The organism is Nocardia sp. NPDC051911 (genome assembly GCF_040681035.1).
Lineage (GTDB): Bacteria > Actinomycetota > Actinomycetes > Mycobacteriales > Mycobacteriaceae > Nocardia > Nocardia sichangensis.
This window is the reverse complement of the sequence record NZ_JBFAXY010000015.1, coordinates 1-55,947: the sequence shown is the minus strand read 5'-3', so window position 1 is coordinate 55,947 and position 55,947 is coordinate 1. Positions and strand designations below refer to the sequence as shown.

Genomic DNA, 55,947 nt, shown 5'->3' with positions numbered 1-55,947 from the left:
CACCACGCGACCCCAGCGGCGCTCGATCATGTGCGGGACGACCGCGCGGAAGCTGTGGAACACGCCCGTCAGGTTGGTGTCGATCATGTCCCGCCACAACCGCTCGTCCATCTCGGCGACGGGCGAGTTGGACGCGATGCCCGCATTGGCGACGAGGATGTCGATGCGATCGAACTCCTCGAGCGCGCGCTCGGCGACCGTCCGCATCTGTTCCAGGCTGCGCACGTCGGCTCGGACGGCGACACAGCGGCGGCCGGTCCGCTCGACCAGCGCGGCGGTCTCGGCCAGGTCGCCGGGGGTGCTCAGCTCGTAGGGCAGGCCGGGCACCGGTGCGGCGATATCGCACACCACGATGTCCGCGCCCGCGTTCGCCAGCGCCAAGGCGTGCGCGCGCCCCTGCCCGCGGGCGCCGCCGGTGATCACCGCCACCCGGTCGTCGAGGTTGCCCATGGCTGGCCCTTCGTCGGTCGGTACCTGCTTCGGCCGCCCCCATCGTGTCATGGGCGAACGAGCTGATCTCCCGGTTTTCCGGGGGCCGCGTCGCCGAGCGATATTTCCCAGAGTTGGGAACGGGCCGCACCCGCTGCCTGGCACGACGTGCGCTTCTGCGTGCCGCAGCACGTCCGCAACCTGCGTAGACGGGGTCGCTGCGCCGAATTGTCCAGGGAGAGTGGAACAATGGGCACGATCTCGGCGCCGGAGCGGGCACGGCCATGGCACGGACGCGCCGACCCGACTGCGGCACGGAGGCCACATGCACCCATTTCGACCCGGTCCAGCGACCGACCGTCCGCGATGTACGCTGCGCCCCGGAACGATCTCGCCCGTGCCCACCGCGTCGTTCCAGGCACGAGCGTCGCATTGACATGGTTTCCTGGGGGCCCGATGACCGATTGTGAGTACCTTCCCGTGAATCTCGACCGACAGCTCGACGCCGAACCGACCGAGCACGACAACACCCTCGCCGACCGGCTCGCCAGCCCGCGGCTGCGCAGGCTGCTGCACACGGCCATCGGCCTGTCCGAGGACTCCGTCGACCTGCTGACGACCATGACCACGCGCCTGCGCGCGGCCGAGGGCATGATCCTGCGCGACCCGCTCGAGGACTACTGACCCACGGGCGGCCGGGGACTCCGGGCGGACAGCCGGCGGGGCGGGTTGCCGAACCGGCAACGATATTTGCCGTTCCAGTCGGCCCGATGGATGGTGGGACGCATGAGTGCGACACCCCATCACCACGCCGACCGGACGACGCCGACCACTGTCGAGTACTGGGAGGCCTTCTACCAGGAGCGCGATCAGATCTGGTCCGGACGGCCGAACTTCTTGCTGGTGCGTGAGCTCGAAGCCGTCCCCCCTGGCACCGCACTGGACCTGGGCTGCGCCGAGGGCGCCGACGCGATCTGGCTGGCCGAGCGCGGCTGGCGGGTCACGGCGGTCGACGTGTCGGAGACCGCGCTGGCCCGCGCCAGGACGAACGCGGCCCGCCAGGGAATCGACGGCGAAATAGATTGGCAGCGGCACGATCTGGACCACACCTTCCCCGCGGGAAGTTTCGACCTCGTCACGGCGCAGTATCTGCACTCACCGGCGGCGAAGGACGGCGAACGGACGCGCATCCTGAGCCGGGCGGCCGATGCGGTGGCTCCCGGCGGGCTGTTGCTGATCGTCGGTCACGCGCAGTGGCCCTCCTGGGTACTGGAACCACCCGCCGACGTGCATTTCCCGACCACTGCCGAAGTACGGGCCGGTCTCGCGCTGGATCCGGCCGAATGGCACGTGGAAGTGGACGAGGAGGTCGAGCGCGAACACGCGAGCCCCGAGGGCAGGCCGGGCACGCGAAAAGACAACATCCTACGAATTCGCCGCAACTGACGGCGAGAGCAAATAACGGGCCAATCTCCTTGCAGCCGAGGAGAATTCGCGGAGCCTGCGCACGGAATTAACTCCGATATTACTCAGGATTCATGGTGCCGAGACGGATTTCTCGCTACTGTGGACGAAGCCTACAGTGCGGTGGGAATCGAGAATCTCACGTCGGTCGGGGGGAAATTCGCCCGTAGGAGAGTTCCCAGTGAAGTATCCCGTATGCGCACGCGTGCTAGGTCCGTTGACGCTTGCCCTGAACAATCACAATGCGACGCCGACCGCGCAGAAGCAGCGGCAGTTGCTGGCATTACTTTTGGTTCGGCACGACACCGTTGTCCCGGTGACGGCCCTGATCGAAGAACTGTGGAACGACGATCCGCCGCGCAGCGCGGTGACGGTCGTGCAAACATACGTGCTCGGCATTCGCAAGAAGATGGCGGAGCAACTCGGAGTCGGACAGGCGGAGGTGGCCGAACGCTATTTGCGCACGCGCAGCAAAGGCTATTCCTTCGACGTGCGGGACTGTGTGTTCGACCTGCGCGACTACCAGTCCATGTCCGACGCCGCCCGATGCGCCGCCAAGACCGGCGACGACGAGCGCGCGGTGGACCTGTTCAGCGCCGCGGAAGCGCTGTGGAGCGGTCCCGCGCTGGTGGACGTGGAGGGTGGCATCCCGCTCGCCGCCGAGATCTCGCATCTGGATCACCTGCGGCTGACCAACATCGAGTTGCGCGTGGAGGCGGAATTGCGACTGGGCAGGCATCGTGAGGTCTGTCCCGACCTGGCGCGGCTGACCATGCAGCATCCGCTGCACGAGCGGCTCCAGGCGTACTACATGTTCGCCCTGTGCCGGTCGGGCCAGCGCGCTCGCGCCCTGGCCTCCTACCAGCGGTTCAGCCGGTCCATGCAGGACGAACTGGGGCTCGACCCCTGCCAGAAGCTGCAGAAGTTGCACCGGGACATCCTGACCGCCTCCGACGACTCGGTGAGCGCGATGCTCAACAGCCGCCACGCCGGTTACCTGATCGGGTGGTACTCCCCCGAGCGCCGCGCCGCCGCCGAGACCGCCTGACGCCGACGCCCGGCCGCGATCGCCGCGGGCCGGGCGAACCTCCGGCGCGCTCATCCCCGCCCGAGGAACTCGTCCACCAGCCCGGTGGTGTGCGTGGCGGCGCGCATGGCTGGATGGTCGAGCACCTCGTACAGGAAATCCCGGGTGGTCGCGACGCGGGCGCCGGAAATCCGGAATTCCGCCAGCGCCCGCCGCATCCGGGCCAGCGCCCGGTCCCGGTCCGGCGCCCACACCACCAGTTTGGCCAGCAGCGAATCATAGTGCGGAGGTATCGAATAACCGGCGTGCGCATGGGTGTCGACGCGGACGAAGGGGCCGCCGGGCGGGGTGAATTCCGCCAGGATTCCCGGAGCGGGCGCGAAGTCCGCGGCAGGGTCTTCGGCATTGATCCGGCATTCGATCGCCGCGCCGCGCAGGACGATATCTTCCTGATCGATGCCGAGTGGTTGCCCCGCCGCGACTCGAATCTGCTCGGCGATGAGATCTATACCTGTCACCATTTCGGTGACCGGATGTTCGACCTGAATTCGGCAGTTCACTTCCATGAAATAGTAATTGCCGTCCCGATCGACCAGGAATTCCACGGTTCCCGCGCCGGTATACCCTGCCTCGAGCACACCGTGCACGGCGGATGCGCCCATTCGCTCGGCCAGACCGTCCGGCAGCAGCGGGGCAGGCGATTCCTCGATCAATTTCTGGTGCCTGCGCTGCACCGAGCAGTCGCGTTCACCCAGGTGCACGCCATTGCCGTAGGCATCGCACAGCACCTGGATCTCGACGTGTCTGGCGGCGGCGAGGTACTTCTCCAGATACACCCGGCTGTCGCCGAACAGCATCCGCGCCGTCGCCCTGGTCTCCTGATAGGCGCGCGGGAACGCCGCACTCTCGTGCACCACCTGCATGCCGCGCCCGCCTCCGCCCGCGGCCGCCTTGACGATCACCGGGTAGCCGATCGAATCCGCGAGCGCGTGCGCCTCGTCGAGTTCGAGCGGATCGAGGCTGCCCGGCAGCAGCGGCAGTCCCGCCTTCGCCATCAGCGTGCGCGCCGACTGCTTGTCGCCGAGCTGGGCCATCACGTCGGCGGGCGGCCCGATCAACGTGACGCCCGCTGCCCGGCACGCGTCGGCGAAATCCGGTGACTCGGAGAGGAATCCGTATCCGGGATGGATCGCGTCCGCGCCGGTGAGCTCGGCGGCGGCCAGGATCGCCGCGGCGTTCAGATAACTGCGCTTGGCCGCGGACGGGCCGATCTGCACCGCCTCGTCGGCGAAACGCACCACCGCCGACTCGGCGTCGGCGACCGAGTGCACCGCGACGGTGCGCACGCCGAGTTCGCGGCAGGTGCGCGCGACGCGCAGCGCGATCTCACCGCGGTTGGCGATCAGGATCTTCTCGAACATGGCGCCACTCCTACGCGACCGACCGGACCAGGACCTGCCGCCGCGCGCCGAAGCGCCGGAACCGGGCGCGGCGCTCGTCGGCCAGCTCCGCACCGCTGCGACCGGACAGTTCGCCGAGGGTCGCGGTCAGGGCCCGGTGCAGCTGTTCGGCAGCGGCCACGGGGGCCGCGCCCACGTCGTCGCCCGGCTCGGGCAGCACCGCGTCGACGACACCGAGACGCAGCAGGTCTCGCGCGGTCAGCGACAGCGCGGCCGCGGCCTCCGGTGCGGCGGCGGGATCGTTCCACACGATCGCCGCGCAGCCTTCCGGGCTGATCACCGAGTACGTGCCGTTCGCGAACATCAGCACCCGGTTGGCGACGCCGAGCGCCAGGGCCCCGCCGCTGCCGCCTTCGCCGATCACCACGCTGATCACCGGCACCCGCAGCGCGGACATCAACCGGATGTTCTCCGCGATGACGATCGCCTGCCCCTGCTCCTCGGCGGTCGCGCCCGGATACGCGCCGGGCGTGTCGATCAAGGTGACCACGGGCAGCCCGAGCTTTTCGGCCAGGCGCATCAGACGAGCCGCTTTGCGATAGCCGGCCGGAGTCGGCATGCCGAAGTTGCGTTCCATCAGCTCCTTGGGGTCGTGTCCTTTCTGGTGGCCGATCACCATGACCGGCCGCCCGCCGAGCCACGCCGTTCCGCCGACCACCGCGGCGCAATCGCCGGAGATCCGGTCGCCGCGCAGCTCGCGGAACTCGTCGAAGGCGAGTGCGAAGTAGTCCAGCGCGGTCGGCCGCTGCGGAGACCGCGCCCGGCGCACTTGTGTCCAGGGATCGGTCGCGGGAACGCGGGCCGGATCGGTGATCACGCCCGCGTCGGCGGGTACGAAGGTCTCGGCGGAATCGACCGGCCCCGCGGCCCGCAGCAGTGCGCCGAGCGCCTGGCGCAGGCCCGCGCGCGGCACGATCATGTCGATGAGCCCGCGTTCCAGCAGGAATTCGGCGGTCTGGAACTTCGGCGGCAATTCCTGCCGGATGGTCTGCTCGATCACTCGCCGTCCGGCGAACCCGAGCCGGGCGCCCGGTTCGGCGATCAGCACGTCGGAGAGGGTGGCGAAGGAAGCCGCGACGCCGCCGTAGGTGGGGTCGGTGATCAAGGTGACGGTGAGGATGCCCGCCCGGTCCAGTTGCTCCAGCGCCGCGCTGGTCTTGGCCATCTGCATCAGCGACAGCGGGCCCTCCTGCATCCGGGCGCCTCCGGAGGCGGTGACAATGACCAGCGGAACACGTTGGGCCAGAGCGGTTTCGGCGGCAGCGGTGATCATTTCGCCGACCGCGGTGCCGAGGCTGCCGCCCAGGAAGCGGAAGTCCATGGCGGCGATCACCACCGGCCTGCCCTCGATCGCGGCCAGCGCGCACAGCACCGCGTCGTGCATGCCGGTGCGGGAGCGCGCGGCGGCCAGCCGGTCCGGGTAGGGCTTGGTGTCGGTGAAGGTCAGCGGGTCTTCGTCGGTGGCGGCGACCGGCAGCGGCTCGAAGCGTCCCTCGTCGGCGAGCTGCTCGATGCGCTGCCGCGCGGTGATCGGCGTGTGCCTGCCGCATTCGCCACAGACGCCGAGGTCGCGGGCGAACCGCTTGCCGTACAGCGGGATCAGGCATGCCGGGCAGAGCACCCAGTCCGCGGCGCCGTGCTGGCCGTGTGCTGACTTCATCACGCGTGTCTCCTGTGCTCGGGAACAGATGATCGATCCGGGCGGCGCCGGCCGGGCGATCACAGCGACAGCCTGCGCCCCACCGCTCGAGAACAACTCGACTCGCTCGCTCGAGCGAGGTTCGAGGACCGTCCCCGATGCTCGATCGCACCATCGAAGGGAGAACGCCATGAACACCAATGCATCCGGTGGTGTGCGATGAGCCGCCGCGTTGTCGTCACCGGGCTCGGCGTCCGCGCGCCCGGCGGGTCGGGCAAGGACGAGTTCTGGAAGCTGCTGTCCGAGGGCCGCACGGCGACGCGCCGGATCTCGTTCTTCGACGCCTCGCCGTACCGGTCCCAGGTGGCCGGCGAAGCGGACTTCGACCCGGCGCTGGAAGGGCTGTCCCCCAGGGAGATTCGGCGCATGGACCGGGCTGTGCAGTTCGCCGTGGTCTGCGCGCGGGAGGCGGTGGCCGACAGCGGGCTCGACCTCGCGACGGTCGATCCGCACCGGCTCGGCGTGAGCCTCGGCAGTGCGGTCGCCGCGGCCACCAGCCTGGAGCGCGAATACCTGGTGCTGTCGGACTCCGGGAAGAACTGGCTGGTCGACGAGACGTATCTCTCTCCGCACATGTTCGACTACATGATCCCCAGCGTGATGCCCGCCGAAGTGGCCTGGAGCGTGGGCGCCGAGGGACCGGTGGCGATGGTCTCCAACGGATGCACCTCGGGACTGGACTCGGTGGGCCACGCGGTGCAGCTGATCCGCGAGGGCTCCGCCGACGTCATGGTTGCGGGCGCGTCGGACACCCCCATCACACCGATCGTGGTGGCCTGCTTCGACGCGATCAAGGCGACCACCCCGCGCAACGACGAGGCGGAGGTGGCCTCACGGCCGTTCGACAACTCGCGCAACGGGTTCGTACTCGCCGAAGGCGCCGCGATGTTCGTGCTGGAGGCGTACGAGAGCGCGCGCAAGCGTGGCGCGCACATCTACGCCGAGATATCCGGGTACGCGACCAGGTGCAACGCCTACCACATGACGGGCCTCAAGGCCGACGGCCGCGAGATGGCCGAGGCGATCCGGGTCGCGCTCGACGAATCCAGGATCGACCCGACCGGTGTGCACTACATCAACGCGCACGGCTCCGGCACCAGGCAGAACGACCGGCACGAGACCGCGGCGGTGAAGCGCAGTCTCGGCGCGCACGCCTACGCCACGCCGATGAGCTCGATCAAGTCGATGGTCGGGCATTCGCTCGGCGCGATCGGCTCGGTCGAGATCGCCGCCTCGCTGCTGGCGCTGGAATACCAGGTGGTGCCGCCGACGGCGAACCTGCACGAACCCGATCCCGAATGCGATCTGGACTACGTGCCGCTGGTCGCCCGCGACCATCGGATGGACACCGTGCTCACGGTGGGCAGCGGGTTCGGCGGCTTCCAGAGCGCGATGGTGCTGCGCAAGGCGGAGGCGGTGGCGGCATGATCCTCGTGACCGGAATGGGAGTGCTCGCGCCGAACGGCATGGGCGTGGAGCGTTTCTGGGACGCCGTGCTGGCCGGGCGCGGCGGGATCGCGCCGCTCACCCGGTTCGACACCAGCGGTTCGTCGGCGCGACTGGCCGGACAGGTGGCCGATTTCGACGCCGGTGAGCACCTGCCGAGCAGGCTGCTGCCGCAGACGGACGTCTCGACCCGGATGGCGCTGGTCGCCGCGCAGTGGGCGCTGGACGACGCGAAGGTCGACACGGCGACGATGACCGACTACGACATGGGCGTGGTGACCGGAAACGCTTCCGGCGGTTTCGAGTTCACCCATCGCGAATTCAACAAGCTGTGGTCGCTCGGCTCCGAGCACGTCAGCGTGTACGAGTCCTTCGCGTGGTTCTACGCGGTCAACACCGGCCAGATCTCCATCCGGCACGGCATGCGCGGACCGAGCAGCGCCTTGGTCGCCGAGCAGGCGGGCGGACTGGACGCGATCGGCCACGCGCGGCGCACCGTGCGGCGCGGGACGCCGCTGGTGGTCACCGGCGGCGTCGACTCGGCGCTGGACCCGTGGGGGTGGGCCTCGCATCTGTCCAGCGGCGGGGTGAGCGCCGCGACCGACCCCGACCGCGCCTATCTGCCGTTCGACGCCCGCGCCGCCGGCTACGTGCCCGGTGAAGGCGGCGCGATGCTGGTCGTGGAGGACGCCACCGCCGCGCGTGCCCGTGGGGTGCCCAAAGTGCACGGTGAGATCGCCGGCTACGCCTCGACCTTCGACCCGCCGCCCGGTTCCGGTCGTCCGTCGGGCCTGCGCCGCGCCGCCGAACTCGCGCTGGCCGACGCCGGGATGACGCCCGGTGACATCGACGTGGTGTTCGCCGACGCCTCCGGCATACCCGATCGCGACCGCGACGAGGCCGCCGCCATCGAGGCGCTGTTCGGGCCGGGCGGCGTTCCGGTCACCGCGTCGAAACCGCTGACCGGACGCCTGTTCTCTGGTGCTGGTCCGCTCGACGTCGTCACCGCGCTGCTGGCCATGCGTGACTCGGCGATCCCGCCCACCGCCCGCACCTCCACGCCCGCCGAGGATTACCGGATCGATCTGGTTCTCGGCGCCCCGCGCTCCGCCACCGTCGGCGGCGCGCTCGTCCTGGCACGCGGGCGCTGGGGTTTCAACTCCGCGGTCGTCGTGCGCGCCGTGTCCGATCGAGATCTGCCGAGGAGCGAATCATGACCATGACCATCACCGAACTACGCCGCATTCTGGTGGACTGCGCGGGCGGCGAGGACCTCGCCGAACTCGGCGGCGACATCGCCGCCGTCGAATTCGAGGAGCTGGGCTACGACTCACTCGCGCTCATCGAGACCGCGGCGCGGATTCAGCGCGATTTCGGCGTGACGATCCCGGAGGAAGAACTCGTCGAGGTCAAGACGCCGCAAGAGCTGGTCGACATCGTGAACGCCCAACTGCGCGGTGCGGCATGAGCGGCGAAGTGATGTCCCACAGCAGGGTGGTGCAGGCCGCCCCGGACGTCGTCTACGGTCTGGTCGCCGACGTGACCAGATGGCCGGTGATCTTCGAGCCGAGCGTGCTGGTGCGCCACCTGCACCAGGGGCCGGACGAGGAGCGCTTCCGGCTGTGGGCGACCGTCGGCGGCGCGGTGAAGAACTGGACGTCGCGGCGGGTGCTGGACGCCGAGCAGCGCCGCATCGTGTTCGAGCAGGAACGCAGCCAGGCGCCGTTCGCGTCGATGGGCGGCGGCTGGTCGTTCCGCGAGATCGGTCCCGGCGCGACGAAGGTCACCTTGGACCACCACTTCGCGGTGGTGGACGGGGCCGATGCCGCGCAGGTCGCCGCGTCGGTCGATCGCAACAGCGTGGTCGAGCTCGCGGCGCTGGCCCGCGTCGCCGAGCTCGGCCACCCGGTGGACGAGGTGATCCACACCTTCGAGGACACCGTGACGCTGGAATGCTCGTCCTCCGAGGCGTATGACTTCGTTTACCACAGCGAACGCTGGCCCGAGCAGGTGCCGCACGTCGGCCGCATCGAGCTCACCGAGGATGCCGATGGCGTGCAGCTGATGGAGATGGACACGGTGACGGCGGGCGGTATCCCGCACACCACGAAGTCGATCCGGGTGTGTGTTCCCGGCGAACGAATCGATTACAAACAGTTGGTGCCGCCCGCGATCCTGTTCGGCCACAGCGGTGCGTGGGAATTCGCCGAGGGTCCGGACGGCGCGGTGGTGACCGCGCGGCACACGGTCGCGATCAATCCCGAGGCCGCGCGCGAGATCCTCGGCGCGAATACCGATCTCGCCGACGCCCGCGCGTACCTCACCGAAGCGCTGTCCGCCAACAGTCGCAACACGCTGCGTTGCGCGGAACGCTCTGCCGCGACGACGAAGTCACCGACATGACCGCCACCGAGACGACCGCGACGCCGCGCGTACAGGAGATCGCCGACGGCGTCCACGCCTACACGCACAGCCGCGGCGGCTGGTGCGTCAGCAACGCCGGCGTGCTGACCGGGCCGGACGGCGCGGTGGTGATCGACACGCTGGCGACGGAAGGGCGCACCCGGGCACTCGTCGAGTTCGTCGACGGGCTGGATACCGGCCCGGCCCGCGTCATCGTGAACACCCATCACCACGGCGACCACAACTTCGGCAATCACCTGTTCGGCCCGGCCGCCGTCGTCGTCGGCCACGACCGGATCCGGCCGGAGATGATCGAGACCGGCCTGGCGCTGACGAAGCTGTGGCCGGATGTCGAATGGGGCCATGTGCGGGTCACGTTGCCGAGCATCACGTTCAGCTATCACCTGACCTTGCACCAGGGCGAGCGCCGGGTGGAGCTCATTCACTTCGGCACCGCCGCGCACACCACCAACGACGTGGTGGCGTGGCTGCCCGAGGAGCGCGTGCTGTTCGCCGGAGACCTGGTGATGGCGGGCGCTGCGCCGTTCTGCCTGATGGGGTCGGTCAGGGGTTCCGTCAACGCGATCCGGCGGCTGGCCGCGCTGGGCGCCGAGACGGTCGTCGCCGGACACGGCCCCGTCACCGGACCTGAGATCTTCGACCAGACGCTGCGTTATCTGCGCTGGGTGCAGGACCTGGCCGCGGAGGGACGCGCACTCGGGCTGACACCGCTGGCGATCGCGCTGGAGGCCGACCACGGTGAGTTCGCCGACCTGGTCGACCAGGAGCGGTTGGTCGGCAACCTGTATCGCGCCGACGCGGAACTGTCCGGCGGCGAACTCGGCGAGCCACTGGACGTGCCGGCGATCTTCGACGAGATGGTGCTCTACAACGGCGGGCAGGTGCCCACATGCCTGGCGTGAGCACCGAATCCGTGCGGGTCTGCGTGATCGGCGGCGGCCCCGCCGGATTGATGACCGGCCTGCTGCTGGCGCGTTCCGGCGTGGAAGTGCTGGTGCTGGAGAAGCATCCGGACTTCCTGCGGGATTTCCGGGGCGACACCGTGCACACCTCGACACTGCTCGCGATGAACGAACTCGGCTTGGCCGAGGAGTTCCTCGCGCTGCCGCACGTCGAGCTGCCCCGGCTGCCGATGGCGACCGCCACCGGTCCGGTGGTGTTCGCCGACTTCAGCTCCCTGCCCGGGCCCTTCCCGTTCGTGGCGTTCATGCCGCAGTGGGATGTGCTGAATTTCCTCGCCGAGGCGGGCGGGCGCTACCCCGGCTTCCGGTTGGTGCAGGAAGCGGAGGTCACCGAGCTGATCCAGCGCGGCGGTGCGGTGGCGGGCGTACGCGCCGAGACCGCTGACGGTCCGCTGGAGGTCAGCGCCGACCTGGTGATCGCGGCCGACGGGCGGCACTCGATCGTGCGCCGATCGGGGCTGCTCGAGGTCGCCGCCAGCGCGGCGCCCATGGACGTGCTCTGGTTCCGCGTCGGCAAGCCGGAGGGCGAGCGCCTGCCCACCGTGCGCAGCGGGAAGGGATTCTTCATCGTCTGTATCGATCGCGGTGACTATCTCCAGGTCGCGTACATGATTCCGAAGGGCGGCTTCGCGACGATCCGGGCGGCGGGGCTGGCGCGGTTCCGTGCGGATCTGTCCGGCATCTATCCCGTGCTCGCGCCGTGTCTGGAGGCGGAGATCCTGGACTGGGACGACGTGAAACCCCTCGACGTCCGGGTGGACCGGCTGCGCCGCTGGTACCGTCCCGGGCTGCTGGCGATCGGGGACGCGGCGCACGCGATGTCCCCGGCGGGCGGGGTGGGCATCAATCTCGCGGTGCAGGATGCCATCGCGACCGCTCGCCTGCTGGCGCCGATCCTCGCCGCGGGCGCGACCGCGTCCACGACGCAGCTGCGCACCGTTCAGCGCCGCCGCGAATTCCCGATGCGCGTGGTGCAATTCGCGCAATTGCACTTGCTGTCGGACCTCTACCCCAGTGCGGGACGGCCCGGGACCGACAAGCCGCTGCTGGTGCGGCTGCTGCGCCGTTTCCCGCGCCTGCCCCGGCTGGTGGCCAGGGTGATCGGCCTCGGCATCCGCCCGGAGCCGGTGCCGACCGCGACCGAAACCGTCACGACCCTAACGAAACTCAGGGAGAACTGATCGTGTCGACCTACCTGCTCATTCACGGCGCCTTCCACGGCGGATGGGTCTGGCAGCGGGTGACTCCGCTGCTGGAAGACGCCGGTCACCGCGTGCTGGCCCCCTCGCTGGTCGGTCTGGGCGACCGCGCGCACCTGCTGACCCCGGATGTCGGGCTCGACACCCATGTTCAGGATCTGATCGAGCTGGTCACCGCAGAGGACGCGACCGAAGTCGTCCTGGTGGGTCACAGCTACGGCGGCATCGTCGTCACCGCGCTGGCCGACGCCGTGCCGGACCGCATCGCCGAACTCGTCTACATCGACACGTTCGTGCCGCGCGACGGCGAGGCGGTGGCCGACATCATGCCGGGCATGGTCGATGCCTTCGCCACCGCGGCGGCCGCCACCGGCGACGGCTGGCTGGTGCCGCCGCAGACCGAACCGACCGGCGACGGCGGCCTCTACGGCGTCACCGCGGAACCCGATCTCGGTTGGCTGGCGTCCATGCAGACGCCGCAGTCGCTGAAGACCTTCCAGCAGCCGATGACACTGACGAATCCCGCCGCACTGGCGAAGATTCCGGTGACGCACGTCCACTGCGGCGAAGGCGGCGAGGACTTCAAGGCGATGCGCGCGGCCATGCCCCGCACCCTGCCACCGGCCGATCTGCCTCCCGACCGCCTCCATGTACTCCCCACCGGGCACGACTGCATGATCACGATGCCGCGCGAGTTGGCCGGATGCCTGCTCGAACTCGCCGCTCGACCAGCGCCCGCACCGTAGCGCCACCGCGCTCGGCGCTCGTCCGCGATGGCCGGCGCAGTGGCAGCGGCCGCCCTGGACCACGGATCACTCGTGTCTTCGGTAGGGCGGATCAGCCCGGGGTCTCTCCCGAGTCATAGGCGGCGCGGGCCGCGAGGACCTCGCCGAGGTGTTCGGACGACCAGGTCACGATGCTGCTGAACACCGGGGTGAGCGTTCTGGCCAGTGGGGTCGCCTCGTATTCGACGCGCGGCGGGACCTCGGGGTGGTAGGTGCGCGCGACCAGGCCGTCGCGTTCGAGCTGGCGCAGGCGCTGGGTGAGGACCTTGGGCGTCAGGCCGGGAATGCGCTGTTGCAGTTCGGTGAAGCGCAGCTTGCCGTCGTGGGTGAGCACCCAGAGCACCTGGGTGGACCAGCGGCCGAACACCAGGTCGATGACGGGTGTGATCGGACAAGGGTCGACCGGCGCGGTTGTCATACGTCCTCCCAGTAAGTCACTTTCCCCTTGGTTACTACTATACTTTGGAAAGTAACGTGTTTCCAGGGGTCGCGAATACGCGAAATCGAAGGGAGCACAGTCATGACGACGACAACAGTGGACGGCCGCCTGGATCTGCCACGGCGCTCCGGTGACCGGCCGCGCACTCGTGCGCACAATCCGCACCAGCAACTCGACCAGATCGCTCCGCCGGAGTTGCAAGAGGAGCTGTGGTCGCGGATGACCACGCTCGACGACGTTCTGCTCGGCCGCAGTGGAGTCTCCCTGCCCGACACCCGGGCCCTGCACCTGCGGCCGACGATCGCCCATGGACCCGGCGAGGCGTATCTCGCGGGCACCGAATTCGCCCACCTGCACGGGCACGGGGACGGCAGTCTGCACATGTGCCTGCCGAAAGACACTGTGGCACAGTCGGTTCGGTTGGGCTGGGCGGAGGCGCATCCGATGGTCCGGCGGGGATACCTGCCCGGGACGCTGGTGATGGTGTACGGGCCGCGCGATCGCGAGGAGCTGGACGTCGTCTGGCAGCTGGTGCGGGCCAGTCACCGCTTCGCCCGGCAACCGGCTACAGCGTGATTAGAGCGGCGGCCGCCATCGTCGGTGTCATGAACGCAACCGATCTTGTCGGCACCTGGGAACTGGTCTCCTACTACGACATCGACGAGCAGGACGTCACCAGCACGGGACCGCTCGGCGACGCACCACGCGGCCTGCTGATCTACGGCGCGCACGGTTACATGTCGGTGAGCATGATGCGCACCGACGGAGCCAAGGGAGCCACCCCGTTCATGGGGTACGCGGGCACCTGGCGGCGCACCGGCACGGAGGTGGTGCACGCGATCAGCGTCTGCTCCAACCCGGCTTGGGCGCGGACCGAGCAGGTGCGGCAGATGTCGCTGAACGGCGACGTGCTGACGCTCATCGGCGCCGCACAGGTCGGCGGGCGGACACAACGCCGGGTGCTCACCTGGCGTCGCGGCCGCCCGCTCGAAACACACCGTCATTCCGGCGAATACGAGAACAGGGGCTCGTCGAATTGAACCGGTTCGCCGTCTTCCTTGAGGATCCCGGTGATCACGCCCGCCTGCGCCGTCACCGGGATCATCAACTTCATCGCCTCGACGATGCCGACCTGCTGCCCGGCGCTCACCCGTTCGCCGACCTCGACGAACGGGTCCGCGCCCGGCTCAGGGCATCGGTAGAACACGCCGACGCTGGGCGCGCGGACGACCGCGCCCAGCGCGGGAGCCTCCGGCGCGGCGACGGCTTCCACCGCGGCCGCCGCGATCGGGGCGGGCAAAGCCGCCCACTCGGCCTCTACGGTCACCTCCCCCACCTGGAAGCGCAGTGCGCTCGGCTGCTGCGGAAAGCCCGCGAGCAACTGCAACGCGCCGGTCTGGATCGCCTCCAGCACCCGCAGATAGTCCTCGTGTCCGGTGGTGGGGACGTTCTCCTCCACTGCGGTCATTGCCGTCACTCCTTGTCAGTAATTACCCAGGCCGCCACAGACGTTCAGCGCCTGCGCGGTGACGGCGCCCGCTCCGGGACCGATCAGATAGTCGACCATCGCCGCCACCTCGAACGGCTGCACGTAGCGGCCGATCGGCACTCGCGCGCTGACCCGGGCGTGCACCTCGTCGGTGTCCACGCCCCACAGCCCCGAATACACCTCCCGCACCCGCTCGGCCATCGGCGTCTCCACGAATCCGGGGCACACGGCGTTCACGGTGATCCCGGTCTTGGCCAGTTCGAGGCCGAGCGCTTTGGTGAAGCCGACCACGCCGTGCTTGGACGCGGAATACGGGGCGCCGTGCACCACGCCCTGTTTACCGCCGGTGGAGGCGATGTTGACGATGCGGCCGCTGCCGCGCTCGAGCATGCCGCCCGCGTTCAGCACCGCCTTCGTCATCAGGAACACGCTGTTGAGATTGGTGTTGATCACGTCGAACCACAGTTCGTCGGTCACCTGCGCGGTGACGCCGCCGCCGCTGCGGCCCGCGTTGTTGATCAGGATGTCGATCGGGCCGTAGCGCCGCACACCCGCGTCGACGTACTCGCGGACCTGCGCGGCGTCGGCGACGTCGCAGACGGTGCCGTCCACCTCGTGACCGTCGTCCTGCAGACTCTTCACCGTGTCGGTCACCCGCTGCTGATCGCGAGCGCAGAGGAACACCGCGATCCCCTGGGCCGCCAGGCTTTTGGTGATCTCCAGGCCCATTCCGCTGGTCGCTCCGGTGACCAGCGCGACGCGCCGATTTTCCGCCATGACTCCTCCATCGGTCGAACTTCCGAACTCGCCGGGCTTCTCGACCACCAGGGTCGACCCGCGTCCTATAGATCCGGTCAACCGCGGACGACGGAGGTCGGCTCAACCGAGGCTCTAGCGTCGTGGACCACGCTGGCGTGCAGCCGAGCCCCGCCGCGACCACAGGAGCAACCATGACCACCGTCGCCAGCCGCACCGAGTTGTACGCCGAGGTCCAGCAGTTCTACGCCGAACAGATGCAGCGGCTGGACAACCGCGACATCCCCGGCTACGCCGCGACTTTCACCGAGGACGCGGAATTCGAGCACACACCGGGCATTCCGCCGGCCCGGACCAGGGCCGGGATCATCGCCGACCTGGTCGAGTTCCACAAGCGCTTCGAAACCGACCCGATGCAGCGCAGGCATTGGTTCAACATGATCAACCTGCAGCCGCAGGACGACGGGACCATCGTGTCCACCGCCTACTGCCTGGTGGTGAAGATCCGCCCGAACAGCAAGCCGGAGATCGCGCCGAGCTGCGTCGTGCACGACGTGCTCGTCCGCGCCGACGGCGCCTTGCTGACCCGGTCGCGGCGCGTCGTCCACGACTGATCCGACCACTATCGAGGAGAAACCCTGTGAACTCCGTTCAGCCGGACTTGCTCACGCTCGCCGCCGACGCCGGGGACCTGCTGTTCCGGGAGGCCCGCACGGCGAACGCCTTCACCGACGAGCCGGTCACCGACGAGCAGATCCGCGCGATCTACGAGCTGGTCAAATACGGACCGACCTCGATGAATCAGCAACCGCTGCGGATCGTTCTGGTGCGCAGCGCCGAGGCCAGGGCCCGGCTGGTCACCCACATGATCGACAACAACAAGCCGAAGACGGCCGCCGCGCCGCTGTCGGCGATCCTCGCCGCCGACCTGAATTTCCACGAGCACCTGCCCACGGTGTTCCCGCACGCGCCGGAGGCCAAGGACTACTTCGCGGACGCCGACTACCGCGCGGAGTCCGCGCGCTTCAACGCCCTGATCCAGATCGGCTACTTCATCCTCGGCGTCCGTGCCGCCGGTCTGGCGGCGGGCCCGATGAACGGCTTCGACGGCGCGGGCCTGGACGAGGACTTCTTCCCCGGCGGCGAATACACCGGCCTCGTCGTGGTCAATATCGGCAAGCCCGGCCCGAACGCGTGGTTCCCGCGTTCGCCGCGACTGGCGTACGAGGAGGTGGTCAGCACGGTGTGATCCCGCCGAGCGAGTGATGAGGGCCGCTCGGCCGCACAGCGCACTCCCAGGTTTGCCCCAGCTTGCGGGCAGGCTGCCTTCCTAGCCTTCGAGCAGAGGTTCAGACGAAAGGAAGGCGAAATCATGGCGCTGATCACGAGCGTCCCGCCGGGCGTCGCGGCCGACGAGCGACTCGTCGGCGCCCATCGCGCACCGGCACGCCGGTCCCGGGCGGATCGCGTGTTCTTCGGGCCCGCGACCCAACCGCGATGGGCGCGCCCGGCGTTGTTCACGCTGCTCGGCGCGACCGCGGTGCTGTATCTGTGGAATCTGACGATATCCGGTTGGGCGAACGAGTATTACGCCGCCGCGGCGCAGGCGGGCACGCAGAGCTGGAAGGCACTGCTGTTCGGCGCGCACGACGCGGGCAACGCGATCACGGTGGACAAGCCGCCCGCGGCGCTGTGGGTGATGGGGCTGTCGGGGCGGCTGTTCGGATTCGGCTCGTGGTCGCTGCTGGCGCCGCAAGCGTTGATGGGCGTCGGCTCGGTGGCCCTGCTGTACGCCGCGGTGCGGCGGTGGAGCGGGCCCGGCGCGGGCCTGCTGGCGGGTGCGGCGCTGGCGGCGACTCCCGTCGCCGCGTTGATGTTCCGCTTCGACAACCCGGACGCGCTGCTGACCCTGCTGTTGATCGCGGCGGCCTACTGCACGGTGCGGGCGATCGACTCGCACGACCCGCGCTGGCGTTCGGCGAGCACCGGCTGGCTCACGCTGGCCGGTGTCGCCATCGGTTTCGCGTTCCTGACCAAGATGATGCAGGCGTTCCTGGTCCTGCCCGCCCTGGGTTCGGTCTTCCTGGTCGTGGGCGCGGGCGGATTCTGGTCCCGCATCGGCAAATTGGTCACCGCGTGCGCGGCCATGGTGGTCGCGGGCGGCTGGTACGTGCTGCTGGTGGAGCTGTGGCCCGCGGATTCGCGCCCGTACATCGGCGGGTCGACCGACAACAGCCTGTGGGAGCTGGCGCTCGGCTACAACGGCATGGGCCGGTTGCTCGGCGGCAGCGGCAATCCGAGTGGAGGGGGTTCCGGCGGCCCCGGCGGTGGCGGGGGCATGGGCGGCGCGTTCGGCGGCGACACCGGCCTGGCCCGGCTGTTCAGCGGCAGCATGGCGACCGAAGTGTCGTGGCTGCTTCCGGTCGCGCTGATCGGCTTGGTCGCCGGGCTCTGGCTGAGTGGCCGCGCGCCACGCACCGATCGGCTGCGGGCGGGGATGATCCTCTGGGGCGGTTGGTCGCTCGGCACCGGCCTGGTCTTCAGCTACATGAGCGGCATCATCCACCCGTATTACACGGTGGCCCTGGCGCCGGGCGTCGCCGGTGTCGCGGCGATCGCGGTGACGCATCTGTGGCGGCGGCGCGGGCACGTGGCGGCCAGGATCACCTCGGCGCTGCTGTCGGCGGTCACCGGCGCCTGGGCCTTCGTGTTGCTGAACCGCACGCCGGACTGGCTGCCGTGGCTGCGCTGGACGGTAGTGGCCGCGACGGCGATCGCCGCGGTGGCGCTGCTGGTGGGCGCGCACCGGTCGCGCCGGATCGCCGTCGCGATCGCGGCGACGGCGTTGCTCGCCGGATTCGCCGGGTCGACGGCCTACGCGGTCGAAACGGTCACCCACGCGCACAGCGGCGGCATTCCTACCTCCGGGCCCGCGCAGGCGGGTTCCATGGGCGGGCCCGGTGCGGGCGGAGCCGGTGGTCCGGGCACGGGAGCGGACGACGGCCGCGCGGAGGCCGCCGACGGAACGTCCGGGGCCGGCCGCGCGGCTCCCCCCGGCCCAAGCCGGCCGACCGGAGAAGCGGCTCCCACCGGCAGCGAACTGCCCACCGGAGACATGGCGGCCGACGGCGGCATGCCGACCGGTGACGGGGCTCCCACGGGCGGCGCTCTCGGCGGCGGTGGACCGGGCGGCAGCGCCGACAACGCCGAGCTGAACGCCCTGCTGAAGGACACCGACAGCCGGTGGTCGGCGGCGAGCATCGGCTCCGGCACCGCGTCGAGCCTGGAATTGCGCACCGGCACGTCGGTGATCGCGATCGGCGGCTTCAGCGGCGGCGACGACGCGCCGACGTTGGCTCGGTTCCAGCAGTACGTGGCCGATGGCGAGGTGCACTGGTTCATCGCGCAGGGGCAGGGCATGCGGCCCGGCTCCGGGGGCGAGAAGTCGGCCGCGGACGAGATCGCCGAGTGGGTGAAGGCGCACTACACCGCGAAGACGGTCGGCAACGTCACGGTCTACGACCTGACCGCACCCACCAGCTGACGATTCCGATCCCCGCCGACGGAGTATCGCCGCGTCCCGCGACGCGGCGATACTCCGTTCGCGTGTCCGCGCCCGCGCGGCTCCCAGGAAATACCCAGCTTGCTCGCAGGTCGCTCCGGGTCTGCGGCGTAACCATGGGATCATGACCGGCACCGAACCCGAAGCCCGCGTCCTCATCGTGGACGACGAACCGATGATCATCGAACTGCTCGCCGTGAGCCTGCGGTTCCAGGGCTTCGAGGTGGCCACCGCGCTCAGCGGAACCGAGGCGCTGGACCGCGTGCGCACCTTCCGGCCGGACGCGCTCGTCGTCGACGTGATGATGCCGGGCATGGACGGTTTCGGGATGCTGCGGCGACTGCGCGCCGACGGGGTCGACGCCCCCGTGCTCTTCCTGACCGCGCGCGACGACGTCGACGACAAGCTCACCGGCCTCACCCTCGGCGCGGACGACTACGTGACCAAGCCGTTCAGCCTGGAGGAGGTCATCGCCAGGCTCCGAGTCATCTTGCGCCGCAGCGGAATACAGTCTCTACAGGAGAACGCCAGCCGGATGGCGGTCGGCGACCTGGTGCTCGACGACGACAGCCACGAGGTGTGGAAAGCGGGCGCGCCGGTGTCGCTGTCGCCGACCGAGTTCACCCTGCTGCGGTACTTCATGGTCAACGCGGGCAAGGTGCTGAGCAAGCCGAGGATCCTCGACCACGTCTGGCGCTACGACTTCGGCGGCGACGCGGGCGTGGTCGAGTCGTATGTGTCGTACCTGCGGCGCAAGATCGACACCACCGAACCGAAGCTGCTGCGCACGCTGCGTGGCGTGGGATACGTGCTGCGCGAACCGCAGGTGAGCCGGACGTGAGCGTACGGGAGCAGCTCGCGCGGCGGGTATCGGCGGTCCCGCTGCGGATAGGGCTGGTGATCGTGCTGCTGCTGTTGACGGCGGCGGCGTTGTTCGCGTCGGGCGCTGCGGTGACCTCGGCGCTGAGCCGATCGCTCACCCAGCGCACCGACGAGCAGCTCTACGACGCGGCACGGCAGTGGGCGGAGCCGCGTCCGATGCGCCAAGTGACCACCGGCGACGGTCGCGTGCAATGGATTCCGGCCGACCTCCCGGCCCTGCCGGTGCAGCCGAGGTCGGCGGGCGAGCAGCCGCGCCGGTTCTTCGAACTGCGTACCGGCGCCGACGGGCAGGTGTATCAGGACCTGCCGGGCGCCAACAGCGCCGCGGGCAGCCCGGATCTCAGCGGCGCGAAAGCCCACACGCCGCAGACGGTGGGTTCCGCGGACGGTTCCTCGGTGCGCTGGCGTGTACTGACCACCACCAACCAGTACGGCTCGACCACCATCGGCCTGCCGCTCACCGACAACCAGGAGACGGTCTCACGGCTGATCTTCTTCGAGATCGGCACGGGGGCGGCGGCACTGCTGGCCCTTGGCGCCGTCGGCTACCTGGTCATCCGGCGCAGCCTGCGGCCCTTGCGCGAGGTGGAGCAGACCGCGGCGGCGATCGCAGGCGGCGACCTGCACCGGCGGGTCCCGGTGCGCGGCGTCGACACCGAGGTCGACCATCTGGCGCGGTCGTTGAACGAGATGCTCGCGCAGATCCAGCACGGCGTGGCCGCCATCGAGGCCTCGGAGGAAGCGGCCCGCCGCTCGGAGACGCGGATGCGCCGCTTCGTCGCGGACGCCAGCCACGAACTGCGCACGCCGCTGACCACGATCCGCGGTTTCGCCGAGCTGTACCGTCAGGGCGCCAGCAGCGACGCGGGGATGGTGGTCGGCCGGATCGAGGCCGAGGCCGAGCGGATGGGTCTGCTGGTCGAAGATCTGCTGTTGCTGGCGCGACTGGATGAGAAACGCCCGCTGGAGCGCAAACCCGTCGACCTGCTCGCCCTCGCCGGCGACGCCGTGCACAACGCCAGGGCCATCGCCGCCCGCCAGAAACCCTCGCCCGAGGCGCCGGATCGCCCGATCACACTGGCACTCGGCGACGGCGAGGGAACCATGGACGTCATCGGCGACGAGGCCCGCCTGCGCCAGGTACTGGGCAACCTGCTCGGCAACGCGCTGACCCACACCCCGCGGGAAACGCCGATCACGGTGCGGCTCACGGCCGCCCCCGACCGTGTCCGGGTCGACGTGATCGACGCGGGCCCCGGCCTGTCTCCCGAGGCCGCCGCCCGGGTGTTCGAACGCTTCTACCGCGCGGACGCCTCACGCACTCGCACCAGCGGCGGCGCCGGCCTCGGCCTGTCCATCGTCCAAGCCCTGGTGACGGCCCATGGCGGACGGGTGTCGGTCGACAGCGAACCGGGACGCGGTGCGACCTTCACCGTGGTGTTGCCTCGGGAACCCGCCGATACGCGCTCCGCAGGTGAGCGCATGCCACCGCAGTAGGCCGCCGCGAGAGAGGCTTCCGCGCCGAACCTCACCGCTCACCTGACGCAACCGTCGAATACCGGTCGGCTTCCCGTTGACGCGCGAGCAACCAGCGGCCGTGCTCTATCGGCATCGACGCCCCGGCTGGGAGCGCCCGGGTTCGGCGCGGTCCCGGCGACGCTCGTCCGGATCGAGTCGGCACAGCCCGCGCCTCACGACCCGCGCCGAAATGAATGCTGCTCGCGTCGAGAAATCTCGTCGGCGCAATCGCGCAAGTAACGCGGTGGGTCGCGCACCCGAGGGCACACCGCTCAGCGGGACGCGGGCCGGAAGATGTCGTCGAGCGGAGTTCCCGAGGTCGAGGTAGCGCCTTCTTCGGCGAACCACTCCCAGCGCATCACCCGGGCGAGCACCGGCGTCGGCATGCGAAGTAGCACCTTCGCGATGGCCGCGAAGCGGCTGGAGCCCTCGATGATCGACCGGTGGGCGGCCAGAGCCCTCTTGCGGCGGGCGGCTTGGGCGGAGACGTCGATCCGGTGGGTGATCGCCGAACGCGGACTGTAGAACGAGTCGAGCACCGATAAGTCGTAGTGGAAAAGTAGTCCCAGCCGCGTCAGCGAACGCACGAAGCGTGCGTAACCATCGCGGGGCAGGGTGGCATCCAGAACGCGCGCCACTTCGGCGAATTCGGCCGCGCGTTTGCCCACTTCGTGCACGCGGATGTGGTCGCGGTGGCCGTACCCTCCGTTGCGGTCGTAGCTGAGCAGGATCTCCGCGTTCTCCTCGCGCAGGATCGCGGCCAGCCGACGCGCCGCGTCCTCGGGGTCCGCGCGGGCGAATCGCATCCGGTCCGGCGGGTCGGCGTACAGCACCGGGCCGTGCCCGCTGTCGGCGTAGCCGAGGTGCGCTACGCGGTGCACGCCGAGGGCGGCGGCGCTCGCCTCCAACTCACCGAGCCGCAGCGCCTTCCGGCCGTCGAGATCGGCCATATGGCCGTCGGTGGCCACCACGATGACGGTCCGGTGCCCGGCGGCGGACAGTCCGGCCAGCGTCCCGCCGGTCAGCAGCGTCTCGTCGTCGGGGTGCGCGTGGAATGCCACAACGGTCGCCATCGCACCAGTGTGCCAAAGACATTCACAGCAGATCCCTGGCCAGCCTGGTCGCGCCGACGAGCATGTACCCGCCGGTCAGGGCGACCAGCGCGACCGCGGTCGGCCGGGGGACGTCGCCGCGCAGGACGCGCACCCCGCCGTGTGTCGTGTCGAGGATGTCCACCAGCAACGCCAGGCGCTGCCAGCGCGGCAGCTCCTCGGCGGGCGCGGTGAGATACCCGATGCCGAGCGCGATCGCCCGCGCGCCGAAGATCCGGGTCATGTAGTCGAGTTCGGGCGTGGGCCGCACGCCGAGCGCCGTGGTCAGCGTCCGCGGGGCCACGAGCGCGGCCGAGCCCAGCGCGACCCGCCCGAGCGCCAAGCCGCGCAGCGCACCGGCCAGTGCGGAGCGGTTTCGCCGCCTGCTGTTCGTCACCATGCTCCGAGCCTCGCCCACAATGCCGATCAGGTCGATTACCAGCGAGGTAATCGACCTGATCGGCGGCGTGTCGAAGGACTCAGGGCAGCGGGACCCACTGGTTGAAGAACCAGAATCCGTGCGGGCTCGGCTGCGGGTCCTGGTGGTGCTGCTCGGGAACCGGGCCGCGGCCGTGGTCACGATCGTCGTGGCCAGGATCCGCGCTCGCGACGCCCGCGCCGACGCCGACCGCCGCCAGAGCGATGCCTCCGACGGCCGCGGCCTTCGCCACCTTGGACTTCAACGCCTTCATACTCGTTCTCCCTTGGTATCGGCCCGTGGGGCCATCGGCCGGACTTCGACCGCGAGAACGATCCTCGGCCCGGGATCTCGAGGGAGCCCGATACTGCGCTGGGAAATAGCTGGCAGCCGGAGCGATATCGCCAGCGAATTCACAGCTTCGACAGCGTTCCCCGGCCGGGCTCGGACGCGATGATGGTTCGGAACCCGGACCCGGCCGCCGGCGCCCTCGTCACGGCCTACTCTGAGATCTTCCGCCAGCCACCCCCAGGAGAGGACATCCGTGAAGCTTCTCGTCACCGGCGGCGCCGGCTACATCGGCGGCGTCGTCGCGCATCAACTCGTCGACGCGGGCCATGAAGTGGTGATTCTCGACGACCTGTCCACCGGCTTCCCGGCGAACCTTCCCCCGCGCGCGACGTTCCACGAGCTGTCGGTCCACCGCGTCGCCGATGTGCTCACCCCGGCGGCGGGCTTCGACGGCGTGCTGCACTTCGCCGCCAAGATCGAGGTCGCCGAATCGGTCGCGAATCCGGAGAAGTACTGGTGGAACAACATCGAAGGCTCGCTCGCCCTGTTGCGCGCCGTTCGCGCCGCGGGCACCCCGCGCCTGATCTTCTCCAGCACCGGGTCGATGTACACCGGCGACGGCAGCACACCCTTCGACGAAAGCGCCGAGGTGCGTCCGGCCAACCCGTACGCGGCGACCAAGGCGACGGTGGACCTGATGATCGCGGGCGAGTGCGGCGCGAGCGAACTCGGCGCGGCGTCGCTGCGCTACTTCAACGCCTCCGGCGCCGTCGTCTCCGGTGACACGCACCTGGGCGAGCGGCACGAGCCGGAGTCGCACCTGATCCCGATCCTGCTGCAAGCCGCTGCGGGACAACGTGATTCGTTCACCCTCTACGGCACCGACTACCCGACGCCGGACGGCACCTGCATCCGCGACTATGTGCATGTGGCCGATCTGGCCGCCGCGCACCTGCTGGCGCTGGAGGCCATCCGTCCCGGCGAATACGAGGTGTACAACCTCGGCAACGGCAGCGGGTACTCCAACCGGCAGGTGCTCGACACGGTGCGCGAAGTCACCGGACGCGACTTCCCGGTCCACTACGGCCCGCGCAGGCCGGGTGACCCGGCCGTCTGCGTGGCCGCGAGCGGCAAAGCGGGGACCCGGCTCGGCTGGAAGCCACAGCGCCCCGACCTCGCCGACATCGTCTCCGACGCATGGGAGTTCCACCGGTCGGTGCACGGCGACTGATCGACCGGGAGAACGATCCAGCGAATCTCCGTGATTCCCGGGCAACCTTCGTCGGCGGGCCCGGGAAACACGAGTCGCTCAGAGGATGAGCAGGATCAGCGCCTTCTGCAAGGTGTCCACGATGCGGCCGATGGTGATCGCGATTTCGACGGTGCCCATGACAGGCCCCTTTCCTCGGACATGGCAAATCCTCGACACATCAATTCAAACGCGCGCGAACGGGATTCGCCAAGCTCGCGCGGGAACCCAGGTGGTCGAGGCGGCTTGATCCGCGTGTCCTCGCTCTTCGAATCATCTGTGTCGCGGCACCGGTCGCGACCGCGGGGCGGAACGTCGCCCCGCGCCAAACCTTTCGATCGACCGTCAGGAGCACCTGTGACATCGTCGCAACCGTTGGCCCGGAGACACTCGCACGACTGTTCTCGGCGGGCGGCGGATACGGTCGGGCGGGCCGCGGCGATGCTCGACATGCTCCCCGTCGTTCCCGACGCGGTACACGCTCGGCTCTCGGCACTCGCCGAGGACATCGCGTGCGAGCCGAACTGCGATCTCACCCGCGCTTTGCGCGATGTCGTGGTCCACCTCGCGGCGACAGCCGAGCTCGCCCACCGGCACCGCGTGACGGCGCTCGCGGACGAACTCGCCGAGATCATCGGCATCGTCGAGGAATGCGGCCGGAACACGGCCCGATCGTTCGCGGCACCGTGGGATCCGGTCGGGGCGGCGCGCTATCGCGCCGAGATCCTGCGGCTCGCGGGCGACGCCGACGACGCGTTCCGCCGCTTGTTCGCACGGTGGTACTTCGACATCGACGATCTGGCGGCGATCGCCGGGATGCGGGATGTCGGCGACGAACTGGAGAACGTGATCAGAGCCTTCGAGTCGGTCGCCGACGCCGTGCTCGTGCAGCCGCCGAACGAGCTGTCCGGGTGACTCGGCCCCGCTACATCCCGACGACGTCGATGATCGGCGGCGGATAGTCCGCCGGATCGACGTTTTCCCGCCACGGTCGGTGAATGCGCGCACCGGGTAGATGCGCCAGCTCCGGAATCCAGCGCCGGACGTACGCGCCGTCCGGGTCGTAGCGCTGCGCCTGGCGCAGCGGATTGAGCACCCGGTTGGGCCTGGTGTCGGTCCCCGTACCCGCGACCCATTGCCAATTGAGCTGGTTGTTCGCCAGATCGCCGTCCACCAGCCAGCGCAGGAAGTGCTCCGCTCCGACCCGCCAGTCGACCAGCAGCGACTTGGTCAGGAAGCTGGCAGTGATCAGGCGTGCCCGGTTGTGCATCCAGCCTTCCGCGCGAAGCTGCCGCATGCCCGCGTCCACGACCGGGTGCCCCGTGCGCCCGTCCCGCCAGGCGTCGATCGCCTGCTGGTCGTCGCGCCAGCGGATCGAGCGGGGACGGTAGTCCGACCAGGCCGCGGACGGGCGGGCGGCCAGCAACTGGTGGTAGAAGTCGCGCCAAGCCAGCTGCCTGGCGAACGCGTGGCCGCCCTCGGTCGACATGTCGACCCGGTGCGCCAGTTCCACCGGCGACAAGCAGCCGAAATGGAGGTAGGGCGACAGCCGTGAGGTGGCGTCGGCGGCGAGGTCGTCGTTGTCGCGCGCGTAGTGTTCCACCGGCCCGGACAACCAGTCGCGCAGGATCTTCCGGCCCGTCGTCTCACCGCCCACCGTGAGCTGGGGCGACGTCGGGCCCGCGCACAGCTCGGCCGCATCCGGCAGCGGCAGGCCGAACACTCGCGGCACCGTGAGGTTGCGCGGCTTGTTCAGCGGCTTGCGCTGTGGCGCGTCGGACCAGCGCCGGAAATACGGGCTGAAGACCGCGAAGTGGTCGCGACCGGTGGCGGGCAGCAGCGTCTCCGGATCGGCGGCGGTGACGGTGGCGGGATGTGTGTGCAGCAGGCAGTCGCGGCGGGAGAGAAGCTCGCGCAGCGCGCGTTCCCGCCGGCGGCTGTAGCCGCTGACGTCGGCGGCGACGTGCACGCTCGCGGCGCGCACCTGCGCCGCCACGCGATCGACCTCCGCGGCCACGTCACCGCGGCGCACGACCAGGCCGCCGCCGATCGCGCGCAGTTCGTCGTCCAACTCGGCGAGGGCGGCGGCGAGGAACCTGGCTCGGTTGGGCGCGGCGAAGCGGCCGGAGAGGATGGCGTCGTCGAGCACGAACAGCGGCACCACCTCGGCGCCCTCCCGGTGCGCGGCGGTCAGCACCGGATTGTCTCGCACCCGCAGGTCGCGGGTGAACAAAGCGATCGTGACGGTCACCGCGCACGCTCCCGACATGCGGCGCGAATGGTCATTCTCGAGCCTCCTTCGGACGGTGCGGTTCGTGCTCGGCGCCCATGAGGGCCGCGCCGGGACGGCATCGGGCGGCTCAGCCATACCGCGCGACGCGACCCTCGCGAGCGCCGAACACGCCGGATCACCCCGCGCAGAGCGGGACGATGCGCGACTCACCGCCTGTCGTCGGTGAGGTCAGATACAGGCAGGTGTTCTGGCCCGCGGCGGTGATCGCCGCGCGGACCTGCTGCCACGCATCGGCCTCCAGCGACACCGCGCGAGCCAGGACGAATCCGGACGCCCGGCTCGGGTCGGTGACCACCGCCCACGAATAATCCGGGCCGAGCGCGGTGACGATGTAGTTGGTCGGCCCGTCCAAGGCGTCTTGGGTCGGCACGCTGGGGAAGCTGACGTGCAGTTGCGCCCCGGTCTCCCGATCGTTCACCACCGCGGTGCCGTTGATCTCGTTCTGCGTGTTCGCCCACGTGCTGCAGGTGTTGCGCACCGCGATATTGCCCTGCGGATCGAGCGCGTAGTTCGCTTGCGTGTCCCGCGCGCAGGCGAGGTTGAAGTACTGCGGGATGGCGGCGAGTTGACGCCACGTGCCCAGATATCGCTCCAGTTCGAGGCGCGGCACCGGCGCGGGCCCCGCGACCTGGCCGGGCTGCCCCGAGGCGCCGCCCGCCGCCAGCGCCGTGACGGACAGGGCCGACACCGCCGCGACGAGCAGGCGGGTGGACGTACGCAGCAGATTGCGACGGTGCACGCTAACTCCTCGGAAATCGGCGACGCGGTCCACACTAGCATAGAACGATGCATAATTGATGCAAACAGCTCTTCCCGGAGGACCGATGACACCGCGGACAGCGCCCCGGCTCACGGCGACAGCCCGTCGGCTCACGCGCGACCGCCCGGCCCGGGATCGAGGATGACGTGGCGCCGCCGCGCGGACCCGTCGACCGGCCGGGTGGAACGAATCCCGTCGGCGGCGGGCAGAATAGTGCGATGCCCGCCGGTCCCGTCCCCGTGTCCGACGCGGCCGGATACACGGTGCGCGCGGTCGCCGAACGCCTCGGTATCCCGACCGCGACGCTGCGCAGCTGGAACCGCCGCTACGACATCGGCCCGCCGCAGCACCGCCCTGGCAAGCACCGCCTGTACACCGAGGCCGACATCGCCATGCTCGAGCGGATGCTGACCCTGATCCGCGGGGGCGCGAGCCCGGCGGGCGCGGCCGCCGCGGTGCGCGGGCCAGCGCCCACCCTCGGGCGCCGCGAATCGTTGCTGGAGGCGGCCTTCGCGTTGGACACCACCGCGGTCTCCGATCGAATCGAAGCGCATGTCCGCGCGTTCGGCGTGGTGGACACCTGGGATCTGCTGTGCCGACCGGCTTTCGCCGACATCGTCGACCGTCAGCTCAGCGGTGAGGGCTGCATCGATGTGGAGCACTTGCTGTCCTGGTGCGTGATCTCGGTGCTGCACCGGACGAACCCGCCGTCCGCGCCCGTCGGCACGACGCCGGTGGTACTCGCCTGCACCAGCGGGGAAACGCATTCGCTTCCGCTGGAGGTGCTGCGCGCGGCCCTCGCCGAACGCGGCGTGGGGGCGCGGATGCTCGGCGCCGACGTGCCCGCCGCCGCGCTCGCCGACACCTTGGCCCGGTTCGAAAACCCCGCCGCCGTGCTGCTGTGGTCGCAGCAGGAGTCCACCGCGCTGACCTCCGCGGTACGCGCGTGCCTCGGCGCGGGGGCCCGAGTCCTGGTCGGCGGCCCCGGCTGGGAGGCGGTCTTCCTCCCCGACGGCGTGGAACGTGTCGACAGTCTGCTCGACGCCGCCGACCTGCTCGCCTGAGGCGTCGAGATACGCCGGAACGGAACACTCGCCGCGGATCGTTCTCCGGCGCAGATCATGTGGGACCCGATCGACGACTGACGGCACCGATCCTTCTCCCACTATCGATGCAAAATTGATGCGTGGCCGAGAGGCGTATCGCTGTCGCAGCGCCACAGTAGGAAGACGGGCGATGATCGAGCACACGCCACCGCCATCCCAGCTCTCGCCAACCGTCGGCAGCGATGCGCCGTAACACGATTCGGCCCTCGCCTACACAACGCCTCGCGTCGACCGCGGCCACCGACCGGACGCGACTCGCCCATGAACGACTTCCCGCCGGACCCAGAACCGCCTCAGGCGTCCCCTCGGTGTCGCCGAGGTCAGTCCGCGGACCTGCCGAGCAAGTGCCGCAGCGCCGGTTCCAGGGCCGGGGTACGGAACGGGTGACCGGCTTCGGTCAGTCGCGCGGGCACGACACGCTGGCTGGCCGAAGCCACTTCCCGGTTGCCTTCGCGCCCGAGTAGCAGCGCCGGACCGAACCCGGGTACCGGAAACAGTGCGGGCCGATGCAACACGCCCGCGAGGACCTTGGTGTACTCCGCGTTCCGAACAGGCTGCGGTGCAACCGCATTGACCGCGCCAGACAAGCCGGTGTCCCAGAGCGCCCGATGGTAGACGTCGATCAGGTCATCGATCCCGATCCACGACAGCCACTGTCGACCGTCACCGATGCGCCCGCCGAGCCCGGCCGTGAACAACGGGCGCAACAGCCGCAGCGTGCCGCCGCGCGGGGACTGCACGATTCCGGTGCGCACGCGCACCACCCGCACCCCCGCCTCCGCGGCGGGCGCCGTCGCGGCCTCCCATCCTTCGACCACGTCGGCGAGAAAGCCCGCACCGCGCGCCGACTGCTCGGTCAGCGCCTCGTCGCCCCGGTCGGCGCCGTAGTAGCCGATCGCGGAAGCGCTCACGAACACCGGCACCGCCGCCCGGGCCGCCACTTCGGCGAGTGCGCGGGTCGGTCCGATCCGGCTGTCGGCGATGGCTCGCTTGTGTCCCTCGGTGAACCGGCCCGCGATGGAAGCACCGGCCAGATGCACCACCGCGTCCACGCCGTCGAGCAGATCCGGCGCGGGATCGGCGGTGACCCACTGTCTTTCGTCCGCGGCGCGGGGTGGATGCCGGACCAGCCGCACCACGCGATGACCGCCGGCGGACAGGAACGCGGCCAGTGCCGAACCGACCGTGCCGGATGCTCCGGTCACCGCGACGGTCTTCGACACGAGCCCCGCCCCCGCCGCCCGCGCGTGGGCCGCGAGATCGTCGGCGAGCTGCCGGTGACGGTAGGCGAACATGGGGCGCAGCACCGCGGCGGGCACTGGCGCGTCCACCCTGTCCACCACCCGGGTGCGCGTCTCGTCGACGACCTCGAAATCGTGGGTGTGCCGCCACGGCAGCAGCCCGGCGGGCAGCGACCCGATTCCGTCGACGGTCACCGCGTCGACGAATCGGCGCGGCGGGTCGTACTCACGAGGATCGTGCCGGGCCACCCAGCGCAGTCCGCCGGGCAGTCCGAGCACCGCCCGCCCGTCGCAGAGCGAGTCCGATTCGGCGCGGGGCGACACCGGCTGCCAGGGCGGCGCCAGGCGGGTCATGGCGCCGGGGCGCGCGTGCCAGGCGAAAACCTCGGACCGGGGTAGATCGATGACGCTCGCGTACTCGATACCCATGACCCGACTGTAGCCCGAAATCGCCCAGACGCAGCGTTTCCGCATCGTTTTAGCCAAACTTCCCGAAAAACCGCAGGAAACTACCCGCGACAAATTGGTCCGATGCAATCCATCTGGCTCGATAGATTCGCGAGCGGCACAGGCCCCGGTGGATCAGTCCATCGAGTTCCCTTGTCGCGCGGAGGCGACCGGCGCGGACACACCGGATCACGACGCCAAAACTAGAACTTGTTCTACCATATGTCGAGTCCGGCTCACGTCGACGGAGGTTCTGCCATGCCGCTGGATCACTCGAGCGCAGCGCTGCTGACGGCCGTCGAGGCGTCGCCGCTCGCGGTCGCCGCGCACGACAAGTCCGCGTGGGTCGGCCTGTTCGCCCCGGACGCGGAGGTCAACGACCCGGTGGGCTCGCGCCCGCACGTCGGCCGCGCCGCCATCGAACGCTTCTACGACACCTTCATCGGGCCGAACACCATCGCGTTCCGGGTCGACCGCGACCTGGTCCATCCGCCGACGGTGCTGCGCGACCTGACCATCGTCACCACGATGTCGACCGGCGCCACCGTCTCGGTCCCGATGCATCTGCGCTACCGGCTGGTGGAACAGGACGGCGTCTGGAAGATCGCCTACCTGGCCGCGCACTGGGAGCTGGCGGGCATGATCTGGCAGCTGTTGCGCACCGGGCTGCCCGGCCTCGCCGCCGCGTTGAAGCTCGGACCGCAATTGATCGTCAACCAAGGCGTCGGCGGGGCGCTGGGCATGCTGCGGGCGCTCGGCGGCGTGGGTCGTCGCGGAAAGCGGGCTACTACAAAGCTTTTCGCCGCCGCGGCGAGCACCGACCTCAGCCGCGTGCGCGAGCTGCTCGGGCAGCGAATCGACATCGAACTGCCCGCGGGCACACCGGTGTCGATGGAGGAGTTCACGAATCGGGCGCGCAACATGCGCTGGAGCAAGGTGATCGCCGCCGGACGCACCGTCACGGCGAGTGTGCGGCTCGGCGCGATACCGGGAGTCGCGGTCGTGGAGTTCGCGACCGATGGCGACGGCATCACGAGTCTGCGGTTCTATCTCGATTCCGTCTGATCCGAGCTCACGTCATCCGCCGCTTTCGAACGGCACCGATGCCGCCGGTAGCCGGACGGCCGGTGCCGCCCGGCTACCCGTCACCAGTCGATCAGGACGCGAGTCGCACGGCTGGGACGTGCTCCTCGGCGCGGACCGGCGGCTCGATCGAGGCAGGCGGTGCGGGGTGCTCGGTCCAGCCGGGCGGGCCGAAGACGTACCCGAGCCGCCCGCGCCAGGTGCTCGCGCCGCGCACGTCGCGGATCAGCGCCGCCAGTTCGTGGTAGTTGACCTTCAGCGGATTGTCGGTGCCGATGTTCTTGGTGAGGCCGTAGCGGACCGGTTCGGACTCGGCGGCGAAGCTGCCGAACATGCGATCCCAGATGATCAGGATGCCGCCGTAATTCTTGTCGATGTAGGGCTTGTTCGACCCGTGATGCACGCGGTGGTGCGACGGGGTGTTGAACAGGAATTCGATCGGGCGCGGCAGCGTCTGGACCCGCTGGGTGTGGATCGGGAACTGGTAGAGCAGCCCGATGCCCTGCAACAGGAAGATCATCCAGGCCGGGAAGCCCAGCAGCGCCGCGGGCACCCACGCCAGTCCACGCAGGATGTTGGGGATCGGATGCAGCCAGGAGAGGCGCAGCGCGGTGGAGAGGTTGAAGTGCTCGCTGGAGTGGTGCACGTTGTGCGCGGTCCACATCAGCCGGACCCGGTGATCGGCGCGGTGCGCCCAGTAGTAGCAGAGATCCGTCACGATCAAGCCGAGCACCCAGACCCACCACGATCGCGGCGACAGGTGCAGCGGCGTGATCGCCGCGGCGACGACGACCGCCGAGAACGGCACCAGATGCTGCATCAGCGGCTTGACCAGCCTGCCCAGCGTGAACGTCGTCACGTTGGATGCGGTGTCGCTGGCCGATCCGCCGTTGCCGGATCGGTCGGGATCACGGCGGTAGGCGATCCACTCGACCAGCATGAGCGCCGCGAATGCTGGGATGGCGTAGGTCAGCAACTCGAACTCCACACGGCCCATGGGTACTCCTTCTTCGTCTGCCGTCGATCCCCGACGCTACGGCCTCGGGCCTGGGAAGACATCGCGCCGACGAGGGACTTCGCGTCCCCCGCACGGGGGACGCGGGCGCGTCCGCACCCGGGCAGAGTTGTCGTCCGTGCGGCGTCTTCGGACGGGGCCCGATCATTAGGATCACCCTCAGGGCTCGGCACCGGAACCGAATGGAGGCGGTGACGAACTGGTGGACGTGAGCAGGTCGCTGGCTCGCCAGTCGGTGGTGGTCGCCGTGGTGGCCGCCGCCATCGACGCGGTGGTGCTCGGTCTGTGCGGCGTGTTCGCGGTGGCGCCGTGGCAGACGGTCGCCGCCGTGACGGCGATCGTCGCCGCCGATCTCGCCCTGGCCGCGCCGCCCCGGACGGCGGGCGTGGTCGCGGCGGTGCAGGTGCTCGTCCGGCTCCTGGCCGCGCTGCTGCTGTACCGGCACGGATTCCCGGTGCGATTCGCCGACGTCGGGTTCCTGGTGGCGGGATATCGCGCGGGGGCATGGCTCGCCGGGCCGACCTCCGTGCTCACCATGCTGCTGCTGTGCGCGGGAGTCGCGGGAGCGCACCTGTTCACCGACAGCGCCGCGGCGCACGACTGGCGGCTGTTGCTCGCCGCGACCGTCTCCGCGGGCTGCGTACCGTGGCTGGTCGGCCGCTACACGGCGGCGCGCGGCGCCTACATCGCCGATCTGGAGCAGCGCGCCCGATTGCGGCAGCAGGAGCACCGGACGGCCGTGGAGCGCGCGGTCACCGATGAGCGGGCCGCCATCGCCCGCGACCTGCACGACGTGATCTCGCATCACGTCAGCGCGATCGGCATCCACGCGGGCGCGGCGCGGCTGGCCCTCGGCGGCACGGCGAGCGAGGCCGCCGCCCGGTCGCTGTCCGCGGTGGAGTCCAGCAGCCGGGCCGCGATGGTCGATCTGCGCCGCCAGCTCGACCTGCTGCACGGCCACGAGGACGAGGGGCAGCGCCAGCCGGGACTGGCCGACATCGACGGGCTGATCGAGCACGTCCGCGCGGCCGGGCTGGACGTCGAGACAAGCGTGCGCGGCGAGGCGGTGGAACTGCCGGACTCGCTGAACATCACGCTGTACCGCATCGTGCAGGAGATGCTGACCAACGCGCTGCGGCACGGAGACGGTACGCACGCGCGACTGGAGGTGGAGTACCTGCCCAAGCGGGTGGTGCTGCGCGCGACCAATCCCCTCGCCCCCGAACCGGTCACCGCGGACACCTCGGTACCGCGTGGCCTCAATGGAATCCGCCGCCGCGCCGAGCTGTTCGACGGCGACCTGGACTACGGCCGCGACGCCACGCACTGGCACACCACGGTGTCGGTGCCGATCGGAGGATCGTGAACCTGCCCATCCGCGTCCTGATCGCCGACGACCACAGCGTGTTCCGTTCCGGCCTGCGCGCCGTCGTCGACAGTCAGCCGGATCTGGATTGCGTCGCCGAGGTGAGCGACGGCCGCGCCGCGATCAGCGAGACCGCCCGGGTACGACCGGATGTCGCGATCCTCGACGTCCGGATGCCGAAACTGGACGGGCTCGCCGCCACCGCCGCGATCGTGGCCGCGGGCGGCACGCACGTCCTGGTGCTCACCACCTACGACAGCGAAGCCAACCTGTATCGCGCCCTGCAGGCGGGCGCCAGCGGGTTCCTGCTGAAGAGCCTGCCGCCGGAAGAACTGGTCACGGCCATCCGGATCGCGGCGCGCGGAGACGCGCTGATCGATCCGTCGATGACCCGCCGTCTGGTCTCCCGCTTCGCGACCACGCTCGCACCGCCGCGCACCCCACCGGAGGTCGATCAGCTCACCGCCCGCGAACTGGAGGTGCTGCTGTTGCTCGCCGACGCGCGCAGCAATGCCGAGATAGCCGCTCAGCTCGGCGTCGGCGAGGAGACGGTGAAGACCCACGTCTCCCGCATCCTGGCCAAACTCGGCGTCCGCGATCGCATCCACGCCGTGGTCTACGCCCATCAGCACGGTCTGGTGTCGCCGGAATCGGCGCGCTCCGACTGACCCGGTATACCGACCGTGGCCTGGACCTCGACGAATCGTCGCACCCTTCGGCACGAGCGTCGTTCATGAACCGTGTCGACCGGGCCCTACGCTCCCGCGCCGCGAGCCGGGAGTCCGTCGACACCCCCGCCGAAACCACGATTGCTCCGGCGGCGACAAGCGAGCGCAGCGGCTCGGTTGTCGCCGCCGGACGACTCACGCGCCGGTCGGCGGCTCCCCGACTGTCGTCGTCGGGTCGATGAGGCCGAAGACCTCACCCTGCGGCCCCTGGACGAGGCCCATGCGGCCGAAGGGACTGTCGTCGGGTCCGGACATGACGGTGGCGCCGAGATCGCGCGCCTTGGCGAGCGCGTCATCGGTGTTGCCGACCTGGAACCAGGCCAGCCAATACGACGGGTTGTCGCCGGGCATCTTCGTCGAGTCGTTGATGCCGCCGACGGCGTCCCCGCCCTGCGGCAAGCTGAAGGTGGAGTAGACGAAATTCTCGCCGTCGCCGATTTCGGAGTACTGCCAGCCGAACACATCGGCGTAGAACTCCTGGGCCTTCTTGTAGTCGCTGGTGTGCAGTTCGTTCCAGCAGTAGGCGCCGTGCTCGTTGTATACCCCCGCGCCGCTGTGGGCCTTGGCCTCCCAGATCCCGAAGACCGCGCCGGTGGGGTCGGCGCCGACGACCATGCGGCCGACATCGAGTACGTCGAACGGTTGCATCATCAGCGAACCGCCCGCGGCGTTCACCTTCTCCGCGATGGCGTCGGCGCTGTCGGCGGCGAGGTAGGTGGTCCACACCGACGGCATCGGCATGCCTTCCGGCTTGGGTCCGATGCCCGCGGCCGCGCGGCCGTTGCGCATCGCCATCAGGTATCCCCCCGCCTCGGGCGGGCTGTCCTGGATCTCCCAGCCGAAGAGTGCGCCGTAGAATTCGCGGGCGCGCGCCGGGTCGTCGACCTGGCAGTCGACCCAGCACGGTGTTCCCTGCGGCCAGCTTCCGTCATGAGTGGGCATTGCGGGTGCCTCCTGATACGGGTTGCCGAATGTGCGGCCGAGACAGCCGGCACACGGCTAGTCAACCATCAGCATTCCGTTGGAGTGGGCCGATTCAGCCGACACTCCGGTCCTGTTCGCGAGCCTGAGACCAGGCGAAAGACCCCCTACACAGATCAGTCCCCGGTAGTCTCGTCGTTTCCGCGATCCTCAGTCGTCGCTGAGTCTCCGGTTTTGCGACTGGCTTGCCGGGGGCCTAGCCGGATCCTGGGTCGGTGTCTTCACTGCCTACCGACGTCTCAGCTGACAGTGCGCTCACCTACCGGTGCTCCGGTGTAATGACTAGTTTCCTCCACATTTTCCGCTAGTCAAGAGGGTCGGCAGCGCAATTCTCCGAGCCGGGCGCGCCCGTCTTCGCCGCGCCACAGGCATCCTTCAGCAAATCGATCTCGACGTGTACGCTCGGTATCCGAACCATGCGATTGTGACTGGGGTCACACCCGTCGTCCGACTGCACCCGCCTGCTGGGCGGGCCGTCCCGTTGGAGTTTCCATGGCGCTCGTTCCCCCTCCAGTTCCTACGCGGGAAGGCGTGCGCGAGCACACCTGCCGCAACCGCCCCGCCGTGGACCCCGGATCCGTCACTTCGGAGACATGATGAGCGCACCGAACCGATTCGACGAGTTGCAGCATCGCGTCGCGGACCTCGCACCGGTCTTTCGCGAGCCGCTGGACTCGCCCTACGAGATCTCGAACGCGTTGTTCGCCGCCCTCCGACACGTTCTGCACGACGTGGGCGGCCAGCCGGACACTCCGGTCGAGTACCGGGAGAAGGAGGAAGAGGCCTGGGAGATGAGCACGTACGTCACCTGCGAATGCCTCGGCTGGCGCGGCGTATGGAACTCCGAGGAACGCAGGCGAGCGGAGAACGACCTCGGCGCGACGCTGTACTTCGGTCTCCCCTACTACGCGCGCTGGGCGACCGTCGCGGCGAAGACATTGGTCGCCAAGGGATTGATCACCCCCGACGAACTGTCGGCCAAGCTGGACGAAGTACGCGCACGAATGGAGGCGCGCACATGAGCAGGAGATACCGGATCGGCGACCGTGTGCGCGTCCGCGACGCCACGTCGATGTTCCACACCCGCACCCAGGCCTACACCCGCGGGCACATAGGTGTCGTCGTCGAGTACCGGCCGGAGTGGATCATCCCGGAGGACGAGGCATGGGGACGGGACGACGGTCGCGTCGAGCCGTTCTACGTCGTGCGATTCCGCCAGAAGGATTTATGGCCCAAATACACCGGCTTCGACGTCGACACCCTGGAGACGGAGGTCTCCGAGCGCTGGCTCGAGCCCGCGGAGGAGGATGCCCAGTGAGCCGGACCCACGATCACGACGCGCACGCGCCGATCCGGACCAGCGAGGAGATCAGCGAATTCGAGGTGCTCGAGACGGCGGTGCGGGAACTCGCCATCGAGAAGGGGCTCTTCTCCCAGGAAGACCACCGCAGGTTCGCGGAGTGGGCCGAATCGGTGGGTCCGCACGGCGGATCGAAGCTGGTCGCCAAGGCGTGGACCGACCCCGAGTTCAAGGCCCGCCTGCTCGCCGACGGCACCGAGACGTGCAAGGAGATCGGCATCGACTGGCGCGATCCGACCGGATCGGGGACGCCGAGCGACTACACCTACTTCTACGTGCTGGAGAACACGCCCGAGGTGCACAACGTCATCGTGTGCACGCTGTGCTCGTGCTATCCGCGACCGGTGCTCGGGATGTCCCCGGACTGGTATCGCACGCCCAACTACCGTCGCCGCCTGGTGCGCTGGCCCCGGGAAGTGCTCGCCGAATTCGGCTTGCACTTCCCGCCCGACGTCGAGATCCGCGTGCACGACTCCAACCAGAAGTCGCGGTTCATGGTGATGCCGATGCGCCCCGAGGGCACCGAGGGCTGGACCGAGGAACAGCTGGCGGCCATCGTCACCCGGGACACGATGATCGGCGTGGCGCTGCCCCAGGCCGACTGGACCGCACAGCAGCCACCGAACCGAGTCGAAGCCGCCGCCGAGAAGGAGGGACGCCCGTGACGAGCGGTCCGTACGAAGTCCTGCTGGAGACCTTGGACCCCGCGTCGCACCGGGAGACCTCGCTGCTCGAGCTCGACGGCAAAGCCGACCCGTGGGAGTCCAGCATGCAGGCCACGTGCGAATGCCTCTCGTGGCGCGGCGCGTTAGACAACCTGGAACGCCGCCACGCCGAGGACACACTGGGCGAGACGATCTATCGCGACTTCCCGGTACGCACCCGATCGGTCGTCGTCACGGCGCACACCCTGATGGATCGCGGCGTGATCAGCCCGAACGAATTACGCGCCCGCATGGACGCCGTCCGGGAGCGATTCCACCGGCAGTAGCCCCGCGCGCACCGCGGCCCGACCCGAACGGCCCGGAGCCTCGCCGGTTCCGGGCCGTTCCGGCTCGGAACGACAGCGATGCCGAGGTGCTGCCAGATCAACGCAAAACGGCTCCGGAACCATGTTCCGGAGCCGTTTTCCCTTAGTAGCGGGGACAGGATTTGAACCTGCGACCTCTGGGTTATGAGCCCAGCGAGCTACCGAGCTGCTCCACCCCGCGTCGGTGAACACAACATTACACATGGGTTCGCAGAGTCTGCAAATCGCCAGCTCAGAGGCGGTTTCGACGAGGTGAACAGACCGCACGACAGGAACATCCGCCCGCCACCGAACTCCGGAACCATCCCGCAGCAATCACGATGCCGCACATTTCCACACCGCGCCCTCAAGATTCACCACCGAAAACGCACTTCAAACGTGACCTACTTCACCATTTCAGGGTGATCTCACTCACATAACGATGCGATAACTTCGCACGGAATCAGCGTGTTGACGACGTTTCCCACCTGGTAAAACTCGCATATTCGAGTTATTCGAATCATGCAATTCCGGCGTTATCAAGATGTGATCTGCTGAGAATTCTTCGTTACCGTCACTCCACGGCCCGGATCATCCGAGACGGGCTCGAACTCGAACCGCCGAACACCGGTGACCCTGTCCCGCGGCTCGAGGATCCCCGACGACCTGGGGACAGGGACACGGCAGTAAGCACGATCGCCGTGCCGGCGGGCGCAGGGAGGGAAACGACCATGACTGAGAACCGGAAGATCAGCACCCGCGCCATCGGCTTCGCCGCCATCACCGGCGCTCTTGTTGCCGTCCCGTTCGCATTCTCCACCGCTTCCGCCTCCGCGGCCACCCACGACTGGGACGGCGTCGCGCAGTGCGAGAGCGGTGGCAACTGGGGGATCAACACCGGAAACGGCTACTACGGTGGCCTGCAGTTCTCGCAGAGCACCTGGGCCGCCAACGGCGGCAAGGGCTCGGCCCACACCGCCAGCAAGGCGGAGCAGATTCGCGTGGCGGAGAACGTGCTCGCCACCCAGGGCCCCGGCGCGTGGCCGGTGTGCGGCCGGTACCTGCGCCAGGGCACCTCCGAGCCCGAGACGCTGGCCCCGGCGGAGGAACTTCCCGCCGTGCCCGAGCCCGCCCAGCCCACCGTGAGCGCGGCGCAGTCCGTGGTCGAGAAGGCCAAGTCCGCCGCGGACGAGCTGGCCGAGCAGTACGGCCTGAAGGGACAGTTCGAGCAGATCTTGAGCCAGAACAGCGCGCTGATCGACTCCCTCGGTCGCTGACCCATCCCGCGCCGAAAGAAAGACGCCGCCATCGCGATGATGGCGGCGTCTTTCTTCGTGCCGGTCCTATCCGGCGGCACTACTCAGCGGCCGGCGTCCTGATACGCCTTGACCGCGGCGTCCAGCTCGTCCAGCGCACGGCCGAAGTCCTGGAAGTTCCCGCTGCGCATGGCGTTGCGCACGTTCTCGATCTTGCGGTTGAGCTCGGCCGCCGCGGCGTCCTTGGCGGCGGACGATCCCGTCGCCGGTGGCGGGACCGAAGCGGGCGGCGGTGTCGAGGCGTTACTGGTCCCGTTGTTGCCGTTCTCGGCGGGGACCGGAGTGGTGCCCGGCTTGGGCCTGGTGCCCGAGTCACCGCCGAACGGCGTCGCCAGCGCGCCCGCGCCGGGGATCACTTGGTTCAGCGCGTCCGCCAAAGTCGAGGCGTAGCCCACCTTGACGTTGCCCGCCTCGTCGCGATAGCTCACCAGCACCCGCAGCAGCTGCGGGAAGGTCGCCGTGTTCGGCCCGGTGTTGCGTTCGTTGTAGAACGGCTCCACATAGAGGATGCCGCCGTCCGCGACCGGCAGGGTCAGCAGATTGCCATATTTGATCTTGTTCGAATTGGACAGCAGCGTTTTCTCGCGGGACACCTCAGGCGAGGTCGTCATCCGGTTCTGCGTCTGCTGCGGACCCAATGTCTGTGTGTCCGTTGGCAATCGAAGAATCGTGAATTTCCCGTAGCCGTCCGGGTCGGAACGCACCGAGATATAGGCCGCGAGATAAGGCCGGTTGTAGCCGGTCATCGCACTGGTCAGATTGAACGTCGGCTTGTTCGTTTTCGGGTCGCCCAGCAGCACGTAATACGGCGGCTGGTTGGCGGTGGTCCCGCCCTCGGTGGTCGGGTCGGCGGGAACCGACCAGAAAGCGTTGTTGGTGAAGAATTCTCGGGGATCGTCCACGTGATACTTCGACAGCATCTCGCGCTGCACCTTGAACAGATCCTCCGGGTAGCGGAAGTGCGCCCGCAGTTCCGGCGAGATCTCGCTCTCCGGCTTCACCGCGCCCGGGAACACCCCGCGCCATGCCTTCAGCACCGGGTCCGAGGAGTCCACCTCGTAGAGCGTGACGCTGCCGTCGTACGCGTCGACCGTCGCCTTCACCGAGTTGCGGATGTAGCTGACCGCCTTACGCGGCAGCAGCCGCCCGGTCTTCTTGTCGATGCTGTCCTCCAGCGCGCCCTCCAGCGAGGTGGTCTGCGCGTAGGGGTAGTTGTCCAGCGTGGTGTAGGCGTCCACGATCCAGACGATCCGTCCGCCGACAACCGCGGGGTAGGCGTTGCCGTCGGTGGTCAGCCAGGGCGCGACCTTCTGCACCCGCTCGCGCGGGCTGCGGTTGAAGATGATCTTCGAGTCGTCGCCGATGGCCGAGGAGAACAGGATGTTGCGCTCGGCGTACTTGGCCGCGAAGGCCAGGCGGTTGAACCAGTTGCCGATCGGCACGCCGCCCTTGCCGGTGTAGGTGTACTGGGCGGTGTCGGAGTCGTACTCGCGCGGACGCTGGCCGTCCATCGCGCCGACGATCGCGTAGTCCGGGTTCGCCTGCGAGATCAGCTCGCCGAAGTAGACGCGCGGCTGGTCCACCTTGATCCGCTGCTTGTCCGCCGGCGTGAACAGATCGCTGACCATGAAGATCGGATAACCGCCGTCGCCGCTGCCCCCCGCGGCATTCGGATCGTCCGACGGCGGCTTGTTCACCCGGTTGGCCGGGGCGGCGACGAAGCCGTTGCCGTGGGTGTACACGGTGTGACGGTTGATCCAGTCGGTCTGGTTGCCGCTCAGCGCCGCGGGCGAGAGCTCCCTGGCGGCGACGATGTAGTCCTGGACGTCACCGTCGAGGTTGTAGCGGTCGATGTCCAGCGACTCCGGGAAGCCGTAGAAGTTCTTCAGCTGGCGCAGCTGCGTGAATGTGGGCGAGAGGATGTTCGGGTCGAGCAGCCTGGCGTTGCCGACGGTCGCGGCGTCGACCGGCACCTCGAGCGGGCTCTTGCTGCTCTCGCCCTTGTAGTCCTTGTAATCGATCCTGTCGTCGGTGATGCCGAACGCCTGCCTGGTGGCGGCGATGTTGCGTTCGATGTACTCGCTCTCCTTGTCCGCGGCGTTCGGCCGCACCGAGAACTGTTCGACCACCAGCGGCCACACCGCGCCGACCAGGATCGAGGACAGCACCAGCAGCGCGGCGGCCATCGCGGGCACCCGCAGATCGCGCAGCACGATGCCCGCGAAGAAGGCCAGCGCGCAGATCACCGCGATGGACAGCAGGATCAGCTTGGCGGGCAGCACCGCGTTGATGTCGGTGTAGGAACCGCCGGTGAAGGTGGGTTCCTTGCGGCTGCTGGAAAGCAGTTCGTAGCGGTCGAACCAGTAGGCGATCGCCTTGAGCAGGACGAAGATCCCGGCCAGTACGGCGAGCTGGATGCGCGCGGGGCGGGTGAGCGTGCCCTCGCGGCCGGTCAGCCGCAGGCCGCCGAAGACGTAGTGGGTGACCAGGCTGGCGAAGAACGCGATCACCACCGCGACGAACAGCCAGTTCAGCACCATCCGGTAGAAGGGCAGGTCGAAGGCGTAGAAGCCGACGTCGAGGCCGAACTCCGGATCCTTCTCGCCGAACGATCCGCCGTTGAGGAACAGCTGCACCGTCACCCAGTTCGACTGCGCCACCAGACCCGACAGCAGACCCAGCAGCACCGGGATGCCGACGCCGAACAGCCGCAGCCTGCTCATCACGGTGGTGCGGTAGCGCGCGATCGGATCGTTCGGACCCGCCACCGGCACGAACACCGGCCTGGTGCGGTAGGCCAGCAGCAGCGCCAGCCAGACCACCAGGCCGACGAAGGCCGCCACGACGAGGAACAGCAGCACCCTGGTCCGCAGCACGGTGAGATACACGTTGCGGAAGCCGACCTCGCCGAACCACAGCCAATTCGTGTAGGTGTCCGTCAACCGCGGCCCGAGCAGCAGTAACGCCGCTAGGACGATGGCCGCCACCAGCAGCACACGGCTGCGTCGGGACAGCGAAGGTAAGCCGGTGGGGGGCCGCATGCCCACGATGCCACTCTCCAAGGTCCGGCGACGCTCGCACCGATACGCTCGGCCGATGCGCCGCAGTCCGATGTTGCGGGTGGTCCTTCCGGACCGTCTCGGCCCACTCTACGGAAATCGGACACCACGCAGCTGGCAGGGTTGCGCTTGCCGCGCCGGGGAACCGATCGCCCGGGTTTCCGGCTGTCCGCGCCTGCGGTTTGATTGGATGTTCGCGTGACCCCAGACCTGCACGCCGAACTCGTCCTTGCCCGATCCGTCCGGGAGGTGGCGGAATTCGTCGATGCCGAGGGGTGGGGCCGTCCCCCGCAGATGTTCGCCCTGGTGCCGACCGCGGATCTGGTCGCGGCGCAGCCGGAACTGGAGGATCAGCTCGACGAGGGCGACGAGCTGACGCCGGTCGCCCAGGAAGCTTTCCCGGACGACATCACCGGCGGCTCGATCGCCCTGGACGAATTCCTGGCCACCACCAGTTGGCCCCCCGCCGTCCGCGGTTGCGTGCTGGTGCAGGAGATCGTGGTGCTCCCTCCGGACGCCGAATCGACGCTCGACGACGCGCTCGCCCCGCTGCTGGCCGACCACGATGCCGCCGACGCGGCCGCGCGCGCCGCCGCCGAGGCGCACCCGGAGCGCCGGGAGGCCCGGTTGTTCGCCGCGGTGCTGCGCGACGGCGCGTCGCTGTGCCTGTTGCAGCTGCGCCCCGCGGACGACGCGGACGATTTCGGCGACCTCGACCTGCGCACCTACCCCAATCTGGCGCCGAACCTCGTCGAAGCGCTGCATCACACCCTGGAGTGAAGCGCTGACGCTCCGGTGCGGCGCTGCGCGGCCCGATCGCGGTTCAACGGCCGGGCGCGCGGCGTTCTTCGGTCGGGATCACCAGCCGCTGCGCGGTCCGGGCGAGTCGCGCGGCTTCCGTCGCGGGTTGTCGACCGACCGAGCGATCCGGCTCACCCGCAGCCGACCGGTTCCTTGCCGGTGTTGATCTCGTTGAGCGACTGCACCGCGCCGGTGAGTGTCTCGACGCGCACCAGCCGCAGGCCGTCGGGAGTCCGCTGTTTGGCCTCGTCGCAGTTGGCGGCGGGGACCATGAAGGTCTCCGCGCCCGCGTCCCGCGCGGCCATCATCTTGTACTGGATGCCGCCGATCGGCCCCACCTTGCCGTCCTGATCGATGGTTCCGGTGCCCGCGACGAACTTGCCGCCGTCCAGTTCGCCGGGGGTGAGCTTGTCGATCAGGGCCAGGCTGAACATCAGACCCGCCGAGGGGCCTCCGATGTCGGCGAGATTGAACGCGACCTCGAGCGGCGGCCGGGCGCCCTCGCCCGGCGTCACGCCGAGGTAGCCCTTGGCCGGGTCGCCGGGGCGGGCGCCGAGCACGATCGACGCGGTCTGCTCGGCGTTGTCGCGCCGGAAAACCACGGTGAGCGTGCTGCCGGGCGCCTGGGACGAGACCGCGGTCACGACATCCTTGGGGGTCGTCATCGGCGTGCCGTTGATGCTGATCAGCTCGTCACCCGCGCGCAGCGCGTCGTGGGCGGGCCCGTCGTCGGACACCTTGCGCAGCAGCACGACCGTGGGCAGGTTCAGGTAGTGCAGGGCGGCGACCTCGGCGTTGCCCTCCGAGTCCTTGAAGTCCTCTTGGTTGGACTTGTCGATCTCCTCGCGCGACACGCCGGGCGGGTAGACCTCCGAGCGCGGCACCAGGCCGTGCTTGCCGCTGGCCCAGAAGCCGAACGCCTCGAAGATGCTCAGCCCGTCGCGCACCGACACCGTGGTCATGTTGAGATGACCCGTGGTCGGATCGATCTCGGTGCCCCGCACATCGACGACGTCCTTGCCGTCCACCGTGCCGAGGGTGTTGAAGGTGGGGCCGGGCCCGAGTGCGACGAACGGCACAGTCAGTACGCTGCCGACGACACCGAGCACGAGCACCGGGATCAGTGCGGCCACCAGGGTGAGGATCCGACGATTCACCTGGACCACAGTAATGACAGCCCGCGGCGTGAGTGGGCGGAGGCGGTCATTTCGCCCGGGCGCGCCGCCTCCGGTTTCGCGCCGCGCGAACACAGGGACGCTGTGCTACACGCGTAACGTGAAGAGCATGAACGACCTCCCCTTCGGATTCTCGAACCGCGACGACGACGATCGCAAGCGCGGTGACGAGCCGAGCGGTCCCGGCCCGAACGACCCGTTCGGTTTCGGTATCGGTGGGTCCGGCGCGGGCGGGTTCGACCCGGCGCAACTCGGCCAGATGCTGACCTCGCTCGGCCAGATGCTCAGCGGCATGGGACAACCGGGCTCGGCGCAGGCCGGGCCGGTGAACTACGACGTCGCCAAGCGGCTGGCCCGCCAGCAGCTCGGCCCGACCGTCGCCCCGGTGAGCTCGGGCGCCGCGAGCGCGGTGACCGACGCCGCGCACCTCGCCGAACTCTGGCTCGACGGCGCGACCACCCTGCCCGCGGGCGCCGCCAAGACGGTCGCGTGGACCGCCAACGACTGGATCGAGCAGACCCTGCCCACCTGGCAGCGGCTGTGCGACCCGGTCGCCGAGCAGATTTCGGGCATGTGGACCGCGGCGCTGCCGGAAGAGGCCAGGCAGTTCGCCGCGCCGATGGTCGGCATGCTTGGCCAGATGGGCGGCCTGGCCTTCGGATCGCAGCTCGGCCAAGCGCTCGGCCAGCTCGCCAAAGAGGTACTGACCTCCACCGACATCGGCCTTCCGCTCGGCCCCACCGGCACCGCGGCGCTACTGCCCGCGGCGATCTCGGAGTTCAGTGCCGGACTGGAGCAGCCGGAAAGCGAGATCCTGGTGTTCCTCGCCGCGCGTGAGGCCGCCCACCAGCGGCTGTTCGCGCACGTGCCGTGGCTGCGTCAGCAGGTGCTCGGCGCGGTCGAGGACTACGCGCGCGGCATCCGGATGGACTTCTCCGCGATGGAGCAGGCCGCGCAGAACATCGACCCGATGTCGCTGACCGATCCGTCGAAGCTCGAGGAGATCTTGGCCCAGGGCACGTTCGAGCCGCAGACCACGCCCGAGCAGAAGCAGGCGCTGGAACGGCTGGAAACGCTGCTGGCGCTCATCGAGGGCTGGGTGCAGGTGGTCGTCGCCGACGCCGTGGGCGACCGCTTGCCCGGCGCGGGCGCGCTGGCGGAGACGCTGCGCAGGCGGCGCGCCACCGGCGGTCCCGCGGAACAGACCTTCGCCACGCTGGTCGGGCTGGAGTTGCGTCCGCGCAAGCTGCGCGAGGCGGCGGCGCTGTGGCGCAGGCTCACCAGCGACGCGGGCATGACCGCCCGCGACCGCGTGTGGGCGCACCCGGACCTGCTGCCGGATTCCGACGACCTGGACTCCCCCGCCGGTTTCATCGACTCGGTCATCGGCGGCGGCGCCACCGTCTTCGACGACCCGCTGGCGCAATTGGCCGAAACCGAGGCTCGTGAGCGAGCAGCACGCGAGCAAAAGGACGACGACACCGGCCCCGACCTGGGCAAAGAAGGCGGCGAATCCTCCTGATTCAGGCTGTGGATGACGCGAAATCCTGTGGATAACCAAGGATTTCGCCACGGGCCGCACCCCCCGGGGTTCGCATACTGATGACATGACAACGATGTGTCGTGGTCCTCGATTGCGGCCGCGGGTTACCGTCCTGGTCCGCCCGACCGGCGTCGTCCAACTCGGTTGCGATCCGGAAACCGCCGTGGTGCTCGATCCGGAAGGCATGGACGCGGAGACCGTCGTCACCTTCCTCCGCCTGCTCGACGGTCTGCGCACCAAGCCGCAGATCATCTGGCGCGCCGGAGAATGCGGTATCGATGCCGAACGCGCCGTGGCATTGCTCACGCTGGTCGACGAAGCCGGACTGCTGGACCACCCGGAGGACCGGGCCGGTCACGTGCGAACAGTGCGAGTACACGGCCTCGGGCCGCTGTCGGACGCGGTGTCGGTCGGCTTGCGGGCGCTCGGTATGCGGCCGAGCCGTTCCCGGGACTACCCCACCGGTACGGCGACGGCGCGGTCCTGGGGAGTGGACCTCGTGGTGCTCGCCGACACGCTGATGCCCGACCCCCGACTGGTGAGTGATCTAGTGCTGCACCAGATCCCGCATCTTTCACTGCGCATCCGCGACAGCAAGGGCGTCATCGGTCCCTTGGTGTTGCCGGGCGTCACCAGCTGCCTGCGCTGCGCGGACCTGATCCGCGCACGGAACGACACCGACTGGCCACACCTGGCGGCCCAACTACTCGGCCGCATCGGCCACGCCTCCCCCGCCGGAATCGCCGCCACCACGGCAATCGCCCTCGCCGAACTCGAAACGATCATCGACTGCTCGCCCCGACGAACCCCCGCCACCTTGAACGCGACGCTGGAACTGGACCTGGACTCCCACACCCTCGATCGCCGCCGATGGGACCGCCATCCCGACTGCGGGTGCGTGCACCTTTCCGCAGCGCACGGCGTCGGAATACCGCCGTGATGCCTCCACCCAGGAACTCATCTGGCGACCGCGAGCACGAACCGCATCGGTCCACCCCAACGACTACGACGTCGGTCACTGACTCCGCACCGTGGGCGTGGCGGGCGCGGGACAAGATCACCTTCGCCGCGCTGGACTGGCGGCCGGAGGCCTCGCTGAAGCTGATCTGCCCTGGATGAGCCCCGCCATCCCGAACGCGACTCTCGAACTGAATTCGGATTCACACCCTCGGTCGGCGCGGACGCGACCGGTACCCCGCATGCATGTGCGCACTCGTTTCCGCAGGTCATGGGCACTGAAGCCGATGGTGATCAAGATTGCCGTGGCCGACCGGCCGGTCCGTCCGCCATGATGGGTACGTGTCTGAGATCGTGCGCCGTCGCTCGTCCCGCAACGCCAAGTTGGCCAAGATTCCACTCGGCATAGCCGGGCGGGCGGCCGTGGGGTTCGGCAAGAAGCTCGCCGGAGGCGACAAGTCGGAGATCAACGCGCAGCTCAATCAGAAGGCCGCGGAGCAGCTGTTCACGGTGCTCGGCGAGCTCAAGGGCGGCGCGATGAAGTTCGGGCAGGCGCTCAGCGTGATGGAGGCCGCGGTCCCCGAGGAGTTCGGCGAGCACTATCGCGAGGCGCTCACCAAGCTGCAGGCCGCCGCGCCGCCGATGCCGGCCGCGACCGTCCACCGCGTGCTCGACCAGCAGCTCGGCACCCAGTGGCGGACCCGCTTCCGTGAGTTCGACGACGCCCCGGCCGCGTCGGCCAGCATCGGGCAGGTGCACCGGGCGGTGTGGTCGGACGGGCGCACCGTCGCGGTGAAGGTGCAGTACCCCGGCGCCGACGAGGCGCTGCGCGCCGATCTCAAGACCCTGTCTCGCATGTCCGGTCTGGTCGCTTCCGTGATCCCCGGCGCGGACGTGAAGCCGATTCTCGCCGAGATCACCGAGCGCACCGAAGAGGAGCTGGACTACCGCAACGAAGCCGCCAACCAGCGCGCATTCGCCAAGGGCTTCGACGGGCACGCCGAGATCGTGGTGCCGAAGGTGGTGGCGAGCGCGCCAAAGGTGATCGTCACCGAATGGCTGGACGGCGTCCCCGTCTCCACGATCATCAAGCAGGGCGCCGAGGATCCGGAGGGCACCCGTGCGCTGCGCAATCGCGTCGCGGGGCTGATGGGCCGGTTCCACTTCTCCTCCCCGGAGGTGGTCGGACTCCTGCACGCCGACCCGCACCCGGGCAATTTCATGATGCTGCCCGACGGCAAGTTGGCGGTGATCGATTTCGGAGCCTGCGCACCGATGCCGGACGGTTTCCCCCCGGTGCTGGGCCGAATGCTGGCCCTCGCGGTCGAGGAGCGATTCGCCGAACTCACCGAACTGCTGTACGACCACGGCTGGGTGATCCCCGGCCGAGTGGTCACCCACCAGGAGATCGCCGACTACCTGCGGCCGTTCACCGACCCGATCCAGGCCGACTCGTTCCACTTCACCCGCAGGTGGATGCAGCGGGTCGCGGGCAAGGCTTCGGAGATCTCCAGCCCGGAGATGAAAACCGCACGCGCACTGCAACTTCCGGCGCAGTACGTGATGATCTTCCGGGTACTCGGCGGCTCCGTCGGCATCCTGGCGCAACTCGACGCCGAACTGCCGTTCATGCAATTGGTCCGCACCTGGATGCCCGGCTTCAGCGAGGAACGCACCGCCTCCTGAGCAGAATCCCCTCGAACTCGGTCGAAGCGATAACCCCCGCGCTGAACCGCGCAACTAAAGCGCGCAACTAAAAAAAGAAACTTCACGCCATCCCCGGCCCCGTCGGGTGCGAGTCTTACGAGCACCGTTCGCGGCCCGTCTCGCGGCCGCGAACACGCAGCGCCGCAGGCGCTGCAAAGCAGACCAGCCGCCCACCAGACAACGGTGGGCGGCTGGTCTGCTTTCTCGTTCGTTGGCTCGGCCCGTGCCGGGACCGACCGAATCGAGCACATCGACCGGAGGGAGGGAAGTCACTCCCCGGCTCATGCCGGGACCGCGACCTTGCGCGGACGACCACGCGGACGCTTGCGGGCGATCACGACACCCTGGTCGAAGATCTCACCGCCCCAAACACCCCATGGCTCACCACGATCCATGGCGGCGCTCAGGCAGCCCTTGCGGATCGGGCAGGTCGCGCACAGCGCCTTGGCCTGCTCCAACTGGACCGGGCTCTCGGCGAACCAGAGGTCCGGGTCTCCAGCACGGCAGGGCAGGACCTTGGTGATCTCCTGGGTCCGAGTAGGCGACGCCACGGTTCGGCATGTCACGTCAGTAGTGGCCTGCGGCCAACTCTGTGCGGTGAACACGTCGTTCTCCTTCAGCTCGTTTGCAGCGGTTCGTTTGTTGTGGCGAAACCGGTGCCGGTCGGCTGAAGGGCCGGAGAATACTGGCCACGGTTTCGCTGTCTTGCGATCCGTGGCCAGGAGGTCGGGGAGGAGTTCCCTACCTAGGTCGACATCTGTGTCGAGTCCTGTTCACGGTCGCTGGGTGTGCGGTGCGGAGGCGTGCTGCCCGCGGATCCGCCGGCTCGAAGCCGACTTCATCCGCGAAGACACCGACTGCTGCCTCGACAGCCGTCGGGTGCCAGCCCGCGCTGGGCTTGCCCTGAATCTGGGTGCGGTTCGACGCATGCATGGCAAGGCAATTCACTTGCGTGCCGGACATGCCGAACGCACCGATTCCGGACAGACCGATCCCCTGCAAGGCGAGGATCCCCCGGGAGGCCGCCATGGGCGCATAGACCGCAACGCCACTGGCGCCGAAGTTCATGATGTTGTCCATTGCTCTGCCTCCCTCCTGTACTCGTTGTGTGTCGGTAACTGTGCGCGCCGAGATGCCCTCCCGGTGCGTGAAATCCACCATAGGCAAGATCGTCGAGCGGGACAACCTATTTTCTACCTGCGGTTTTGTGATGTGGATCGAAGCCGGGACGCCACGATCGCGAGCACATCTGCGCCGAACTGGTCGATCTTCTTCGCGCCGATGCCCGCGATCGCGGCCAGCGCGGCGTCGTCGGCGGGCTGTTGTTCGGCGATCGCGGTGAGCGTGGTGTCGGTGAACACGACGAATTCGCGCACCCGCAGCGCCTCCGCCTTCTCCGCACGCCAGTCCCGCAGTGCGGCAAGCAATTCCGCGTCCAGCTCGGCCGGGCAACGGCGGCAGCGGCCGAGCATGGTCGCGTAGGTGCCGATCAGCGGTTTCGCGCAGACCCGGCAGGTCGGGCGGACACCGTTCGGGGCCGACGGCGGTGCCGCGATCCGCGAGGCGGGCGAATCATCCGGCACGAGACCGTTGAGGAAGCGCGAACGCCGCCTGCTGCGCCTGCCGCCCTCGTTCCTGGCCAGCGCCCAGGACAGCCGCAGATGTTCGCGCGCCCTGGTGACCCCGACGTAGAGCAGCCGCCGTTCCTCCTCGAGCGCCGCCTCGTCGGCGACGGAGCCGTCGTCGGCGAGGACGTGCGCGATCGGCATGGTTCCGTCCGACAGCCCGACGAGGAACACCGCGTCCCACTCCAACCCCTTGGCGGCGTGCAGGGAGGCCAGCGTGACGCCCTGCACCGTGGGTGGATGCCTGGCCTCGGCGCGAGTCGCGAGCTCGCGCAGCAGCCCGGTGAGGTCGAGCCGGTCGTCGTGGCCGACGAGTTCCTCGGTCAGCCGCACCAGCGCGACCAGCGAGGTCCAACGTTCACGCGCCTGGGCGCCCGCGGGTTCCGTGGCGGTAAGGCCGAGCGGCGCGAGCACCGCGCGGACCAGCGAGACCAGGGAGTTGCCGCTGCGCGCCTGGTCGGGCAGGTCGTCGCGGGCGGCGGCTTGCCGCAGTGCCTGCACGGCCTGCCTGACCTCGGCGCGCGCGAAGAAGCCCTCGCCGCCGCGCACCTGGTAGGGGATACCGCGCTCGGTGAGCGCCTGCTCGTAGCTCTCCGAGTGGGCGTTGATCCGATAGAGCACGGCGATCTCGGCGGTCGGTGTGCCCGCCGCGACGAGCCGGCCGATCGCCTCGGCCACCGCCGCGGCCTCCGCCGGCGCGTCGTCGTATTCGGCGAACACCGGCTCGGGCCCGTCGGCGCGCTGGCCGATCAGTTGCAGCCTGGTGCCCGCGATGCGCCCGCGCGCCGCTCCGATCACCCGATTGGCCAGCGACACCACCTGCGGAGTCGACCGATAGTCGCGTTGCAGCCGGACCACGGTGGCGTCGGGGAAGCGCCGGGAGAAGTCCAGCAGGTAGCTCGGCGTGGCGCCGGTGAACGAATAGATGGTCTGGTTGGCGTCGCCGACGACGGTCAGGTCGTCGCGGTCGCCGAGCCAAGCGTCGAGCACGCGCTGTTGCAGCGGGGTGACGTCCTGGTACTCGTCGACGACGAAACTGCGGTAGCGGCCGCGGAATTCGTCGGCCACCGCCGGATAGTCCTCCAGCGCTGCGGCCGTATGCAGCAGCAGGTCGTCGAAATCCAGCAGCAGCCCGTCCGGCGTCGCCTTGAGCTTCTCGTAACCCGCGTAGACGTCCGCGACACGCAGTGCCTCGTAGGGCGTCTCGCGCCGCTGCTTCGCGACCGCCGCCGTGTAATCCTCCGGAGCGATGAGCGAGGCTTTCGCCCACTCGATTTCGCTCAGCAGGTCGCGCACGCTGTCGGTGGCCGTGGACAGCCCGGCCTGGTGCGCCGCCTGCGCGACGATCGGGAATTTCGCATCGATCAGCCGCCACGGCACGTCGCCGACGATCTGCGGCCAGAAGTACTTCAGCTGCCGCAACGCCGCCGCGTGGAACGTCCGCGCCTGCACCTGGGTCGCTTCCCCGCCGAGACCGAGGGCCCGCAGCCGGGTCCGCAGTTCCCCAGCGGCCCGAGCGGTGAACGTCACCGCGAGCACCTGATCGGCTTTGACGTGCCCCTGCGCGATCTGATGCGCGATGCGATAGGTGATGGTCCTGGTCTTTCCGGTGCCCGCGCCCGCGAGCACGCACACCGGGCCGCGCGGTGCTCGCACGGCGGCGGCCTGCTCGGGATCGAGGTCTGCGAGGTCGAGAGCGGGCACGCGATCCATCATGACAGCGCCCACCGACACACAACCGGTCGCGGTCGGGAGCAGCCGCTCGCGAGCAGACCGGCACCGAGGCAAGAGACGGCATCGGCGCGGTAGCCGTGCGCCGCACGCGACCGCCCGTTGTACGCCTCGTCGGCGCTTCGGGCGGCCGGGCGCGTGGCGTTCAGCGGTCGCTCAGCAACCGCAGGGAACGAGCGAAGGGGGCGCTGTCTTGCGAGCCGAGCGGCGCGAAGAACTCCGCGTCGCATTCCTCCACCGCGACGATGGCCCGGTTCACCAGCGCCACGCCCGCTTCGGTGGCGACCAGGGCCTTCGCCCGGCGGTCGCTGGGGTGGTCGCGGCGTTCGATCAGACCCTTCTGCGCCAGGGCGCGCAACACCTGAGAAGTCATCATCGGATCGGTGGCGGCGTATTCCGCCAGGTCACGCTGCCGGACCGGATCTTCGCGGCCGGCGGCGAGGTAGGTGAGCGAAGCCAGCAGCACGAATTGCACGTGGGTCAGGTCGAAGGGAGCGAGCGCCGCCCGCTGTGCCGCCTGCCAGCGGTTGGTCACTTGCCACAGCAACAGTCCGGGACTTTCCTCTGCCGCGCGAAATCTGGAACGCAGTCCGCCGTCCCCCGCCTCGTGCATCGGCCTCCCTCACTCGTCGGTCATCTCCCGCGCGATCAGCGCGTAGTCGTGCGGGCTGAGTTCTATCAGGCCACGACGCAGGATCATCCCCCAGTTCGGCACGCTGGTGAGGTCCAGTTCGTCACGCAGCGTATCGATCGGCGCCTCCCGCGCTTCGGCTCGGTAGCTGACCGAACGGCGCCACGGCCGGAAGCAACCGCCGTCCTGCGGGTCGGCCTGCCAGGCCGGGTGGTCGTCGATGGTGCCGATCGCGGTGAACGAGCGCACCGGCGCTCCGGCCCGCATGCCCTCGCGCGGCGAGTAGTACACCAATCCGTCGCCCGGCCGCATGCGTTCCACCGCAGCGCGCTTGCCGTGGTTCGCCTGGGCGATGCCCAGCTCGACACCGCGCCGGACATGTTCCCTGGACACGACGGCAAGCCAGTACTTCGTGCTCGAACCGGTAGCACTCATGCCGGGACCCCCTCGGCGACGGCCACCAGTGCGTCCAGGTCGGGCTGCACGGATTTCGCCAAGTCGGCGCCCAGGATCTTGATCCACAACAAGCGCAGCGGTCCGTCGATCGAGACCGTGACGGTGACCGTGGTGCGGTTTTCCGCGACGGCGACCTCGTGGGCGAAGGTGAGCCGCGCGCCGAACAGCTTCGAGACGTCGACGAACTCGCGATCGGTCAGACGCGCGACGACGAACCGGATCTTCGGGCCGCCTTTCGGCCGCAACGTCCCGGTGGCGCCCTCGGCGAACGGTCCGTCCAAGCGCACCCACTCGGTGTCGGTGTTCCACTCCGGCCAGGTGGCCATGTCGGCCCAGCGGGCGAAGAAGGCGGTCGGCGGCGCACTGGAGGTGGCCTGCGCGGTGGCGATGATCGTCATGCATTTAGTATGCGCGCATACTAAATGTCGCGCAAGTCGGGATATCGTTCGAGTCGGAACAGTGCGCGGACGTCCGGCGTTGCAGTGTCCGTGACTGACGCGAACCCCACCCTGACGATGTACTCGACCACCTGGTGCGGCTACTGCCGCAGGCTCAAGAAGCAGCTGGACGAGGCGGGCATCGGCTACGTCGAGATCGATATCGAGCAAGACCCGGCGTCGGCCGAATTCGTCGGCAGCGTGAACGGGGGCAACCACGTCGTGCCCACCGTGAAGTTCGCCGACGGTTCCACCGCGACGAACCCGTCGCTGGCGGCGGTCAAGCAGGTCCTCGCCGGTCTGTCCTGATCAGCCGCCGCGCGCGGGTCGCATCGGCCCGCGCGCTAGTCGATCGCGGCCCAGGATTCGATGATCGTGCGCGCGATCGAGATCGAGCCGGGCAGCAGCAACCGGGCGCCCCCGTCCCGATTCGACCAGTCGCCCACCGCCAACGCTTCGCGCACCTGTGCGCGGGTGAACCAGTCGGCCTCGGCGATCTCACCATCGGTGAAGGTCAGCGGCTGTGTGGGATCGGCCACCGCGGCGAAGCCGAGCATCAGCGAGCGCGGGAACGGCCACGGCTGGCTGCCCAGGTAGGTGATCTCGCGCACGTCGAGGCCGACTTCCTCGCGCATCTCGCGCTCCACGCAGCGCTCCAGCGACTCGCCCGCCTCGACGAACCCGGCCAGCAGCGAGAACAGCGACTTCGGCCAGCTGGCCTGGCGGGCGAGCAGCACCCGCTCCCCACCGTCGTGGATCAGGCAGATCACCGCCGGATCGATGCGCGGGAACTCCTCGTAACCGCTCTCGGTGACGCGCGACCAGCCCGCCTTGGCCGACATGGTGACGGTGCCGTCCGCGCCGTGGAACCCGGCCTTGTCGTGCCAGTTCAGCAACGCGATCGCGGTCGAGAGCAACGCGGCGGTGCGGTCGTCGACGGCGCCGCCGGCCAGCGCGCGCAGGTCGGTCAGCGCGCCCTCCAGCTCCGGATCACGCACCGCCCACAGATGGACGCCCTCCTCTACACCGAGGAACACCGCGTCCGGGCTCGGCTCGGCGGAGAACTCCACGGCCGGGTCCAGGATCAGGGCGCTTTCGTCGAGGCGCACCTGCCCGCGGCCGTTGATCCGCAGGAGTCTGGCCTCGGCCCAGCCCTCCTTCAGGGCCTGGGCATCACCTCGGATGTGCTCGGCCCGGTCGACGACAGAACGGGAGAGCAACGGAACGCTATTGAGCTGAAATGCCGACACGGTTCGAGACTATCGCCGAAGCTGTGCGGCCGGTTCGCGCCGGGGTCACTTGCCCGCTCGACGGATGTACAACAGCTTGTCGCCCGCCTCGACCGCGTCGACTTCCGGCTCGCCCACGCGGTAGAGCACCCCGTTGCGCACCACGCCGAGGACGATATCGCTCAGATGCCGTGGCGAGCCGCCGATCTCGGACGGCTCCACCTCGCGTTCGGCGACGGCGAAGCCCTCCTCCGGGGTGAGCAGGTCTTCCATCATCTCCACGACCGTGGGCGTGGTGGTCGCGATGCCGAGCAACCGGCCCGCCGTCTCCGAGGACACCACCACCGAGTTCGCGCCGGACTGGCGGACCAGGTGGGTGTTCTCCGCCTCCCGGATCGAAACCACGATCTTGGCGGCCTTGTTCAGCTCCCGGGCGGTCAGGGTGACCAGCACGGCGGTGTCGTCGCGATTGGTGGCAACCACCACCGAGTCGGCGTGCTGCACACCGGCCAGCCGCAGCACGTCGGACTGGCTCGCCGAGCCGTGCACCGTGACCAGCCCGGCGTTCGCGGCCGCCTCCAAGGCGACCACGTCGGTGTCGACAACGACGATGTCGGCGGGCTGCACCCCGTCGCCGAGCATGGCGTCGATCGCGGTCCGCCCCTTCGTGCCGTATCCGACGACCACGGTGTGATTGCGCACGGTGTGCCTCCATCGCTGAATCTTGAAAGCCTGCCGGGAACGTTCGGTCAGCACGCCCAGCGTGGTTCCGACCAGGACGATCAGGAACAGGATGCGCAGTGGGGTGATGATGACGATGTTCGCCAGCCGCGCCTCGGGCGTCACCGGGTGGATGTCGCCGTATCCGGTGGTCGACAGCGACACCGTCGCGTAATAGAACGCGTCCAGGAACGACAGTTCGTTGCCCGAGTTGTCGTGGTACCCGTCGCGTCCGAGGTAGACCACCAGCGCTGCCAGGAACAGCAGCCCCGTCGCGAACAGCACCCGTCTGGTCAGCGAAATCCACGGACTGGTCTGCACTTCCGGGATGCGCAGCAGACCGACCAGGGCGAAATCGGGCCTGCTGGCCAAACCCAGGCTGCGCGCTCGGTCACCGAACACCGGGCACACCCGTCGTTTCGTCGCTCGTGTCGGTCATACCCGGTAATCCTTGTCCCTCCGGCACACCGGGGAGCCTACTGTGTTGGATTTGCCGCGACTGCGTCGCGGCGTGTTCGCGGCCCCTTTGTGGCTCGCGTTTGCGCGGCCGCCGCTTGCTCCTTCGTCGCGTACGCGGCGGC

The 55,947-nt window shown here is 69.2% G+C and carries 57 protein-coding genes and 1 tRNA gene (1 of these 58 only partly in view); 33 read left to right on the top strand and 25 right to left on the bottom strand.

All coding sequences use genetic code 11. The annotated features are described in order from the left end of the window. A protein-coding gene (locus AB0L97_RS19910; RefSeq protein WP_364431482.1) for a mycofactocin-coupled SDR family oxidoreductase crosses the window boundary here: on the bottom strand, positions 1-501 show its 5' portion. 381 nt of this gene lie to the left of the window's left edge; only the first 501 of its 882 coding nucleotides appear in the window; its start codon is at positions 499-501; its stop codon lies beyond the left edge, outside the window. Between the two features lie 408 nt (positions 502-909). On the opposite strand from AB0L97_RS19910, the gene AB0L97_RS19905 reads away from it, so the two are divergent. From AB0L97_RS19905 to AB0L97_RS19895, 3 genes are all read left to right on the top strand, one after another. Further along, positions 910-1,113 (top strand): hypothetical protein, encoded by a 204-nt coding sequence (locus AB0L97_RS19905; protein WP_355077905.1) that lies wholly within the window; start codon positions 910-912, stop codon positions 1,111-1,113. 102 nt (positions 1,114-1,215) lie between these two features. Continuing rightward, the gene (locus AB0L97_RS19900) at positions 1,216-1,875 is read left to right on the top strand and encodes a class I SAM-dependent methyltransferase (protein WP_364431477.1); all 660 of its coding nucleotides are present in this window, start codon (positions 1,216-1,218) and stop codon (positions 1,873-1,875) included. A gap of 199 nt (positions 1,876-2,074) precedes the next feature. Next, on the top strand, positions 2,075-2,941 hold the full coding sequence (locus AB0L97_RS19895; RefSeq protein WP_355077907.1) for an AfsR/SARP family transcriptional regulator: 867 nt from the start codon (positions 2,075-2,077) through the stop codon (positions 2,939-2,941). 50 nt (positions 2,942-2,991) lie between these two features. Here the strand turns inward: AB0L97_RS19895 and AB0L97_RS19890 are convergent, their stop codons facing one another. After that, a complete protein-coding gene (locus AB0L97_RS19890; RefSeq protein ID WP_364431473.1) occupies positions 2,992-4,341 on the bottom strand; it encodes an acetyl-CoA carboxylase biotin carboxylase subunit in 1,350 nt (449 codons plus the stop codon). Between the two features lie 10 nt (positions 4,342-4,351). Continuing rightward, positions 4,352-6,040, bottom strand: coding sequence for an acetyl-CoA carboxylase carboxyl transferase subunit alpha (gene accA, locus AB0L97_RS19885; protein ID WP_364431779.1), 1,689 nt, complete (start codon positions 6,038-6,040; stop codon positions 4,352-4,354). Positions 6,041-6,238: 198 nt separating this feature from the next. Between accA and AB0L97_RS19880 the strand changes: the two genes are divergently transcribed. Genes AB0L97_RS19880 through AB0L97_RS19850 form a run of 7 tightly spaced genes read left to right on the top strand, consistent with a single transcriptional unit; the run spans position 6,239 to position 12,856 of the window. Continuing rightward, positions 6,239-7,507: a beta-ketoacyl-[acyl-carrier-protein] synthase family protein gene (locus tag AB0L97_RS19880; protein ID WP_364431470.1), complete on the top strand. Its 1,269-nt coding sequence runs from the start codon at positions 6,239-6,241 to the stop codon at positions 7,505-7,507. After that, positions 7,504-8,742, top strand: coding sequence for a ketosynthase chain-length factor (locus AB0L97_RS19875; protein WP_364431467.1), 1,239 nt, complete (start codon positions 7,504-7,506; stop codon positions 8,740-8,742). Before AB0L97_RS19880 ends, AB0L97_RS19875 begins: the two co-directional genes overlap by 4 nt. Then, positions 8,739-8,993, top strand: a complete 255-nt coding sequence (locus tag AB0L97_RS19870) for a phosphopantetheine-binding protein (protein WP_355077911.1) — start codon at positions 8,739-8,741, stop codon at positions 8,991-8,993. The genes AB0L97_RS19875 and AB0L97_RS19870 overlap by 4 nt, the downstream gene beginning before the upstream one ends. Then, complete coding sequence (locus AB0L97_RS19865; RefSeq protein WP_364431463.1) at positions 8,990-9,928, top strand: aromatase/cyclase; 939 nt, start codon at positions 8,990-8,992, stop codon at positions 9,926-9,928. Before AB0L97_RS19870 ends, AB0L97_RS19865 begins: the two co-directional genes overlap by 4 nt. Then, on the top strand, positions 9,925-10,851 hold the full coding sequence (locus AB0L97_RS19860) for an MBL fold metallo-hydrolase (protein ID WP_364431460.1): 927 nt from the start codon (positions 9,925-9,927) through the stop codon (positions 10,849-10,851). The genes AB0L97_RS19865 and AB0L97_RS19860 overlap by 4 nt, the downstream gene beginning before the upstream one ends. Continuing rightward, positions 10,848-12,092, top strand: coding sequence for an FAD-dependent oxidoreductase (locus AB0L97_RS19855; RefSeq protein ID WP_364431457.1), 1,245 nt, complete (start codon positions 10,848-10,850; stop codon positions 12,090-12,092). Before AB0L97_RS19860 ends, AB0L97_RS19855 begins: the two co-directional genes overlap by 4 nt. 2 nt (positions 12,093-12,094) lie before the next feature. Then, the gene (locus tag AB0L97_RS19850; protein ID WP_355077915.1) at positions 12,095-12,856 is read left to right on the top strand and encodes an alpha/beta hydrolase; all 762 of its coding nucleotides are present in this window, start codon (positions 12,095-12,097) and stop codon (positions 12,854-12,856) included. Between the two features lie 91 nt (positions 12,857-12,947). On the opposite strand, the gene AB0L97_RS19845 is transcribed toward AB0L97_RS19850, so the two are convergent. Further along, positions 12,948-13,313, bottom strand: a complete 366-nt coding sequence (locus AB0L97_RS19845) for a helix-turn-helix domain-containing protein (protein WP_355077916.1) — start codon at positions 13,311-13,313, stop codon at positions 12,948-12,950. Between the two features lie 102 nt (positions 13,314-13,415). On the opposite strand from AB0L97_RS19845, the gene AB0L97_RS19840 reads away from it, so the two are divergent. Then, positions 13,416-13,910 carry a luciferase family protein gene (locus AB0L97_RS19840; RefSeq protein ID WP_364431452.1) on the top strand — a complete coding sequence of 165 codons (495 nt, stop codon included), beginning with the start codon at positions 13,416-13,418 and terminating at the stop codon, positions 13,908-13,910. Between the two features lie 29 nt (positions 13,911-13,939). After that, a complete protein-coding gene (locus tag AB0L97_RS19835) occupies positions 13,940-14,374 on the top strand; it encodes a lipocalin-like domain-containing protein (RefSeq protein ID WP_355077918.1) in 435 nt (144 codons plus the stop codon). On the opposite strand, the gene AB0L97_RS19830 is transcribed toward AB0L97_RS19835, so the two are convergent. Both AB0L97_RS19830 and AB0L97_RS19825 read right to left on the bottom strand, forming a co-directional pair. Beyond that, positions 14,335-14,802: a biotin/lipoyl-containing protein gene (locus AB0L97_RS19830; RefSeq protein ID WP_355077919.1), complete on the bottom strand. Its 468-nt coding sequence runs from the start codon at positions 14,800-14,802 to the stop codon at positions 14,335-14,337. The genes AB0L97_RS19835 and AB0L97_RS19830 overlap by 40 nt on opposite strands. Positions 14,803-14,817: 15 nt before the next feature. Next, positions 14,818-15,600, bottom strand: coding sequence for an SDR family NAD(P)-dependent oxidoreductase (locus AB0L97_RS19825; RefSeq protein WP_355077920.1), 783 nt, complete (start codon positions 15,598-15,600; stop codon positions 14,818-14,820). Positions 15,601-15,773: 173 nt separating this feature from the next. Here AB0L97_RS19825 and AB0L97_RS19820 point away from each other — a divergent pair, with 173 nt between their 5' ends. The 5 genes from AB0L97_RS19820 to AB0L97_RS19800 all read left to right on the top strand — a co-directional run bounded on the left by AB0L97_RS19820 (position 15,774) and on the right by AB0L97_RS19800 (position 21,520). Continuing rightward, positions 15,774-16,193, top strand: coding sequence for a nuclear transport factor 2 family protein (locus tag AB0L97_RS19820; protein WP_355077921.1), 420 nt, complete (start codon positions 15,774-15,776; stop codon positions 16,191-16,193). A 26-nt stretch (positions 16,194-16,219) separates the two neighbouring features. Then, positions 16,220-16,828, top strand: coding sequence for a malonic semialdehyde reductase (locus tag AB0L97_RS19815; protein WP_356960851.1), 609 nt, complete (start codon positions 16,220-16,222; stop codon positions 16,826-16,828). Between the two features lie 123 nt (positions 16,829-16,951). Then, positions 16,952-19,123, top strand: a complete 2,172-nt coding sequence (locus tag AB0L97_RS19810) for a glycosyltransferase family 39 protein (protein WP_364431444.1) — start codon at positions 16,952-16,954, stop codon at positions 19,121-19,123. Between the two features lie 142 nt (positions 19,124-19,265). Continuing rightward, positions 19,266-19,982: a response regulator transcription factor gene (locus AB0L97_RS19805; protein ID WP_356960847.1), complete on the top strand. Its 717-nt coding sequence runs from the start codon at positions 19,266-19,268 to the stop codon at positions 19,980-19,982. After that, positions 19,979-21,520, top strand: a complete 1,542-nt coding sequence (locus AB0L97_RS19800) for a HAMP domain-containing sensor histidine kinase (RefSeq protein ID WP_364431440.1) — start codon at positions 19,979-19,981, stop codon at positions 21,518-21,520. The genes AB0L97_RS19805 and AB0L97_RS19800 overlap by 4 nt, the downstream gene beginning before the upstream one ends. Positions 21,521-21,813: 293 nt before the next feature. On the opposite strand, the gene AB0L97_RS19795 is transcribed toward AB0L97_RS19800, so the two are convergent. The 3 genes from AB0L97_RS19795 to AB0L97_RS19785 form a co-directional block, all read right to left on the bottom strand. Next, positions 21,814-22,614, bottom strand: a complete 801-nt coding sequence (locus tag AB0L97_RS19795; protein WP_364431437.1) for a PIG-L family deacetylase — start codon at positions 22,612-22,614, stop codon at positions 21,814-21,816. Positions 22,615-22,636: 22 nt separating this feature from the next. Beyond that, positions 22,637-23,032, bottom strand: coding sequence for a hypothetical protein (locus AB0L97_RS19790; protein ID WP_364431434.1), 396 nt, complete (start codon positions 23,030-23,032; stop codon positions 22,637-22,639). Positions 23,033-23,111: 79 nt separating this feature from the next. Next, a complete protein-coding gene (locus AB0L97_RS19785; RefSeq protein WP_355079860.1) occupies positions 23,112-23,324 on the bottom strand; it encodes a hypothetical protein in 213 nt (70 codons plus the stop codon). A gap of 270 nt (positions 23,325-23,594) precedes the next feature. Here AB0L97_RS19785 and galE point away from each other — a divergent pair, with 270 nt between their 5' ends. Further along, positions 23,595-24,572, top strand: a complete 978-nt coding sequence (galE, locus tag AB0L97_RS19780; RefSeq protein ID WP_364431430.1) for a UDP-glucose 4-epimerase GalE — start codon at positions 23,595-23,597, stop codon at positions 24,570-24,572. 459 nt (positions 24,573-25,031) lie between these two features. Further along, positions 25,032-25,505 carry a hypothetical protein gene (locus AB0L97_RS19775; RefSeq protein ID WP_364431426.1) on the top strand — a complete coding sequence of 158 codons (474 nt, stop codon included), beginning with the start codon at positions 25,032-25,034 and terminating at the stop codon, positions 25,503-25,505. A 10-nt stretch (positions 25,506-25,515) separates the two neighbouring features. On the opposite strand, the gene AB0L97_RS19770 is transcribed toward AB0L97_RS19775, so the two are convergent. After that, a complete protein-coding gene (locus AB0L97_RS19770) occupies positions 25,516-26,841 on the bottom strand; it encodes a deoxyribodipyrimidine photo-lyase (protein ID WP_364431423.1) in 1,326 nt (441 codons plus the stop codon). Between the two features lie 157 nt (positions 26,842-26,998). Next, entirely contained in the window at positions 26,999-27,622 is a 624-nt protein-coding gene (locus tag AB0L97_RS19765) for a lipocalin family protein (RefSeq protein WP_364431420.1), read from the bottom strand. 239 nt (positions 27,623-27,861) lie between these two features. Here AB0L97_RS19765 and AB0L97_RS19760 point away from each other — a divergent pair, with 239 nt between their 5' ends. Then, on the top strand, positions 27,862-28,707 hold the full coding sequence (locus AB0L97_RS19760; protein ID WP_355079869.1) for a MerR family transcriptional regulator: 846 nt from the start codon (positions 27,862-27,864) through the stop codon (positions 28,705-28,707). Positions 28,708-29,069: 362 nt separating this feature from the next. Here the strand turns inward: AB0L97_RS19760 and AB0L97_RS19755 are convergent, their stop codons facing one another. Continuing rightward, positions 29,070-30,419, bottom strand: a complete 1,350-nt coding sequence (locus tag AB0L97_RS19755; protein WP_364431416.1) for a TIGR01777 family oxidoreductase — start codon at positions 30,417-30,419, stop codon at positions 29,070-29,072. A gap of 276 nt (positions 30,420-30,695) precedes the next feature. Between AB0L97_RS19755 and AB0L97_RS19750 the strand changes: the two genes are divergently transcribed. After that, the gene (locus AB0L97_RS19750; protein ID WP_364431413.1) at positions 30,696-31,502 is read left to right on the top strand and encodes a nuclear transport factor 2 family protein; all 807 of its coding nucleotides are present in this window, start codon (positions 30,696-30,698) and stop codon (positions 31,500-31,502) included. 91 nt (positions 31,503-31,593) lie between these two features. Here AB0L97_RS19750 and AB0L97_RS19745 read toward each other — a convergent pair whose 3' ends face one another. Continuing rightward, positions 31,594-32,517: a sterol desaturase family protein gene (locus AB0L97_RS19745; protein ID WP_355079874.1), complete on the bottom strand. Its 924-nt coding sequence runs from the start codon at positions 32,515-32,517 to the stop codon at positions 31,594-31,596. 220 nt (positions 32,518-32,737) lie between these two features. On the opposite strand from AB0L97_RS19745, the gene AB0L97_RS19740 reads away from it, so the two are divergent. Both AB0L97_RS19740 and AB0L97_RS19735 read left to right on the top strand, forming a co-directional pair. After that, the gene (locus tag AB0L97_RS19740) at positions 32,738-33,901 is read left to right on the top strand and encodes a histidine kinase (protein WP_356960830.1); all 1,164 of its coding nucleotides are present in this window, start codon (positions 32,738-32,740) and stop codon (positions 33,899-33,901) included. Next, entirely contained in the window at positions 33,898-34,569 is a 672-nt protein-coding gene (locus tag AB0L97_RS19735) for a response regulator transcription factor (RefSeq protein ID WP_355079878.1), read from the top strand. The genes AB0L97_RS19740 and AB0L97_RS19735 overlap by 4 nt, the downstream gene beginning before the upstream one ends. A gap of 195 nt (positions 34,570-34,764) precedes the next feature. Here the strand turns inward: AB0L97_RS19735 and AB0L97_RS19730 are convergent, their stop codons facing one another. After that, entirely contained in the window at positions 34,765-35,571 is an 807-nt protein-coding gene (locus AB0L97_RS19730) for a VOC family protein (protein WP_355079880.1), read from the bottom strand. 635 nt (positions 35,572-36,206) lie between these two features. Between AB0L97_RS19730 and AB0L97_RS19725 the strand changes: the two genes are divergently transcribed. The 4 genes from AB0L97_RS19725 to AB0L97_RS19710 are packed head-to-tail and all read left to right on the top strand — an operon-like array spanning position 36,207 to position 37,961. Beyond that, the gene (locus AB0L97_RS19725) at positions 36,207-36,632 is read left to right on the top strand and encodes a hypothetical protein (protein ID WP_355079882.1); all 426 of its coding nucleotides are present in this window, start codon (positions 36,207-36,209) and stop codon (positions 36,630-36,632) included. Continuing rightward, positions 36,629-36,928, top strand: coding sequence for an SH3-like domain-containing protein (locus AB0L97_RS19720; protein WP_356960827.1), 300 nt, complete (start codon positions 36,629-36,631; stop codon positions 36,926-36,928). Before AB0L97_RS19725 ends, AB0L97_RS19720 begins: the two co-directional genes overlap by 4 nt. Then, the gene (gene scnC, locus AB0L97_RS19715) at positions 36,925-37,635 is read left to right on the top strand and encodes a thiocyanate hydrolase subunit gamma (RefSeq protein WP_355079885.1); all 711 of its coding nucleotides are present in this window, start codon (positions 36,925-36,927) and stop codon (positions 37,633-37,635) included. Before AB0L97_RS19720 ends, scnC begins: the two co-directional genes overlap by 4 nt. Next, positions 37,632-37,961, top strand: a complete 330-nt coding sequence (locus AB0L97_RS19710) for a ScnB (RefSeq protein WP_364431403.1) — start codon at positions 37,632-37,634, stop codon at positions 37,959-37,961. Before scnC ends, AB0L97_RS19710 begins: the two co-directional genes overlap by 4 nt. A gap of 146 nt (positions 37,962-38,107) precedes the next feature. Here the strand turns inward: AB0L97_RS19710 and AB0L97_RS19705 are convergent. Next, positions 38,108-38,181, bottom strand: a tRNA-Met gene (locus AB0L97_RS19705). A gap of 529 nt (positions 38,182-38,710) precedes the next feature. Here AB0L97_RS19705 and AB0L97_RS19700 point away from each other — a divergent pair. Next, positions 38,711-39,256: a transglycosylase family protein gene (locus AB0L97_RS19700; protein ID WP_355079939.1), complete on the top strand. Its 546-nt coding sequence runs from the start codon at positions 38,711-38,713 to the stop codon at positions 39,254-39,256. Positions 39,257-39,339: 83 nt separating this feature from the next. Here the strand turns inward: AB0L97_RS19700 and AB0L97_RS19695 are convergent, their stop codons facing one another. Further along, entirely contained in the window at positions 39,340-42,342 is a 3,003-nt protein-coding gene (locus tag AB0L97_RS19695) for a UPF0182 family protein (protein ID WP_355079941.1), read from the bottom strand. A gap of 210 nt (positions 42,343-42,552) precedes the next feature. Here AB0L97_RS19695 and AB0L97_RS19690 point away from each other — a divergent pair, with 210 nt between their 5' ends. After that, a complete protein-coding gene (locus AB0L97_RS19690) occupies positions 42,553-43,134 on the top strand; it encodes a PPA1309 family protein (protein WP_355079943.1) in 582 nt (193 codons plus the stop codon). A gap of 152 nt (positions 43,135-43,286) precedes the next feature. Here AB0L97_RS19690 and AB0L97_RS19685 read toward each other — a convergent pair whose 3' ends face one another. After that, positions 43,287-44,312 carry a PDZ domain-containing protein gene (locus AB0L97_RS19685; RefSeq protein WP_356960796.1) on the bottom strand — a complete coding sequence of 342 codons (1,026 nt, stop codon included), beginning with the start codon at positions 44,310-44,312 and terminating at the stop codon, positions 43,287-43,289. A gap of 127 nt (positions 44,313-44,439) precedes the next feature. Here AB0L97_RS19685 and AB0L97_RS19680 point away from each other — a divergent pair, with 127 nt between their 5' ends. From AB0L97_RS19680 to AB0L97_RS19670, 3 genes are all read left to right on the top strand, one after another. Further along, the gene (locus tag AB0L97_RS19680) at positions 44,440-45,852 is read left to right on the top strand and encodes a zinc-dependent metalloprotease (protein ID WP_355079947.1); all 1,413 of its coding nucleotides are present in this window, start codon (positions 44,440-44,442) and stop codon (positions 45,850-45,852) included. An 85-nt stretch (positions 45,853-45,937) separates the two neighbouring features. After that, positions 45,938-46,813, top strand: a complete 876-nt coding sequence (locus tag AB0L97_RS19675; protein ID WP_364431396.1) for a hypothetical protein — start codon at positions 45,938-45,940, stop codon at positions 46,811-46,813. 359 nt (positions 46,814-47,172) lie between these two features. Beyond that, positions 47,173-48,516 (top strand): AarF/UbiB family protein, encoded by a 1,344-nt coding sequence (locus AB0L97_RS19670; protein ID WP_364431393.1) that lies wholly within the window; start codon positions 47,173-47,175, stop codon positions 48,514-48,516. Between the two features lie 302 nt (positions 48,517-48,818). On the opposite strand, the gene AB0L97_RS19665 is transcribed toward AB0L97_RS19670, so the two are convergent. The 6 genes from AB0L97_RS19665 to AB0L97_RS19640 all read right to left on the bottom strand — a co-directional run bounded on the left by AB0L97_RS19665 (position 48,819) and on the right by AB0L97_RS19640 (position 53,378). Continuing rightward, positions 48,819-49,103 carry a WhiB family transcriptional regulator gene (locus tag AB0L97_RS19665; RefSeq protein WP_355079970.1) on the bottom strand — a complete coding sequence of 95 codons (285 nt, stop codon included), beginning with the start codon at positions 49,101-49,103 and terminating at the stop codon, positions 48,819-48,821. Between the two features lie 175 nt (positions 49,104-49,278). Continuing rightward, the gene (locus tag AB0L97_RS19660) at positions 49,279-49,617 is read right to left on the bottom strand and encodes a hypothetical protein (protein ID WP_355079953.1); all 339 of its coding nucleotides are present in this window, start codon (positions 49,615-49,617) and stop codon (positions 49,279-49,281) included. 113 nt (positions 49,618-49,730) lie between these two features. Beyond that, positions 49,731-51,878 (bottom strand): ATP-dependent DNA helicase UvrD2, encoded by a 2,148-nt coding sequence (locus tag AB0L97_RS19655; protein ID WP_364431389.1) that lies wholly within the window; start codon positions 51,876-51,878, stop codon positions 49,731-49,733. 160 nt (positions 51,879-52,038) lie between these two features. Then, positions 52,039-52,506, bottom strand: coding sequence for a MarR family transcriptional regulator (locus AB0L97_RS19650; protein WP_355079957.1), 468 nt, complete (start codon positions 52,504-52,506; stop codon positions 52,039-52,041). 9 nt (positions 52,507-52,515) lie between these two features. Continuing rightward, positions 52,516-52,959: an EVE domain-containing protein gene (locus AB0L97_RS19645; protein ID WP_355079959.1), complete on the bottom strand. Its 444-nt coding sequence runs from the start codon at positions 52,957-52,959 to the stop codon at positions 52,516-52,518. Further along, entirely contained in the window at positions 52,956-53,378 is a 423-nt protein-coding gene (locus AB0L97_RS19640; RefSeq protein ID WP_364431384.1) for an SRPBCC family protein, read from the bottom strand. The genes AB0L97_RS19645 and AB0L97_RS19640 overlap by 4 nt, the downstream gene beginning before the upstream one ends. Before the next feature lie 84 nt (positions 53,379-53,462). On the opposite strand from AB0L97_RS19640, the gene AB0L97_RS19635 reads away from it, so the two are divergent. Then, a complete protein-coding gene (locus AB0L97_RS19635) occupies positions 53,463-53,726 on the top strand; it encodes a mycoredoxin (protein WP_355079963.1) in 264 nt (87 codons plus the stop codon). A 35-nt stretch (positions 53,727-53,761) separates the two neighbouring features. On the opposite strand, the gene nudC is transcribed toward AB0L97_RS19635, so the two are convergent. Further along, entirely contained in the window at positions 53,762-54,667 is a 906-nt protein-coding gene (nudC, locus tag AB0L97_RS19630) for an NAD(+) diphosphatase (protein WP_364431380.1), read from the bottom strand. A gap of 45 nt (positions 54,668-54,712) precedes the next feature. Next, positions 54,713-55,768, bottom strand: a complete 1,056-nt coding sequence (locus AB0L97_RS19625) for an NAD-binding protein (protein ID WP_355079967.1) — start codon at positions 55,766-55,768, stop codon at positions 54,713-54,715. Between the last annotated feature and the right edge of the window lie 179 nt (positions 55,769-55,947).

What these genes read in the sequence shown, in the direction of transcription:
- AB0L97_RS19825 (WP_355077920.1), bottom strand. Translation starts at nt 15,600, where the DNA reads ATGGCGGAAAATCGGCGCGTCGCGCTGGTCACCGGAGCGACCAGCGGA.
- AB0L97_RS19680 (WP_355079947.1), top strand. Translation starts at nt 44,440, where the DNA reads ATGAACGACCTCCCCTTCGGATTCTCGAACCGCGACGACGACGATCGC.
- AB0L97_RS19700 (WP_355079939.1), top strand. Translation starts at nt 38,711, where the DNA reads ATGACTGAGAACCGGAAGATCAGCACCCGCGCCATCGGCTTCGCCGCC.
- AB0L97_RS19835 (WP_355077918.1), top strand. Translation starts at nt 13,940, where the DNA reads ATGAACGCAACCGATCTTGTCGGCACCTGGGAACTGGTCTCCTACTAC.
- AB0L97_RS19650 (WP_355079957.1), bottom strand. Translation starts at nt 52,506, where the DNA reads ATGCACGAGGCGGGGGACGGCGGACTGCGTTCCAGATTTCGCGCGGCA.
- AB0L97_RS19660 (WP_355079953.1), bottom strand. Translation starts at nt 49,617, where the DNA reads ATGGACAACATCATGAACTTCGGCGCCAGTGGCGTTGCGGTCTATGCG.
- AB0L97_RS19775 (WP_364431426.1), top strand. Translation starts at nt 25,032, where the DNA reads ATGCTCGACATGCTCCCCGTCGTTCCCGACGCGGTACACGCTCGGCTC.
- AB0L97_RS19845 (WP_355077916.1), bottom strand. Translation starts at nt 13,313, where the DNA reads ATGACAACCGCGCCGGTCGACCCTTGTCCGATCACACCCGTCATCGAC.
- AB0L97_RS19860 (WP_364431460.1), top strand. Translation starts at nt 9,925, where the DNA reads ATGACCGCCACCGAGACGACCGCGACGCCGCGCGTACAGGAGATCGCC.
- AB0L97_RS19875 (WP_364431467.1), top strand. Translation starts at nt 7,504, where the DNA reads ATGATCCTCGTGACCGGAATGGGAGTGCTCGCGCCGAACGGCATGGGC.
- AB0L97_RS19805 (WP_356960847.1), top strand. Translation starts at nt 19,266, where the DNA reads ATGACCGGCACCGAACCCGAAGCCCGCGTCCTCATCGTGGACGACGAA.
- AB0L97_RS19790 (WP_364431434.1), bottom strand. Translation starts at nt 23,032, where the DNA reads ATGGTGACGAACAGCAGGCGGCGAAACCGCTCCGCACTGGCCGGTGCG.
- accA (WP_364431779.1), bottom strand. Translation starts at nt 6,040, where the DNA reads ATGAAGTCAGCACACGGCCAGCACGGCGCCGCGGACTGGGTGCTCTGC.
- AB0L97_RS19870 (WP_355077911.1), top strand. Translation starts at nt 8,739, where the DNA reads ATGACCATGACCATCACCGAACTACGCCGCATTCTGGTGGACTGCGCG.
- AB0L97_RS19890 (WP_364431473.1), bottom strand. Translation starts at nt 4,341, where the DNA reads ATGTTCGAGAAGATCCTGATCGCCAACCGCGGTGAGATCGCGCTGCGC.
- AB0L97_RS19880 (WP_364431470.1), top strand. Translation starts at nt 6,239, where the DNA reads ATGAGCCGCCGCGTTGTCGTCACCGGGCTCGGCGTCCGCGCGCCCGGC.
- AB0L97_RS19675 (WP_364431396.1), top strand. Translation starts at nt 45,938, where the DNA reads ATGACAACGATGTGTCGTGGTCCTCGATTGCGGCCGCGGGTTACCGTC.
- AB0L97_RS19640 (WP_364431384.1), bottom strand. Translation starts at nt 53,378, where the DNA reads ATGACGATCATCGCCACCGCGCAGGCCACCTCCAGTGCGCCGCCGACC.
- AB0L97_RS19720 (WP_356960827.1), top strand. Translation starts at nt 36,629, where the DNA reads ATGAGCAGGAGATACCGGATCGGCGACCGTGTGCGCGTCCGCGACGCC.
- AB0L97_RS19820 (WP_355077921.1), top strand. Translation starts at nt 15,774, where the DNA reads ATGACCACCGTCGCCAGCCGCACCGAGTTGTACGCCGAGGTCCAGCAG.
- AB0L97_RS19755 (WP_364431416.1), bottom strand. Translation starts at nt 30,419, where the DNA reads ATGGGTATCGAGTACGCGAGCGTCATCGATCTACCCCGGTCCGAGGTT.
- AB0L97_RS19830 (WP_355077919.1), bottom strand. Translation starts at nt 14,802, where the DNA reads ATGACCGCAGTGGAGGAGAACGTCCCCACCACCGGACACGAGGACTAT.
- AB0L97_RS19810 (WP_364431444.1), top strand. Translation starts at nt 16,952, where the DNA reads ATGGCGCTGATCACGAGCGTCCCGCCGGGCGTCGCGGCCGACGAGCGA.
- AB0L97_RS19865 (WP_364431463.1), top strand. Translation starts at nt 8,990, where the DNA reads ATGAGCGGCGAAGTGATGTCCCACAGCAGGGTGGTGCAGGCCGCCCCG.
- AB0L97_RS19750 (WP_364431413.1), top strand. Translation starts at nt 30,696, where the DNA reads ATGCCGCTGGATCACTCGAGCGCAGCGCTGCTGACGGCCGTCGAGGCG.
- AB0L97_RS19725 (WP_355079882.1), top strand. Translation starts at nt 36,207, where the DNA reads ATGAGCGCACCGAACCGATTCGACGAGTTGCAGCATCGCGTCGCGGAC.
- AB0L97_RS19900 (WP_364431477.1), top strand. Translation starts at nt 1,216, where the DNA reads ATGAGTGCGACACCCCATCACCACGCCGACCGGACGACGCCGACCACT.
- AB0L97_RS19840 (WP_364431452.1), top strand. Translation starts at nt 13,416, where the DNA reads ATGACGACGACAACAGTGGACGGCCGCCTGGATCTGCCACGGCGCTCC.
- AB0L97_RS19745 (WP_355079874.1), bottom strand. Translation starts at nt 32,517, where the DNA reads ATGGGCCGTGTGGAGTTCGAGTTGCTGACCTACGCCATCCCAGCATTC.
- AB0L97_RS19795 (WP_364431437.1), bottom strand. Translation starts at nt 22,614, where the DNA reads ATGGCGACCGTTGTGGCATTCCACGCGCACCCCGACGACGAGACGCTG.
- AB0L97_RS19645 (WP_355079959.1), bottom strand. Translation starts at nt 52,959, where the DNA reads ATGAGTGCTACCGGTTCGAGCACGAAGTACTGGCTTGCCGTCGTGTCC.
- AB0L97_RS19785 (WP_355079860.1), bottom strand. Translation starts at nt 23,324, where the DNA reads ATGAAGGCGTTGAAGTCCAAGGTGGCGAAGGCCGCGGCCGTCGGAGGC.
- AB0L97_RS19730 (WP_355079880.1), bottom strand. Translation starts at nt 35,571, where the DNA reads ATGCCCACTCATGACGGAAGCTGGCCGCAGGGAACACCGTGCTGGGTC.
- AB0L97_RS19655 (WP_364431389.1), bottom strand. Translation starts at nt 51,878, where the DNA reads ATGATGGATCGCGTGCCCGCTCTCGACCTCGCAGACCTCGATCCCGAG.
- AB0L97_RS19760 (WP_355079869.1), top strand. Translation starts at nt 27,862, where the DNA reads ATGCCCGCCGGTCCCGTCCCCGTGTCCGACGCGGCCGGATACACGGTG.